Here is a 56571-nt window from a genome sequence, read left to right on the forward strand (position 1 = left end):
GACAAAGCGTTGTGTTTGTCAGCTGCGAAGAAGGAAGAGTATGAAGCATTTCACTACATCCGTCAACTCCTTCTTTTACTACTCATCGCCGTTTCCGGTGATCCTCAACTGCCGCATTTGACTGCGTCTCATTGGGGAGGCGAACTATAGCAAAGCGCCTCAGTGGAAGCAAGGCTTTTCCGGGGTATTTGCGGCCAACTGCTACAATTTCGCCCCCTCCGCGCCAAACGGCGCTTGCCTATATATAGAACCATAGAAGATTCACCATGAAACAACAAGCTCAAGGATCAGGCCTGACCCTGAAACGAGCTGGCTTTACCACTGGCTTCGGCGTGCTCGCCGCCACCCTCGGTTCCGCAGTCGGTCTCGGCAATATCTGGAAGTTCCCCTATCTGACAGGCGCCAATGGCGGCGCCGGCTTCCTGCTCATCTATCTGCTCGCTACCTTGTTAGTGGGATTGCCCGTGATGATCGCGGAAATCACCCTGGGGCGCCGCGCCAAGGTCAATCCCATCTCCACCATGGAACGGCTGGCACCGAAGGGCAAGCCCTGGTGGCTGGTCGGCCTCATCGGCATGGTCGCCGCCTTCCTGATCGTCGCGTTTTATTCGGAAGTGGTGGGCTGGGTGTTTGCCTATATCGCCAAGGCCATCGATGGCTCCATCTTGAGCAGCGACAAGCTGGTGACGGAAGCGGCTTTCGCCTCCCTGATCAGCAATCCTTTGCAATCGCTGTTGTGGCAATGGGGCGTGCTGCTGTTTATCGGCGGCATATTGATGCTGGGCGTGACCAAGGGCATCGAGGCGATTGCGAAGAAACTCATGCCGCTGCTGTTCCTGCTGTTGCTGCTGCTGTGCGCGGTCAGCCTGTCGCTCGATAAAGCGGGCGAAGGACTGGCCTTCCTGTTCCGCCCTGATTTTTCCAAGCTGACGGCTTCCGTCGTGCTGACGGCCATGGGCCTGGCCTTCTTTAAATTGTCCGTCGGCATGGGCACGATGATGACCTACGGCAGCTATTTCCGCGATGACCAGAATATCCCCGTCACCACCTTGCGCGTGATGGCGGCCGACCTCGGTGTATCGATGCTGGCCGGTATCGCCATCTTCCCCGCCGTATTCACATTTGGTTTCGCCCCCAGTGCGGGACCGTCGCTGGTGTTCATCACGATTCCCGCCGTGTTTTCGCAAATTCCCATGGGGCAAGCCCTGATGGTGGTGTTCTTCATCCTGGCCGCCGTGGCCGCCACGGGGGCGATGCTGTCGCTGATGGAAGTGCCCGTGGTGATTTTCCATGAGCGCTTCGGCTGGACGCGCACGAAGGCCACAGTCGTAACCATGCTGCTGCTGGCCGTGCTCGGTTCCGTGTGCGCCCTGAGCAACAGCACCCTGACGGATTTCAAGCTGTTTAATTTGAATATGTTTGATCTGTTCGACTTCGTCTCGTCGAATATCTTCCTGCCCGTGGGCGGCATCGCCATTGCCTTGTTTACAGGCTGGGCCTGGGGCAAGCAGCATTTTATCGAGGCAATCAGCAATCACGGCCAGTTGCAGAATCAAACCCTGGCGCATGTGCTGCTGTTCCTGCTGCGCTTTGTCTCGCCTGTATTGATCCTGATCGTGATGCTGAAGGGCTTAAAAGTCTTCTAATCAGAGTACCCGGGTGTAGGTCTGGCGCACCAGCACCCGGTCGCCGCAATCGAAGTGCCACCATTCGCTGTTGATGCCGAAGAAACCCGCCTGGAACATGGCGTCGCGCAGCAAGCGGCGATGCTCCACTTGCTCCTCCGTAATTTCCCCCTTCTCCAGCAAAGCCAGCTCCAGCGCCGGATGCGAGCGCTCACTCAGATCGTCAAAGCCCGTGCCCATGTCCAGTTCCCTGCCGTCCGGCCCCACGATGGTGATGTCGAGCGCCATGCCGAACGAGTGGATCGAGCCGCGCGACGGTTCGGCGATGTAACCCAGCAACTCCGTTCCCTGCAGCGCATCCCACAGCTGCTGCTGCACGCGTTGCGGGCGCAGGGCATCGAGCACCAATAAATGGTGATCGGGACGATGCGCGGCCAGCCAGGCCACGGCCTGCTCCAGCGCGGCGGCCGCGTCGCGGTGCAGCCAGGCGCAATCGATGGGGCTGTATAAGTCGCGGCCGACGAAATTGTCGGGCGTGGCATAGCGCAAGTCGACGGCGATGCCGGCGATGCTGCTCAGGTGGCGAAATTGCGGATCGTTGCCGACCGCTTCCAATTGCAAACTTGCAACAGACATCAGACTCCTCTTTCCAGGCAGTTGCGCGCCGCCACGCCGATGCTGTCTGCCAGGCGCCGCGCGCCATGCGACAGCGGCGAGTGGCTCGCCGTCAATAAATACAGTTGGATCGGTATCGTGGGCGCCCAGGGACGGCGCTGCAGCCGCTCGGGTGAACCGGACGCGGCCGTAAACGGGTCGACCACGGCCATGCCGGCACCCGCTTCCACCAGGGAACGGGCGATTTGATAGGTCTGCACCACGGTAGAAAACACGGGGTGGATATCCTGCGCCTCGCAGGCGGCGACCACCAGTTCGCCCAGCGGATCGTTGTCCGCATGGCCGATCAGCTCGCCATTCAGGCCATGCGCCGTCAACGGTGTGCCGCAATCGGCCGCATGCCAGGTGCCGGCGGGGGCGATCACCGTCATGACGCCGTGCGCAATGGGTTCGGCCACGATGCCCGGATGGCGCGGGTCTTGCAGCGACACGGCCAAGTCCGCTTCACCCAGGCGCAGGGTATTGACGATCTCGCCCGTGTGGTGGGTAGCCAGCTGGCAACGCGTGTGGGGAAAGTCGCGGCGCCATTCCGTCATGGCAAACGGCAAGACGCTAATGGCGAGCGTCGGCGTGGACACCAAACGGATGGTTTCCACCGCGTGGCCCTTCAGGCTGGCCGCCAGGCGGCGGATGCCCAATAAATCGCGGTTGAGTTTTTCCGTTTCGACAAACAAACGATGCGCCTCGGGCTTCGGATACAGCTTGCCCCGCACGCGCTCGAACAGCGGCATGCCCAGTTGCAACTCGCAATGCTGCAAGACCTTGGTCACGGCCGGCTGCGAGATATGCAGCACCTGGGCCGCACCGCTGATGGTGCCAACTTGCATGATGGCGTGAAACACTTCGATATGACGCAGCCGCATGAGCTATTCCTTTACCTTGCCGTGGCCGCCTGGGCCGTCAACGTTCAGCATATAAGAAAAAGTCATGGGCTGGAACGGCCGTGCTACTTTGCTACAACAGCTGCGGCCGGTGTCGTCAGCACTTCCAGCAAGGCTGCCGTCTCGCCGTCGGGCATGCCGTCAAAGCGCGTATTGCGGTATTTCATCTGGAAGGCGATCAGTACATTGCGCGTCGCTTCGTCGAACAGGCCCGTCTGCGGCGTCGCATAGCCATGCTGGGCCAGCTTTTTCTGAAACCAGACTGCATCCGGCACTTGCTGCTCAAAAATGAGGCGCTGCGCGGCGACACGGTTGGCATCGGGCCAGACGATCAGGCCCGCATCGGCCAGCTGACGCCATGGAAACAGCGGACCCGGATCCTGCTTGCGCTGCGGGGCGATCTCGTTATGACCGAGGATATTTTCCGGCGCGATGTTGTAGCGGGCCTGGATATCTTTCAGCAGCGGAATCAGCTCATCGATCTGTGCCTGGGGAAACGGATACCAGAGGCGGCCTTCCGGCGTGTCCTTGTAGCCGGGATTGACGATCTCGATGCCGATCGAACTGACATTCAGCTGTGTATAAGTCTTCCAGTTACTCACACCCGCATGATTGGCCTGGCGCGACTCGTCGACCAAGACGTAAAACTTCGGCTTGTCCGTGTCCGTCAGCAAATAATGGCTGCTGACCACTTGTTCCGTCAGGATCTTGATCGAGCGGGGCAAGTCGCTGACCGTGTAATGAATGACGATGAATTTTACGCGCGGGCTCTGGCTGCGCGCCGTCAAGCTATGGTCGAGGTGCGGCGCGGGCGTGGTACAGGCGGAGAGCAGGGCCACCAGCAGGGCGAGGGCGATTTTTTTCATGAAAGATCCGTGTTCGGGTTAATAAAATAGTCAGTTCTTGCCAGTACGCTGGCCCGCTGCCCGGGCTGCCACCTTGGCCGCGGCCTCATGCGAACGGGCAACTTTTTGCTCCATCTGCAACGATACAGGCAAAGCGGCACGCATGGCAGCCGCGATAACCGGGTGCAATTGCGCCGCGCGGCCCGCCAGCACCACGGGACGGGGGCCATAGCGCATCGTCAGGGCCAGGGCCAAACGCGCCAGTTCCTGTCCCGCGCGCTGCAAGATGTCCAGCGCCAGCGGATCGGCATCCGCACTGGCGGCCACGGCCAGCGCCAGGCGGCCGATGGCGCCCCGGTCCTGGCCATACATGAAATTGCGCGACAGCGACCAGTCGCTGCCGCCGATATGCGCAAACACGGCCCCGGCCATGGGCGAGCTTTGCCAGCTGCCGGGCGCCTCGTCTTCGCGGCGCCAGATGTGGCGCAAGGCTTCGCGCGCGATCCAGTAGCCGCCGCCGCCATCGTCGAGCAGCACGCCGCGCCCGCCCGCGCGGTGAAACACGCCATCCGCATCGATCCAGGCGGCAATCGAACCCGTGCCAGCGTAGACCAGATAACCTTCGCCTGGTTCAAAACTGTCGCGATAAGCGATGTCGATATCGTTGCCGATGCTGACGTCGCCAGCATCCAGCGCCAGCAAAGCGGACAACATTTGCGCCAGCGCAAGGTCGTCGCCGCCAAAACCCGTCAAGCCCGCCACCACGGCGCGCGGCTGGCCGACGGCCAGCACGGCCTGGCATAGCCCGGCAAACGTGGCGTGCACGGCCGCGCGGCCCGTATCGCTGCTCATTTGCAAGGCAGACAAGCCTTCCACGGCGCCGTCGGCCACGATGACGCCATCGGCGGTGGCCAGGGCCCAGCGCGTCTGCGTGCCGCCCGCGTCGATGCCCAGCCCAAGCACGGCAGTGTCAGTATTGGTTGCAGGGAAGGAAATCATGGCATGAGTGTAAAGCCAAGCGGAGCTTGCAGGCATGAAAGCTTACGCATGTTTCATGCCTGCAGGTTATGGACTGCCGGTGATCCGGCAACAAATTACTTGGCGGGGGCCGTAAACGGTTCGCGCACGGTGACGCGGGGGCTTTCATTGCCGAGGCGGTCCACGGCGCTGACCACCACCGCATTGACTTTGCCGGTGGCATCATCGACCAGGGTCAGCTCGCTTTGCACGCCCGTGACCACGGTAAAACGCCAGTCTTCGCCATAACGGGCCCAGACGGCGTACTGCGCCACGGGTTTGCCGCCGCCCGACGTCAATTTGACGTTCAGGCTGGCGGAATCGCGGCGCAAGGCCAGCACGGGCGTGCCCGGTGCTTCCTTGCCCAGCCATGGCGTGGCGGGAATCAGGGCAGGGCTTTGATACACGCTCGCCTTGAGTTGCTCGCTGACACCCTTGCGGTTCTGCATCAGCGGCACCATGCTGAAATGCACTTGTCCATTCGCGCCGGGGCGCGTGCGCGTCACTTCGATCTGCTTGATGATCTCTTGCGGCGTGAAGGATTTGGCGGAATTGTCGATGCGGCTCGTATATAAACCGGGCCACACGTGGCGGCCGTACGGATTTTGCGCCAGCCAGTAGTCGAGCAGCACGCCAAACGCTTGCGGCGCCTGCGCCACGGGCCAGTACAGCTGCGGCGACAGATAATCGAGCCAGCCCTTGGCCAGCCACAGTTCCGCATCCGCATACAATTTATCGTACTGGCTGAAGCCGACGATGCCGGCAGGACGGCGGTCGGGACGGCCGATGCCGAACGGACTGATGCCGAAACGCACCCAGCTCTTTTCGCGGTGGATGCCGGTATATAAAGCTTCGATCAGCTGATTGACGTTCTGGCGGCGCCACGAAGCACGGTCGAGATCGCCACCAGCCAGCAGATATTGCTGCCAGGAAGGTTCATCGGGGAAAGGCAGTTCGCGCTTGGCGCCGCCATTGCCCGCGTCCAGCGCGGCCGTTTCCGCACCGGCACCGGCGCCAGGCGCGTCGATCGGATACGGATAAAAGTAATCGTCGATGTGCACGCCATCGATATCGTAGCGGCGCACCACGTCCAGCACCACGTCCGTCGTGTGCTTCGAGGCGGCAGCGTCGCCCGGGTCCATCCACAGGTAGCGGCCGTATTGTTTGACGGACGCCGGGTTGGTGGACGCGAAACTGTCGCGCGCCAGCGGCGACTTGGCCGTCGCGTGGCGGGCACGGTAGGGATTGAACCAGGCGTGCAATTCCAGGCCCCGGGCATGCGCCTGCGCCACCCAGAAAGCCAGCGGGTCATACAGGGGCAACGGCGGCTGGCCTTGCTTGCCCGTCAGGTATTCCGACCACGGTTCCAGTTGCGAAGGATAAATCGTGTCCGCGCTGGGACGCACCTGCAGCACAATCGCGTTCAGATTCAAGGACTTGGCGCGGTCGAGGATGGCGATCGCCTCGGCTTGCTGCTTGGCGACCGGCAAATTGCTGCGGCTGGGCCAGTCGATATTGGCCACCGTCGAGACCCAGGCGGCGCGGAACTCGCGCGGCGCCGGCGGCGGCACTTCGCCCGTGATGTGCTGCACGGGCGGCACAGCCGGCAAGCCCGCTTCGCCTGGCGTCACTGCGGAGGGCAGTTTGGTGCTGGTACAGCTGCTGAGCAATGTGGCGGTGGCCAGCGCGGCCAGTACGCCGGCCGTGGTGCCCAGGCGTTTTTTGAAAGTAGACAACAAAACAATTCCTTGCAGTGGTGGAGCGCAGGTCTATCGGTGGGGCATTTTACTGTGCGCCCGCCATCCTTGCGGGCGCACAGTTCAAAAGAATCAGGCCTCGGCCTTCTTGCCGAATTCCGGATCGATCTTGACCAGCGCGGCCATGATGAAAGCGGGAATGGTGGCGATGCAGACCCAGATGAAGAAGTGCTGGTAGCCGAGCATTTGCTGTATCCAGCCGCTGGCCATGCCCGGCAACATCATGCCCAGGGCCATGAAGCCCGTGCAGATGGCGTAATGGGCCGTTTTATGGGCGCCATCGGACACCATGATCATGTACAACATATAAGAAGCGAAACCGAAGCCATAGCCAAATTGCTCCAACGCAATACCACCAGCGATCACATAGATGTTGCTGGGCAAGGCGCTGGCCAGGTAGACGAAGACCAGGTCGGGCAAGTGCACGGACAGCACCATGATCCACAGGCAACGTTTCAAGCCGAAGCGGGAAATGATGAATCCGCCCAGCAAGCCGCCGAGGGTCAGGGCGATCACGCCGATGGTGCCGTAGACGAGGCCCACCTGTTCCGTACTGAGGCCCAGGCCGCCCTTGGCGACCGGGTCGAGCAGGAAGGGCGCGGCCAATTTCAGCAGTTGCGCTTCGCCGAGGCGGAACAGCAGCAAAAATCCCAGGATGACGAAAATATCCTTCTTCTTGAAGAAGGCGGCAAAGGTGGCGATGAACTCTTGCAACGGGGAAATACCGGCACCCTGGATGCTGGGGCGGTCGTCCTTGGGTTTCGGCAAGATAAAATAGTGGTAGAGGAAGAGGGCGATGAACAATCCCGCCAGAATCGCGAACACGACGGACCAGGCCAGCTGCACATTGCCCGTCGCATGCGTCAGGTAGCCGGCAAGAAACACCAAGCCGCCCTGGCCCGCGATCATCGCCAATCGGTAAAACGTGCTGCGCACACCCACGAAGGCCGCCTGCTGGTGCTCTTCCAGGCCCAGCATATAAAAGCCGTCGGCGGCGATATCATGCGTGGCGGAACTGAAGGCCATCAGCCAGAAAACGGCCAGGCTGATCTGGAAGAAATGGGGCAGGGACGTCGTCAGGGCCACCAGCGCCAGCGCGGCGCCGATCACCAGCTGCAAGCCGACAATCCAGAAGCGCTTGGTGCGGTACATATCGATGAAAGGCGACCACAGGGGCTTGATGACCCAGGGCAAGTACAGCCAGCTTGTGTACAGCGCGATATCCGTATTGGAAAAGCCGTAATTCTTGTACATGATCACGGACAAGGTCATGACCACGACATAGGGTATGCCCTGGCCGAAATACAGGGATGGGATCCACAGCCACGGATTATTTTTGCGCGCCGGGGCGGCTTGTTTCACTAGCTCCATACATCCTTCTTTGTCTCCCAGACAGAAGAATGCCGCGCCATCGGATCACGCCGCCAGTGCTGCCCGCACACTGCCGTCCGCGCCGGCCAACAATGCCTGTGCCTGGTTTGTGTTGATTTTTTTGATCAAGGCAACAATCGCCACCTTGACGTGATAGTGGCATTGCTCCAGCACGGCCCTGGCCTGCGCCTCGCTGGCGCCCGTGGCATGCATGGTCAGACGCACCGCCCGCCAGATCAGCTTGGCGTTGGTCGGCTTCAAGTCTACCATCAAGTTTCCGTAAGTTTTGTGCAAACCGACCATCAGGGCGCTGGAAATCGTGTTCAGGGTGATTTTTTGCGCCGTGCCCGCTTTCAGGCGCGTGCTGCCGGAAATGACTTCCATACCCGTGTCGAGCACGATGCCGCATTGCGCCTCGTGCGCCACGGGGGCGTCCACATTATTGGCGATGCCTATCGTCAAGGCGCCGGCCTTGCGCGCGGCCAGCAGCGCACCGAGCACGTACGGCGTGGCGCCCGAGGCGGCCAGCAGGATCACCACGTCATTTACTTGCGGCAACAGGGCCAGCACATCGCGCTCGCCTTGCTGTACATCATCTTCCGCCCCTTCGACGGCCGTAAACATGGCGCCCGCGCCGCCGGCCAGGATGGCGACGGCCCGCTCGGGCGGCCAGGAGAACGTGGGAGTCAATTCAACGCTGTCGAGCACGCCCAGGCGTCCCGACGTGCCCGCCCCCACGTACAGCAGGCGTCCGCCGGCGGCGATGCGGGGCAGGGCGGCCGTGATGGCCGCTCCGATTTGCGGCGACGCCAGCCGCACGGCTTCGACAGCCCAGAACTGGTCATCGACCAGCGCCGCCACCAGTTGCTCCACCGGATACAGGTCCAGATCCGGATGCCGCCGGCTCGGGGTTTCAGTTTTCAACATGATTTCAGAACATGGTTGAAGGTGAAACCAGTTTAATACCGATATGCAAGATCAACCATGAAAGGATGGCGGGCGGGCATAACGGGAGTTTATGGCTGGTGCAGGAACGTGGTGTCCTACTTGTACTTCGATGCGCTCCCGTTTATGTCTATACTTGGGTTCGACGCCACAATCCACGACACGCCCCATGATCGCTCGCCAATTGCTGTTCCTGTTTAGCGCCCTGGGCGCCATCAACGGCATCTTCCTGGCCGTCTATTTTTTCAGCCGCCGGCCTCGCTGCCTGGCCGACTGCATGCTCGGTGCATTGCTGCTTGCCGTGGGGGTGCGTACCGCCAAGTCCGCCTTCCTCTACTTCAACCCGGCGATCGCCATCGAATTCCGCCAGCTGGGCCTGTCGGCCTGCCTGCTGATCGGTCCCTTGACCTATCTGTATGTACGCTCGTTCCTGGCCGGGCGCGCGCAACAGCCTGCCGGCCAAGAATGGCGCTGGCATCTCGGCCTGTCCTTCCTGCTGATAGGCATAGGCGTTGCCTTTCCGTATTCCGCGTATCGTTCTGTGTGGGACATGTCGAGCCATGCCATTCATGTGTTCTGGCTATGCTACTTGCTGGCAACTGCCAAGTTGCTCTGGCAAAGCCGCCACGCATGGCTGAACGACGGACAGCGGATGGCGACCGGCAGCGTACTCCTGCTGAGCGTCTTTGCAGGCAGCGGTGTCATGCTGGCGGCATACGCGAGCACGCCGTTCACGTCGTATATTGTCGGCGCCTTGTCATTTACCTTCTCGCTGCATGTCGCGGTCATGGTCTTTCTGCTGAGAAAGGAAACCTCGACGCCTGCCGACCCGAGGCAGAAGTACCAGAACAGCCGCCTGACGCACGAAGATGCGCTTGCCGTGCTCGCTGCGCTGGAACAACAGATGAGCGGGCAGAAATCCTATCTGAATCCGAACCTCACCCTGGCGCAACTGGCCAAACGGGCGGGGTGCACGCAGGCGCAGGTATCGCAGGTGCTGAATGACAAGCTGAGCAAGAGCTTCACCACCTACGTCAACGAATACCGTATCGCCGAAGCGAAACAGGTCTTGGCCGACGAGCCGCAACTGAACATGGATACCGTTGCCGAGCGCTGCGGGTTCAATTCCAGTTCCACCTTCTACTCGGCCTTCAAGAAAGTTACTGGGCAGACACCCGCCAGCTTCCGCGCCCAATCCAGCCCAGCGGCCAGGGCCGTTTCCGCGTAAAACCGCTCCGGAATCGCCATTCCGGAGTCTGAAATCATGTTTGGCGACATCAACTCCCCTGCATTTCGATAACTTATCGACCAGCAACGACCTGAAATAGTCGTTGCTCCGATAAACGCAGTTATTCATTCAGGGTAAAGTCATGATTCAGTTTTTATTGCGAACGGTACTCGCCTGTTGCTTGCTCGGCAGCGCCGCCGCCGGCACCGCCGCAACCGCAGACCAGGACGAAAATGCCATCCGGGAAACCGTGCGCTTGTATCTGCACGGCACCAGCTTCAACGTACCGGACGAGATCAACCAGGCCTTCCATACCAATTCCCGCCTTTACCTGGACGGCAAAAACGATACGGAATGGGAGCTCAGCGGTCCGGAATACGCCAAACTCTTTCCCCAGGAGAAAATAGGCCAATTCAATGGGCGCCACGGGCGACTGATCAAGGTGGAGGCGAGCGGCAAGGTGGCCACCGCCAAGGCCGAGATCCACATTCCCCAGCAAGGGGTACGCTATGTGGATGTCTTTCTTTTGAAAAAGATCGCCGGCAACTGGAAGATCATCAGCAAGTCGGCTGATCGCGAGCCCGCAGCCCCGCGCCATGCACGCAAAGTGCTGCTGGTCGTATCAAATGTGCATCAATATCCCGGTACAAAAATTAACGCGGGCAATAATTTTCCCGAGCTGGCCTATACCTATGATGCCTTTCGCAAAGCAGGGTACGCGGTCGACTTCGTCAGTCCCGAGGGAGGCGCCATTCCCCTGGAAATGATCGTCACGTCGGACGAGTTGCTCAAAAAGCATCTGTACGACAGTGATTTCATGTGGGCACTGGCCCATACCAAGCCCGTTTCCGAGGTCAGGGCAGACGAGTATGCGGGCATGGCTTTCGTCGGCGGCGGCGCGGCCATCGTCGGCATCCCGGACAACAAGCCGCTGCAGGACATCGCTATGCGTATCTACGAGCAACAAGGCGGGGTGATCGCGGCCATCTGCCATGGCACCGAGGGCATCAAAAATCTGAAGCTCAGTGACGGGACTTTCCTGATCCAGGGCAAGGTGCTCACCTCGTTCCCCGATGCGTATCTCAACAAGGAATCGCCGGTATACAAGGCCTATCCCTTCTCGGCGGAAGCCAGCATCAAGCGCCATGGCGGCATTTTCCGGCACGGCGCCAATGGCAAGAGTCACGTCGAGGTCGATGGCCGGCTGGTGACCGGCATGAGCTGGGAATCGTCCGTCGGCGTGGCCGAATCCATGATCCGCCTGATCCAGCAGTAATTCAGGCAGCTGAATTAAGGAGAACGGCGCATTTCCGCCACGAAGTCGTAATGGTCGCTGCGGCAATACGAATGCGTCAGTTCCACCGCTTCGCCCGAGTCCAGGTAGGCGATGCGCGTGATGAACAGCACGGCCTGGCCATCGGGGATGCCCAGCTGCTTGGCCAGCACATCCGTCGCATTCATGGCGCGGATGTGCTGCAAGGCGCGCACGGGGGCCTTCTTGATGCTGCTCAAGTATTCGTACAGCGAGTCGCCCATGGCGGCCGGGTCCGGCACCACGCTGAACGGCAGCACGCTCACTTCATATGCCATCACGACGTCGTCGGCCAGGCGCAGGCGCTCCAGGCGCGCCACTTTCGTGTTCTGCGCCAGGCCCAGGCTCAGCTGTTCATCGCTGCTGGCGATGACGACTTCGCGCTTGAGCCAGCGCGAGCCGGGACGGTAGCCGCGCTGCTGCAGCTGCTCGGAAAAGCTCGACAGGTTCGACAGGGGCTGCTCGATGCGCGGGGCAATATAGTTGCCCGAACCACGGCGGCGCACGACGAGGCCTTGCTCGACCAATTGATCGATGGCCTTGCGGGCAGTCACGCGCGATACGTCGAGCAGTTCGGACAGGGTACGTTCGGATGGCAGGGCCTGGTCTACCTGGTAGCGGCCGTTGCGTACGTCATCGCTCAGCTTGCGGGCGATCTGCATATATAAAGGCGAATTGTCATTTAAATCGACCTTGAGTTCTACGCTGGTCTGGCTCATACAGTTCTCCTTGTCCTCCTAGTGTAATAGCGATGGCGCTTGCGCGTAGCCCGTCCACCCATGAATAAATGGAAAATGGGCATAAATAACGGTTATACATTTAAAAAAACGATGTTTTACCGTACGTATAGCTTTGCATTATAGATAAATAAGCAATTTTCATTAGCCATGGAAACCATCGCGTTCTATGCTGGCGGCGCCTCCACCACATCGGACTACAGGGAAACATGCACAATAAAATGACGGGGTTACTGGGCTTGCTGCTGCTGGGCACAACCTGCAGCGCGCTGGCCGCCCCGCCCGGCAGCGGCACCGAACAGCTGGTGCAACACGAACAGCAGCGCGTGCTTGATGCGGCCCTGTCCGCCATCGTCGAGGATGCGGCCCACCCGCTGGCCAGCCTGTCCGTGCTGGGCATCCGACAGGGAAAAGTATCGTATCAGCAACAATTTGGCTACCGGCACATAGGCGCCACGCCGGCGGAGCATTTGCCCGTGACACCAGCCACCCTGTTCCGCATCGCTTCCGTCTCGAAGATGATGACGACCCTGGGCCTGATGCGGCTGGTCGAACAGGGCAAGCTGAGCCTGGATCAGGACGTGGGCATTTATTTAGGCTTTTCCCTGCGCAACCCGCACTTTCCCCAGCGGCCCGTGACCTTGCGCAGCTTGCTCAGCCACACTTCCTCGCTGCGCGACGCGGGCGGCTATGCCTGGGGCCCCGAACGCAGCCTGCGCGACGTGTTTACAGCGGGCGGCGACGCGATGTGGGATTCCAGCGCGGCGCCCGGCCGCTACTTTACGTATTCCAACCTGAACTGGGGCGTGATCGGCACCGTGATGGAGCAAGTCACGGGCGAGCGCTTCGACTTGCTGATGCGGCGCCTGCTGCTCGATCCCCTCGACGTGCGCGGCGGCTACAACCCGGCCGCCTTCTCCCCGGAAGAGGTCGCCAATACGGCCACCCTGTACCGCAAGCGCACGCTGGAGACGGAAATCTGGCAGCCGCACGGGCCATGGATCGCCCAGGCCGACGATTTTGACCAGCATCCACCCGCCGGCCTGGCCAACTATGTGATCGGCAGCAACGCCACCGTCTTCAGTCCCACGGGCGGCTTGCGCATCTCCGCCGCAGGGCTGGGCACCGTCATGCAGATGCTGCTCGACGGCGGACGCTACCGGAATCAGCAGCTGTTGCAGCCGGCCAGCATCGCCCTGATGTTTAGCCGCCAATGGCAGCTGGCACCCGATGACAGCAATGGCAACAGCGAACGGGGCTTGTACCGCGCCTGGGGCCTGGGCAACCAGCAATTCGATGCCGTGGCGGGACAGGGCAATGGCCTTGTCGAGGGCGCCAGTTTTCATGCGGTCGGCCACCTGGGCGACGCGTATGGCCTCGTCTCCGCCTTCGTGCTCGATTTCAAGCACAAGAATGGCATGGTGATGCTGGTGGGCGGCACAGGCAGCGATCCCGAACGCTATCCGGGCACGTATTCCGCCATGGGCCGCAGCGAGGAATTGATACTCACCACCTTATACCGTGGTGCGATTGACAAGCATGAATAATTCGCACAAAAATAGTGCATTCCTGAAAGTTATGGCTGCACCATGATGTTTCATTGGCTCCCGTGATGGCCAGCCTCTAAGCTCTCATCGAATGCTCCCGCACCATGGGGGCGCAACGCAGCGAGGCAACATGCAGCAACACGTCATCATCATCGGCGGCGGCGTCGTCGGTCTGACATCGGCCTGGTGGCTGGCCGAGGCCGGCTACAAGGTCACAGTACTGGAACGCAATGAACAGGTGGCGATTGCCGCCAGCTACCGCAACGGCGGGCAGCTCAGCTATCGCTATGTGGCGCCGCTGGCCGACGCGGGCGTGCCCTTGAAAGCCCTGCAGTGGCTGCTGCAGAAAGACGGTCCGCTGCGCTTCCGTCCCGAAGCGGACTGGCGGCAATGGCGCTGGCTGGCCAGTTTCTTGCGCAATTGCAACAGCGCCAGCAATGCCCGCACGACGGCCAAGCTGCTGCAGCTGGGCGAATGGAGCCGCGCCGGCATGGCGCAGCTGGAACTGACCGTGCCGCCCGAAGCGTATGCCTGGCGCGATGCCGGCAAACTCATCGTCTACCGCTCGCCCGCCATCTTCCAGCGCGCCGTGGCGCGGCCGGAATCGGAAGAGGCGCGCATCGTCTTGTCGCCGCTTGAAGCCGTACAGCGCGAACCGGCGCTGGCCGCCTTGCAGGGCGCTTTGGCCGGCGGCATCTTTACCGAAGGCGAAGCCGTGGCCGATTGCCACGCCTTTTGCCTGGCGCTGGAAGCGCGCCTGCTGCAGCACCCGAATTGTTCGCTCATCCTGAAAGGCGAGGCGCGCCGCCTCCTCACGCACAAGGGCAAGGTCACGGGCGTCGACACCAGCCTGGGCCTGTTGCAGGCAGATCACTATGTGCTGGCGGCCGGCATCCAGAGCCGCGACCTGGCGGCCACGGCCGGCGTCTACCTGCCCCTGTATCCGCTGAAAGGCTACAGCCTGACGGCGCCCATCCGCGCGCGCGACCGGGCGCCCGAAATCAGCATCACGGATTTCGAGCGCAAGGTGCTGTATGCGCGCATAGGCGGCGACCTGCGCGTGGCCGCCATGGTCGACATGGTGGGCGCCGACAACAGCATCGATTGGAACCGCATCGCCGGCCTGACGCGGCTGGCGCGCGAAGCCATGCCCCACGGCGCCGATTACGACCAGGCCACGGCCTGGGCCGGCCTGCGCCCCGCCACGCCGAACAGCGCGCCGCTGGTCGGTGCCAGCAAAGTTGCAAACCTGTGGCTCAACGTGGGCCACGGTCCGCTGGGCTTTACCTTTGCCGCCGGCACTGCGCGCATCCTGGCCGACCTCATGGCGGGCAAGGCGCCGCCGTTCGCGCTGGACTTCCTCGCGCCGCAAAAATAGGCGCAGCGGCAGCAACGGCGACCAGCGCCGCCGTTATGGCGGATAATTGCGGAACTTTCCTGTTCCCTCTTTTCTGTTGCATATCGCCAGCGCATGCCCACACCTTCGAAATCGTCCGCCTGCCCCTGTGGCGGCGCCTCCTACGCCAGCTGCTGCGGCCCGTATATTGCGGGCGACGCCTTGCCGCCCACGGCCGAAGCCCTGATGCGTTCGCGCTACACGGCGTTTACCTTGCGCGATGAAGCGTATCTGCGCGCCACCTGGCATGCCAGCACCCGTCCCGCCGACGCTTTATTTGCGGAAGAAGAAAAAGTCCACTGGCTGGGACTTGAGGTAAAATCTGCTTTACGTTTACGTCAACGTAAAGCAGAATCAGCAGATCAAGCCGAAGAGATACACCGCGACACCGTCGAATTCGTGGCCCGCTACAAGGTCAACGGCCGCGCGCACCGCCTGCATGAAGTGAGCCGCTTTGTGCGCGAGGCGGGCGAGGGCGGTGGCGCCCTGCGCTGGTTTTATCTCGACGGCAGTTTTCCCGAATAGCGCGACCCGAGAGACCGGGCGATCATAAAAAGGAACCGCAATGCCGCATATCGAAAGCAAACTCAATCCGCGCAGTGAAGATTTCAAGGCCAATGCCGCGGCCATGCAAGCCATCGTCGACGATTTGCGCGACAAGGTGGAAAAGATCGCGGCCGGCGGCGGCGAGGCGGCGGCCGCCAAGCACCTGGCGCGGGGAAAACTGCTGCCGCGCGACAGAGTCCAGATGCTGCTCGATCCCGGCACGCCCTTCCTCGAGTTTTCCCAGATGGCGGCCTACGCCATGTACCAGGACGCCAAGGGCGTCGACGCGGCGCCTTCCGCCGGCATCATCACCGGCATCGGCAGGGTCTCGGGCCAGGAATGCGTCATCGTCTGCAACGACGCTACAGTCAAGGGCGGCACGTATTACCCGATGACGGTCAAAAAGCACTTGCGCGCCCAGGAAATCGCCGACCAGAACAACCTGCCCTGCATTTATTTGGTCGATTCGGGCGGCGCCAACCTGCCGAACCAGGACGACGTCTTCCCCGACCGCGACCATTTCGGCCGCATCTTCTACAACCAGGCGAACCTGTCGGCCAAGGGCATTCCGCAAATCGCCGTCGTGATGGGTTCTTGCACGGCCGGCGGCGCCTACGTGCCGGCCATGAGCGACGAATCGATCATCGTCAAGGAGCAAGGCACGATTTTCCTCGGCGGCCCGCCGCTGGTAAAAGCGGCCACCGGTGAAGTGGTGACGGCGGAAGACCTGGGCGGCGGCGACGTGCATACGCGTTTGTCCGGCGTGGTCGACCACCTGGCGCAGAACGATCTGCATGCGCTGTCGCTGGCGCGCACCATCGTCTCGAATCTGAACCGCAAAAAACCGCAGCAGATGGCTTTGCGCGATTCCGTCGAGCCGAAATACCCGACGCAGGAACTGTATGGCGTGATCCCCGTCGACACGCGCAAGCCGTTCGACGTGCGCGAAGTCATCGCGCGCATCGTCGACGGCAGCGATTTCGACGAATTCAAGGCCCGCTACGGCACCACCCTGATCTGCGGTTTCGCGCACATCTATGGCGTCAAAGTCGGCATCATCGCCAATAACGGCATCTTGTTCTCCGAATCGGCGCTGAAAGGCACGCATTTCATCGAATTGTGCTGCCAGCGCAAGATCCCGCTCGTCTTCCTGCAAAACATCACGGGCTTCATGGTGGGCCGCAAGTACGAAAACGAAGGCATCGCCCGCAATGGCGCCAAGATGGTGACCGCTGTCGCCACGGCCGCCGTGCCGAAATTCACGGTGATCATCGGCGGCAGCTTCGGCGCCGGCAACTACGGCATGTGCGGCCGCGCGTTTTCTCCCCGTTTCATGTGGATGTGGCCCAATGCGCGCATTTCCGTCATGGGCGGCGACCAGGCGGCCTCCGTGCTGGCGACCGTCAAGCGCGACGGCATCGAAGGCAAGGGCGGCGAGTGGAGCGCGGACGAGGAAGCGGCGTTCAAGCAGCCGATCAAGGAGCAGTACGAACACCAGGGCCACCCGTATTACGCCACCGCGCGCCTGTGGGACGATGGCGTGATCGACCCGGCCGACACCCGCATGGTGCTGGGCCTGGGCCTGTCGGCCGCCTTGAACGCGGAAATCCCGGACACGAAGTTCGGCGTATTCCGCATGTAAGCGGCACTCAGGGAGAAGAGAATGGAATTTGAAACCTTAAAGCTGGTCATCGAGGGCAATGTCGCCACCGTGACCCTGAACCGCCCCGACGTGCGCAACGCCTTCAACGAGACGACAATCGCCGAACTGGCGCGCGCCTTCGAGGGGCTGGGACGCAGCGACATGGTCCGCGCCATCGTGCTGGCGGCCAATGGCGCGGCCTTTTGCGCCGGTGCGGACCTGAACTGGATGAAGAAGATGGCAGGCTACACGCATGCCGAAAACCAGGCCGACGCGCTGCAGCTGGCGCAGATGCTGCGCACGATTTACCTGTGTCCGAAACCCGTGGTGGCGAAGATCCAGGGCGACTGCTATGCGGGCGGCATGGGCCTCGTCGCCGCATGCGATATCATTCTGGTTGCGGAAGACGTGCATTTCTGCCTGAGCGAAGTGCGGCTGGGACTGATCCCGGCCACTATTTCACCGTATGTCATCAAGGCCATGGGCGAAAACGCGGCACGCCGCTATTTCCTGACGGCGGAGCGATTCTCCGCCCGGGAAGCGCTGCGCATCGGCTTTGCCCACGAGGTAGTCGAGGCAAGCGCGCTGGACGCGAAAACGGCCGAGGTGCTCAAGGCGCTGACGGGCAACAGCCCGCACGCCGTGGCGCAAGCGAAAACGCTGGTGCGCGAAATCGCCGGCCAGCCCGTCGACGATGCGCTGCTGGCGGACACCGCCGAGCGCATCGCGCAAATCCGCGCCTCGGAACAGGGCCGCGAAGGCGTGCAATCCTTCCTCGACAAGCGCAAGCCGGGTTGGCTCATGGGCTAGCGCATGGATTAAGAAAATCATTGGAGCAGTTTTGAAAGCAGAAAAACAATCGGGCTGGGTTGAACGCAGTCTGCGCAGCGTGTGGCATCCGTGCACACAGATGCAGCACCACGCATCGGCCAACGACGCGGTCCCCTTGATCCCCGTCAGCCACGGCCGCGGCGCATGGCTGTATGATCACGAAGGACGACGCTACCTGGACGCCATCAGCTCCTGGTGGGTGAACCTGTTCGGCCATGCGAATCCGCGCATCAATGCGGAACTGAAGGATCAATTGGACCGGCTGGAACACGCGATGCTGGCCGGTTTCACGCATGAACCGGTGATCGAGCTGTCGGAAAAGCTCTCCGCCTTGACGGGCGGCGTGCTCGGTCACAGTTTTTACGCGTCCGACGGGGCGTCGGCCGTGGAAATCGCCCTGAAAATGAGCTTTCACGCCTGGCGCAACAGCGGCAAGGGTGAAAAACAGGAATTCGTCTGCCTGAAAGGCAGCTACCACGGCGAAACCATCGGCGCGCTGGCCGTCACCGATGTCGCCCTGTTCAAGGATGCCTACGGCCCCCTGCTGCGTGCCTCGCAGACGGTGATGTCGCCCGACTTCCGCCAGGCGGCAGACAACGAATCGGCGCAGGACGTGGCGCGCCGCGCCGCGGCCGACGTGGAACGGCTGTTCCAGGAAAAGTCCGAAAGAATCGCCGCCATCATCATCGAGCCGCTGGTGCAGTGCGCCACGGGCATGGCCATGCACGACCCGCTGTACCTGTCGCTGGTGCGCGCCCTGTGCGACCGTTATCAGGTCCATCTGATCCTCGACGAAATCGCCGTCGGCTGCGGCCGCACTGGCACGTTCTTTGCGTGCGAACAGGCCGGCATCTGGCCCGATTTCGTCTGCCTGTCCAAGGGCATCAGCGGCGGCTATTTACCGCTGTCCCTCGTGATGACGCGCGAAGACATCTACCAGGCGTTCTACAGCACCGACGTGCGCCGCGGTTTTTTGCATTCGCACTCGTACACGGGCAATCCGCTGGCCTGCCGCGCGGCGCTGGCGACCCTGTCGATTTTCGAGGAAGACGACGTGCTGGCGGCCAACCGGGTACGCGCAGGGAAAATCACGCGCGCCCTGGCGCCGCTGGCGCAGCATGAAAAAGTCAAGAATTTCCGCCAGCAGGGCATGATCTGGGCGTTTGACGCCGTCGATGCGGCGCCCGATTTTTCGCGCCGCTTCTTCAGCACGGCGCTGGAACACGAACTGCTGATGCGGCCCATCGGTTCCACCGTCTACCTGATGCCGCCGTACATCCTCGACGACGCCGAAATCGCGGGCCTGGGCCAGCAGACGCTGGCCGTCTTCAACAAAGTGATCGGAGCCTGAGATGGAACTGATCGCGCAATTGCAACAGCAACTGCAGGGGCTGGAAGAGCGCAGCCTGATCCGCCGCCGCCGCACCGTCGACACGCCGTGCGCGCCGCGCCTGACGGTCGATGGGCGCGACATGCTGGCCTTTTGCAGCAATGACTATCTGGGCCTGGCCGCGCATCCGCGCATCGTGGACGCGCTGAAAGAGGGCGCCGACCTGTATGGCGCCGGCAGCGGCGCTTCGCACCTGATCAGTGGCCACAGCCGCGCCCACGCGCTGCTGGAAGAGCGCCTGGCCGATTTCGTGGGCGCCAACCTGGAAAACGCCCGCGCGCTGTATTTCTGCACCGGCTACATGGCCAATTTAGCCGTGCTGACGGCCCTGGCGGCCGGTGATGCCGAAGCCGAGATCTTCTCGGAAGCGCTGAACCACGCCTCGCTGATCGACGGCACGCGTTTGTCCCGCGTCAAGACGCGCGTGTATCCGCACGCGGACCTCGATGCGCTGGCGGCCCTGCTGGCGGCCAGCACGGCCAAAACCAAGATCGTCGTCACCGACAGCGTCTTCAGCATGGATGGCGACCTGGCGCCGCTGCCCGCGCTGCTGGCCCTGTGCGAACAGTACGGCGCCTGGCTGGTGGTCGACGACGCGCACGGCTTCGGCGCGCTGGGAGCCAATGGCCGCGGCGCGCTCGAACACTTCGGCCTGCATTCGCCCTACCTCGTGTACGTGGGCACGCTGGGCAAATCGGCCGGCGTGGGCGGCGCCTTCGTTTGCGCGCATGAAGCCGTGATCGAGACGCTGATCCAGAAGGCGCGCCCCTACATCTTCACGACGGCCGCCGCGCCCGCGCTCGCGCATGCGCTGCTGGCCAGCCTGGACATCATCGCCGGTGAAGAAGGAAAACAACGCCGGATGCACCTGGCGGCGCTGGTGGCGCAATGGAACGAGGGCTTGCAGCTGCAGCGCTGGCAAGCCTTGCCGTCGCTCTCCGCCATCCAGCCCGTCATCATCGGCGAGAATGCGGACATGCTCGATATCGCCGCCCAACTGTACCAGCAAGGCCTGTGGGTCGGCGCCATCCGCCCGCCCACCGTGCCAGCGGGCACGGCGCGCCTGCGCGTAACCCTGTCGGCCGGCCATACGGCGCAGGAAGTGGCGCAATTGATCAACGCAGTCAACACCCTGGAAAGGACTCGCCATGAGCCTTGATGACCCCATCGTGGCGGAAGTGCTGGCGGACCTGGCGCCGGCCGTGCAGCCCGCACCGGCAGCCACCGGCCTGCCATCGCGCTTTGCCTGTTTCGTCACCGGCACCGACACGGAAATCGGCAAGACCTTGACGTCGTCGGCCCTGCTGCACGCGCTGGTGGCGCGCGGCGTGCGCGCCTGCGGCATGAAGCCTGTCGCCGCCGGCGCCGAGATGCGCGACGGCGAACTGCATAATGAAGACGCCGACAGCCTGATCGCCGCCGGCAACGTCAGCATGCTGCGCAATATCACCACGCCCTACATGCTCAAAGAAGCGGCCGCGCCGCACATCGCCGCCGCGCTGGAAGGCGTGAGCATCGAGTCGGTACCGATTCTGGCCGCCTACCTGGAAATCGCCGCCGCCTCGGACGCCGTCGTGGTCGAAGGCGTGGGCGGATTCCGCGTGCCGCTGTCGCCCGGCTTCGATTCGGCCGACCTGGCGCAGCAGCTCGATTTGCCCGTGATCCTCGTGGTCGGCATGCGTCTGGGCTGCATCAGCCAGGCCTTGCTGACGGTGGAAGCCATCGAAGCGCGCGGCCTGACGGTGATCGGCTGGGTCGCCAACACCCTGGAAGTGGAAATGCGCTTCCTCGACGAAAATATCGATGCGCTGATCGAGCGCATCCCGGCGCCGCTGCTGGGCAGGGTGCCGCGCCTGGCGCAGCCGAGCGCGGAAGCGGCGGCCGCGTATCTCGATTTCACCGGCCTGCCCAACTGGCCGGCGCAGCATCCCAACACTTAAACGCATTCAAAAATAGAAACGAAGGAATCACATGTCTCACGTCCAAGAAGCAGCAAAAACCGTCGAACTGCACCGCCCAGCGGCGCGCATCACCGTGCCGGAAGCGGCCACCTGGCCCGTCGCCGACGTGCTGGCCCTGTTCGACCTGCCTTTCAATGACCTAATGTTCAAGGCCCAGCAAACCCACCGCGTCAACTTCCCCGATGGCGACGTGGAACTGGCGACCCTGTTGTCGATCAAGACGGGTGGCTGCGAGGAAGACTGCGGCTACTGCCCGCAGGCGGCCCGCTACGACACGGGCGTGGAAGCGAAAAAAATCCTCGACATCGACACGGTGCTCGACGCGGCCCGCCAGGCGAAAGCCAATGGCGCCACGCGCTTCTGCATGGGCGCCGCCTGGCGCAGCCCGAAAGAGCGCGACATGGAAAAAGTCGAAGAGATGGTGACCAAGGTCAAGGCGCTGGGCCTGGAAACATGCGCTACTTTGGGCATGCTGGAAGAGGGACAAGCGGACCGCCTGAAAAACGCGGGCCTGGACTTCTACAACCATAACCTCGATACGGCGCCCGAGTTCTACGACAACGTCATCTCCACGCGCGAATACCAGGATCGTCTGGACACCCTGGGCCGCGTGCGCGAAGCGGGCTTGAAAGTGTGCTGCGGCGGCATCGTCGGCATGGGCGAGACGCGTCTGCAGCGCGCGGGCCTGATCGCCCAGCTGGCGAACCTGAATCCGTATCCGGAATCGGTGCCCGTCAATCACCTGGTGCAGGTGGAAGGCACGCCTTTGTTCGGCCTGGAAGCGCTGGACCCGTTCGAATTCGTGCGCACGATCGCCGTGGCCCGCATCACCATGCCGAAGGCGCGCGTGCGCCTGTCGGCCGGCCGCCGCCAGATGGGCGAAGCCGTGCAAGCCATGTGCTTCCTGGCTGGCGCCAATTCCATCTTCTACGGCGACAAGCTGCTCACCACCGACAACCCGGAAGCGGAAGACGACCGCGTCTTGCTGGGAAAACTGGGTTTGCAGACACGCGGCGCCATGCTGGACTCGGTACAGAAAGAGAAGTGCGGCTGCTGATCCAGCCCATGGGATGCGCCCCGCCCGGGCGCATCCCCTCCCAGCGACACCTCAGATAAAAAACTTCCAGCCACGAGCTGCAAAGAGAGAGACCATGTTCACTAAAATCCTGATCGCCAACCGCGGCGAAATCGCTTGCCGTGTCGCCGCTACCGCGCGCCGCATGGGCATACAGACCGTCGCCGTGTACTCGGAAGCGGACGCCAACGCCAAGCACGTCGCCGTCTGCGACGAAGCGGTGCTGATCGGCCCCGCGCCGGCCAAGGAAAGCTATCTGTGCGGCGACAAGATCATCGCCGTGGCGCTGGCCACTGGCGCCCAGGCGATCCACCCCGGCTACGGCTTTTTGTCCGAGAACGCCGACTTCGCCGACGCCTGCCACGCGGCGGGACTGGTCTTCATCGGCCCGCCGGCGTCCGCCATGCGCGCCATGGGCTCGAAATCGGCCGCCAAGTCGCTGATGGAGAAAGCCAACGTGCCGCTGGTGCCCGGCTACCACGGCGAGAATCAGGATGCGGACTTCCTGCACGGGCAAGCCGACAAGATCGGCTACCCCGTCCTGCTGAAAGCGTCCGCTGGCGGCGGCGGCAAGGGCATGCGCGTCATCGAGAACAGCGCCGATTTCAAGGCGGCGCTGGCTTCGTGCAAGCGCGAAGCGATCAGCTCTTTCGGCGACGACAAGGTGCTGGCCGAAAAATACCTGTCGCGCCCGCGCCATATCGAAATCCAGGTGTTTGCCGACACGCTCGGCAACTGCATCTACCTGTTCGAGCGCGATTGCTCGGTGCAGCGCCGTCACCAGAAGGTGCTGGAAGAAGCGCCGGCGCCGGGCATGCCAGCGGATCGCCGCGCGGCCATGGGCGAAGCGGCCGTCGCCGCCGCCAAGGCCGTCGGCTACGTGGGCGCGGGCACGGTGGAATTCATCGCCAACCAGGATGGCTCGTTCTACTTCATGGAGATGAACACGCGCCTGCAGGTGGAACACCCGGTGACGGAAATGATCACCGGTACCGACCTGGTGGAATGGCAGCTGCGCGTCGCCTTTGGCGAGCCGCTGCCGAAAAAACAGAGCGAATTGACCATCCACGGCCACGCCATCGAAGCGCGCATCTATGCGGAAAACCCTGAAAAAGGCTTTTTGCCGTCGATCGGCACCCTGCGCCACATGCAGTCGCCGGCGGCCGTGACGTTCGAGCTGGGTGGCACGCTGGTTCCCGCCGCCGTGCGCATCGATTCGGGCGTGCGCGAAGGCGACGCCATCTCGCCGTTCTACGACCCGATGATCGCCAAGCTGATCGTCTGGGGCGCGGACCGCCGCGAAGCGCTGGCGCGCATGGCGCAGGCGCTGGCCGACTACCAGATCGTCGGCCTGGCCAGCAATATCGCCTTTTTGAAGCGCCTGGTCGAAGGCCAGGCGTTTGCCGGCGCGGATCTCGATACGGGTTTGATCGAGCGCAATCAAGACACGCTGTTCCCCGCCCTGCAAGCGGCGCCCGACACGGCCCTGGCGCTGGCGGCAGTCAGCCTGCTGACGGAAGAAAAAACCGCGTCCGAAGCGCAGTCGGCCAACCGCGCCGACCCGTGGGGCAATGCCCTGGGCTGGCGCTTGAACAGCACCCTGGGCCGCAGCCTGGCGTTCGCCGACGAATTCGCGCTGGCGGGCGACAGCAAGGCCTATGCCGCGCGCATCGCCTACAAAACCGATGGCTGGCTGTTCAACGGCCAGCCCCTGAGCTTGACGGCGCGCAAAGGCAATGAGCTGCACATCAAGCTCGGTGAACGTGCCGTGCATGGCACGGTGCTGCGCGACGGCGAGCAGTTCCACGTATTCACCGGCGGCTTGCACTACACGCTGCACTACAGCGACCCGATGGCCCATGCGGGCGAGGTGGAAGCGGAGGGCGGCCGCCTGACGGCGCCGATGCCGGGCAAGGTCGTCGCCGTGCTGGTGAACAAGGGGCAGGACGTCAAGAAGGGCGAACCGCTGGTCATCATGGAAGCGATGAAGATGGAGCACACGATCGCCGCGCCGCACGACGGCCTGGTGGAAGACGTGCTGTACGCCGTCGGCGACCAGGTGGCCGATGGCGCGCCGCTGCTGGCTTTCAAGGCTGCCGCATAGAGGCAGCCACGATGCGCATCCTTTTACAACGCTCGGACGGCAAGGAAGCGGCGTGGATCGCCGATTTTAAAGACTTGCTGCCCGAAGCTGAAATCCACTTCTGGCGCGAAGGCGACACATTCGCGCCATGCGATTATGCCGTCGTGTGGCAGCCGCCCGCCGCCATGCTGCCGGCATTGAGCGAAGTCAAAGCCATCTTCAACACGGGCGCCGGCGTCGACGCGCTGTTGAAGTTCGGCGACGCGCTGCCCGCCCACGTGCCGCTGGTGCGCCTCGACGACGCGGGCATGGGCGTGCAGATGGCCGAATATGTGAGCCACGCCGTGCTGCGCCACTTCCGCCGCTTCGACGACTACGAGGCGCAGGGCCGCGCCGGCATCTGGCAGCCGCTGCCCGCCTTCGACAAGATGGATTTTCCCGTCGGCGTGCTGGGCATGGGCGTGCTGGGCACGCGCGTGCTGCAAGTGCTGGCACAGTTCGAATTTCCCCTGCGGGGCTGGAGCCGCAGCCGGAAGCACATCGATGGCGTGCAGTGTTTTGCGGGCGAAGAGGGGCTCGATGCCTTCTTGCGCGGCACGCGCGTGCTGGTGTGCATGCTGCCGCTCACGCCGGACACGCACAACCTGCTCGACCGCGCACGCCTGTCGATGCTGCTGCCGGGCGCCTACGTCATCAACGTGGCGCGCGGCGCGCATCTGGCCGAACCGGACTTATTGACGTTGATCCGCTCCGGGCATATCGCCGGAGCGACCCTCGACGTGTTCCGCAACGAGCCGCTGCCGCAGCAGCACCCGTTCTGGCAAGAACCGCGCATCACCATCACGCCGCATATTTCGGCCGCCACCCTGCGCCGCGAAAGCGTGGCGCAGATCGCCGCCAAGATGCGCCGCCTGCACGCCGGAGAGCTTGTGGCCGGCATCGTCAACCGTTTGCAAGGATATTGAGATGACCCCTATTACCAGTTTGCCCAAGCAGGTCAAGATCGTCGAAGTGGGCCCGCGCGACGGCCTGCAAAACGAAAAGGAAACCATCAGCGCCGCCGTCAAGATCGAGCTGGTCGACCGTCTGACCCTGGCCGGCTTCGCCAATATCGAGGCGGCGTCGTTCGTCTCGCCGAAATGGGTGCCGCAGATGGCCACCAGCGCGGAAGTGATGGACAAGATCGCGCGCCGCCCGGGCACCATTTATTCGGCGCTGACGCCGAACATGCAGGGTTTCGAGGCCGCGCTGGCGGCGAAGGCCGATGAAGTGGTGATCTTCGGCTCCGCGTCCGAGGCATTCTCGCAAAAGAACATCAATTGCTCGATCGCCGAATCGATCGCCCGCTTCGAAGGCGTGGCGAAGGCGGCCAAGGAACACGGCCTGCGCCTGCGCGGCAGCATCAGCTGCGCCTTCGGCTGCCCCTACCAGGGCGAAGTGCCGCTGGACGCCGTGGCCGACGTGGTGGGCCGCATGCGCGACCTCGGTTGCGACGAGATCGACATCGCCGACACCATCGGCGTAGCCACGCCGAGAAAGACGCAGGCGGTGATGCAGCGCGCCATCGCCGCCTTTCACGTGGACGGCCTGTCCGGCCACTTCCACGACACCTACGGCCAGGCGCTGGCGAACATCTACGCCAGCCTGGAAACAGGGATTGCGATTTATCATTCGTCCGTGTCGGGCCTGGGCGGCTGCCCGTACGCCAAGGGCGCCACGGGCAACGTGGCCACCGAGGACGTGCTGTACATGATGCAGGGACTGGGCATTGCCACCGGCATCGACCTGGATCTGGTGGTCGACGCGGGGCAGTTCATTGCGCAGCAGCTGGGGCGCAAGGGATCCAGCCGCGCCGGCAATGCGATTGCGGCGAAGCGCCTGGGATAAATAAAAGGGGCTGCGGCCCCTTTTTGCTGCCGGCCTTGCGCCGCAGGCGCTACAGACGAAAAAAAACCCAAGAGCCGAAACTCTTGGGTTTTTTTCTACAAATTTGGTCGGAGTACAAGGATTCGAACCTTGGACCCCCTGGTCCCAAACCAGGTGCGCTACCGGGCTGCGCCACACTCCGAAGACCAAGATAATACAGGCCGTATCGACTTCGGTCAAGGGTCAGGTGAAACTCTGTGTAAATTATTTACGCGCGGCACTGCGACTCATGTATTTTTCAAAACGATACAAGTATGCGACACTGGCTTGGCAAGTTTTCCCGATCAGACATGAAGGCGACGACGGCAATGGATTTCAGTATAGAAAGAAGCGGCGGCGGCCAGCCCATGCCGAATCGCCGCGGCATCGCGCTGGGCGTCGGCGTGTCCCTGCTGCTGCATGGCGCCTTGATTTACCTGTGGCGCCACGTGCAGCCAGCCGCGCTGCCGGATGCCGCGCCGCGCGTGGAATCGATCGCCGTGTGGATACGTCCGCTGGCCGCCAAGCCCCCGCCGCCGCCTGTCGAGGTGGTCAAGCCGAAGCGAGAAGCCAAACCCGTCAGCAAGCCGGCACGCGCCACTGTCCGCGAAACACCGGCGCCAGCGGCCAGCCCGCAAGCCATCACGGTCGTCCCGGCCACGCCGGCAGCCAGTCCCGACACCTTCAGGCAAGAAACTCCGGAAACGCCGAAATTCGATATGGAAGCGGCCAAACGCACGGCGCGCAAGATGGCGGGCGAGCGCGACCCGTCCAAGGTGGGCACGGCCGTGGGACAAATCCCCGACAAGCCCCTGCAAACGGAAACCCAGCTGGCGCGCGACATCGCCCAAGGCAAGCGCGGCGATTGCCGCACCGCCTATTCCGGCGCAGGCTTGCTGGCGCCCGTGCTGATGTTGCTGGACAAGAAGGATAGCGGCTGCAAGTGGTGATGGCCTGCTTGACTATACCCATATTGGGTACTAACATACCCAATATGGGTACTTTCGCAGACACATTGTTTTCCAAGACACAGCAGCGCGTGCTGGCTTTGCTCTTTGGCCAGGCACAACGGTCTTTCTATGCGAATGAAATCATCGCCTTCGCGGCCATCGGCTCGGGCGCCGTGCAACGCGAACTGGCCAAGCTGGTGAAATCGGCCCTGGTGACCGTCAAGAAAGTGGGCAACCAGAAGCATTACCAGGCGAATCACGATGCGCCGATCTTCGACGAGCTGCGCAGCATTGTGCTGAAAACCTTTGGCGTCGCCGATGTGCTGCGCGTGGCCCTGCAACCGTATTGGCAGGAAATCGACCTGGCCTTTGTGTACGGTTCAATGGCCAAGGGCTCGGAACATGCGCACAGCGACATCGACCTGATGGTGATCGGCAGCATGGCATCGAATGCCCAGTTGCTGGCAGCGCTGCAGCCAGCGCAGCAGCAGCTGGGCCGCAGCATCAACCCGACCTTGTATACGCGGGAAGAATGGCGGCAAAGAATAGACGACGGCAAGTCGTTCGTCGTGCGCATCCTCGAACAGCCCAAGATTTTTGTCAAAGGGGCCAACGATGACCTCACCGAACTCACAGGCGCTGGCGAACCTGGCGCGCATCGGCCAGCTCAAGGCTGAGCCAGCGGACGCACGCGAACGCGCAGGCTTGCTGCGCTCGGCCACCGTGCGCCTGCGCGATGCCAGGCAGCCGATACTGTCGCTGGAAAGCCGCTTCGACCTCGCGTATAACGCGGCGGCCCTGTCTGCGCTGCGTCAACATGGTTATCGCAGCGACAACCGCTATCTCGTCTTTCAAAGCCTGGAACACACGCTGGGTTTCACGCCGCAGCAGTGGCTGCTATTCAATCAGGCGCACCGGAAGCGCAACCTGGCGGAATACGAGGGCGATCTCGATGTCACACAGGGTTTTGTCGACGAGTTGATCGAGCACGTGGAACAATTGCTTGCGGCGGCACAGGCACTCGATGTCCAGCCGCCGTCCTGATCACCTTATTCCTGCCCCTTCAACTGCAACGCCCGCTCATACAGGGCGTTTTTCTTGCGGCCCGTGATTTGCGCCGTCAGATTCGCCGCCTGCTTGACGCTGCATTCGGCCAGCAGGATATTGAGGATGCGTTCCGCTTCCACGTCTTCCGCGTCCTGCGCTTCGGTGGCGCCTTCCAGCAGGACGACGAATTCTCCCTTTTCGCGGTGCGCGTCGGCGCGGATCCAGCTTTCCGCCTCGGACAAGGGGCAGCGGTGGATTTCCTCGAACAGTTTCGTCAGCTCGCGCGCGAACACCACTTGGCGCGTGGGCTCGAACGCTGCCGCCAGGGCCGTGGCGCAATCGAGGATGCGGTGCGGCGCCTCGTAGAACACCATCGTCGCCGTCAGGCCGCGCAGGCTGTGCAAGATGTTTTCGCGCTGCTTGGCCTTGGCCGGCAGGAAACCGACAAAGTAGAACTGGTCATTCAACAAGCCGCTGGCGGAAATGGCGGTAATCGCCGCCGATGGGCCGGGCAGGGGCAGCACGCGCAATCCCGCCGCGCGCACGGCGTCGACGATGCGCGCGCCGGGGTCGGACACGGCGGGCGTGCCCGCGTCGGAAACGAGGGCGATGCGCTCGCCCGCGTGCAGGCGCGCGATCAAAGTCTGCGCCACTTCGCGTTCGTTATGTTGATGCGCCGCAATCAATGGCTTGTTCAAGCCGAAGCGCGTCAGCAGGTGCGCCGTGTTGCGCGTATCTTCACAGGCGACGGCGTCGGCAAGGCTCAGCAAGTGCAGCGCGCGCAGGCTGATATCGGTCACATTACCGATGGGCGTGGCCACTATATACAATGTTGCGATAGGATAGACCTGGTGCGCCGCCTCTGTCATGATGGGCAGGCTGGCGATGGAACTGATTTCTTGTACGGTCATTTTGGAGGTTAAATGCTTGCTAATAGTGTGAAGTTACTGCTTGTTTGTGCCGCGACCGGCATGCTGAGCGCTTGCAGCACGCCTTGCGACGCGCCCGGGCAATTGTGCGCGCCTATTGAATCTAACACAAGGGCGCTGCCGCCACCGAAGCCGCTGCCGCCTCCCGTGCCGCCCAAGCCGCCCGCGCCCGAACCGGTGACGTTTGCCGTGGCCGTGCCCGATATTACCGCGTACGACGGCAGCGGCGCCCCGCTGGCGCCCATCGCCACCAAGCCGGCGACGGGCACGCCGCAGGACATGCCGGCCGCCACGGCGCCGGCGCCATCCGACGGCAATGTCCACCACATCGGCCTGCTGCTGCCGCTGCGCTCCGCGTCCCTGGGGCCGGCCGCCGAACTGCTGCGCGCCGGCTTCATGGCCGCGTACGAGCGCGACCGCAGCGGCTTCGAAGTGACGGTGATCGACACGGGCGACGGCAGCACCGACGTGCTGAACAAGTTTGCGCAAGCGCAAGAGGAACAGGACGTCGTCGTGGGTCCCTTGTCGCGCTCGGCCGTGACGGCCGTGGCGAACAGCGATCTGGTGCGCAAACCGACGATCGCCCTGAACCACCCGGACAACCGCGGCGAGGCGCGCCTGCCGGCCAAGCTGCTGGTGATGGGCCTGTCGATCGAGGCGGAAGCGCGCCAGGTCGCCGCCTGGGCCGCCAGCGAACAGCCGGGCGCCAGCGCGCTGATCCTGTCGGCCGGTTCGCCGTCGCAGCGCCGCGTCAGCGCCGCCTTCAAGCAGGAATGGCTGCGCCAGGGCGGCAAGGTCGATGCGATGGACTTGACGGCCACGAATGGCTACCTGAGCGATGCGGAACTGGTACAGCTGCGCGCGCGCCTGGCCGCGGCGCCCCCGGGCCTGCTGTTTGCCGCGCTCGACGCCGACCAGGCGCGCCAGCTGCGCGTGGCCATCGGCAGCGACCTGCCCCTGTATGGCACCTCGTCCTTGAATCCCGGCGCCGGGCGCGGCGCCAGCGGCCCCGAGCTCGACGGCGCGCGCCTGCTGGACCTGCCCTGGCAAGTGCAGCGCGACCATCCGCAAGTGATGGTGTATCCACAGCCGCCGCAGTCAGGCGACGTCCGCCCGACGGCCGACATGGAACGCCTGTACGCGCTGGGCATCGATGCCTTCCGCGTGGCGCGTGAAGTGGCGCTGCGGCCGAACGCGCCATTCACGCTCGATGGCGTGACGGGCCGCCTGGCCGTGCGCTTTGAGAACGATCAAAGCGTGTTCGAACGCACGGAACAAGCGGCCACCTACCAGCAGGGCGTGCTGGGCACCTGGCCGCCGGCCCCGCCGGCCGCGCCGCCAGCACAATAAGGACACCGCCATGCCGCCCTTCGCTTTCTGGAACAAACGGGAACAGGGACGGCAGGGGGAAGACGATGCGCTCGCATATCTGCTGCTGCAAGGCCTGGTGCTGCTGGAACGCAACTATCTGTGCAAGGGCGGCGAGCTGGACCTGATCATGCGCGACGGCGCCGCCATCGTCTTCGTCGAAGTGCGGCTGCGCAGCAGTGCCACCTTCGGCGGCGCCCTGGCCAGCATCACGCCGGCCAAGCAGCGGCGCATGGTGCTGGCCGCGCAAACCTGGCTGCAGGGGCAAAAGAGCTTGCCGCCGTGCCGCTTCGACGCGCTGGCCATCGACGGCGGACGGATCAGCTGGCTGAAGAACATCCTCGATATGTAAGCATTTTTAACAGTGCTTGTCCGCCATGCCGCGCGCCTGCACTATAATCGGCAGACTATGAATAATCAACGCATCCTCTCGCACTTCCACGAAAGTGCCGAACTCAAGATCCAGGCCGCCACCGTACTGGCGCAACCCATTGCGCAGGCGATCGACCTGATGTTTTATGCATTGTCCAACGGCAACAAGATCCTCGCCTGCGGCAACGGCGGTTCCGCCGCCGACTGCCAGCATTTCGCGGCCGAGCTGGTCGGACGCTTCGAACGCGAGCGCTTTCCGCTGCCGGCCCTGGCGCTGACGACCGATACGTCGATCCTGACGGCCGTGGCCAACGACTACAGCTACCGCGAAATCTTCTCGAAGCAGGTACAGGCCTTCGGCCAGGCCGGCGACATCCTGCTGGCCATCTCCACGTCGGGCAATTCGGCCAACGTGATGGCGGCCGTGGAAGCGGCGCTCGAGCGCGAAATGCGCGTCGTGGCGCTGACGGGCAAGGACGGCGGCGCCATCGGCAAGATGCTGACGGACGCCGACGTGCATATCTGCGTGCCGGCCGAACGCACGGCGCGCATCCAGGAAGTCCACCTGACCACCATACATTGCATCTGCGACGGCATCGACGTCGCGCTATTCGGAGGAGACGTGAATGACTAAATTCGGTACTGGCCCGGGCTGGAAACGCGTACAACGCCCGCTGGCCACCGCACTCTTGTGCGGCGCCATGCTCACTTCGCTCACCGGCTGCATCGAACTGATGGTCGGCGGCGCGGTGATGGGCGGCGTTGCCGCGGCGGACCGCCGCACCCTGGGCGCCCAGACCGAAGACAAGTCGATCGCCCTGAAAGGCGAATCGCGCATTCCCTCCATCGTGGGCGATGCCGGCCACGTGAATGTCACCAGCTTCAACCGCCGCGTCCTGCTGACGGGCGAAGTGCGCGACGAGGCGATGAAAAATGCCGTCGAGCGCGAAGTGCGCAATATCGAGGGCGTGGAATCGGTGGCGAATGAACTGATCATCGCCGGCCCGGCCAGCTACACCTCGCGCTCGAACGATGCGCTGATCACCACCAAGGTCAAGGCCAGTCTGGTCGACATGAAAACCATCTCGGCCGCCTCGTTCAAGGTCGTCACGGAAAACGGCACCGTCTTCCTGATGGGCCGCGTGACCCAGCGCGAAGGCACGGTCGCGGCCGACGTGGCGCGCGGCGTCGGCGGCGTGCAGAAAGTGGTCAAGCTGTTCGACTACATTTCGGAAGCGGAATTGAAGCAATTGCAGCCCGATCCGCCGCAACAGCGCACGACGAACACGGTCAGCGATACGGTCCAGCAGTAAACGCCTCCGCCGTTTGACCTACGGCGCCAGACTGACGATGCGTCTATAATGGCCGCATCGTTGCTCTACATTAGTGAAACTTTGCCATGTCAACTTCGCCCTCCGCAAGCAAGTCCTGGATCAAGCCAGCCCTGATCGCCGTCTTCGTGGCGGGCGTGGCGGCAGCCGGCTATCTGTCGCTGAATGACAAGCAACGCGCGCCGGACGTGACCTTCCACGGCATCCATGGCGAGAAAATCACCTCCGCCAGCCTGCGCGGCAAGGTCGTGATGGTCAATTTCTGGGCCACCTCGTGCACTACTTGCGTGGCGGAAATGCCGGAAATGGTCGACACCTACAACAAGTACAAGGGGCAGGGACTGGAATTCGTGGCCGTGGCCATGAAATACGATCCGGCCAACTACGTGCTGAACTTCGCCGAAACGCGCCAGCTGCCGTTCAAGGTGGCGCTCGACGTGACGGGCGAGGCGGCCAAGGCCTACGGCGACGTGGCCCTCACGCCCACCACCTTCGTGCTCGACAAGCAGGGCAAGATCCTCAAGCGCTACGTGGGCAAGCCGGAATTTGCCGAACTGCATAAATTGCTCGAAACGGCCATCGCCGGTTAAGACACCGCGCAAACACGGCGCAAAACCCTGTTGCCAAGCGTTGTCAATCTGTTATAACCTTCCCAGGCGTGATCCCATTCACCTTGTGAAGGCCAGCCGTGTCCCCAGCCGCTCAATCGCTCGACCCGCAGCAACTCAAAGCCTGGCTGCTTGCCACCGGGAACAAGGACGCCACGGCGTTCCGCCAGCTGTATACTTCTACCTCATCGAAACTGTTTGGCTTCGCGCTGCGTATATTGCATAAGCAAGAGCTCGCTGAAGAAGCCTTGCAAGAGGGGTTCGTCGCCATCTGGAACAACGCCGCCGCTTACCAGAGCCATCTGGCGGCGCCGATGACCTGGATGGCCACCATCGTGCGCAACAAGGCGTTCGATGTGCTGCGGCGCAGCGACGATACCGTGGAAATCGATGCCGAACAGTTTGATAGCGAAGTCATGAATGCACTCCGGGACCCCCAGGCCACGCCGATCGAGTCGCTGCAACTGAGCGGTGACGCCAAGGCGCTGGCGTTTTGCATGTCCGCCCTGGAAGGGCTGCACCGGCAGGTGGTCGCCCTGGCGTTCTATCACGACCTGTCGCACAGCGAAGTGGCGCAGCAGATGTCGCTGCCGATCGGCACCGTGAAGACGTGGATACGCCGCAGCCTGGAACGGCTGCGCACGTGCCTGGCGAAACGGGAGGCATCATGAATATCCGCGGCAATGACGCGCTGCGCCAGAAACTGGCGTCCGAATACGTGCTGGGCACCCTGAAAGGGGGCGCGCGGCGGCGTTTCGAAGGCTGGCTGCACAACGACGCCGACTTGCGCAATATCACGGCCGAATGGCGCCAGCGCCTGGAACCGATGGCGGAATTCGCCACGCCCGTGGCGCCGCCCAAGCGCGTGTGGCAACAGATCGAGCAGCGCCTGCACCTGGCGCCGCAGGGCGGCTGGTCCTGGTTCGGCGATGCGCTGTCGTTCTGGCGCGGCCTGGGCATGGCGTCGAGCGCCATCGCCGCCTTGCTAGTGATCGTCTTGGCCACGCGCGTGATGGAGGCGCCGCAGATCAGCTATGTCGCCAGCCTGACGGACGAGAAGGCGCAAACGGCCCTGCTGCTGACGGCCGACAGCCGCCACGGCGCGCTCGAAGTGCGCATGGTGGCCAACGCGCCCGTGCCAAGTGATAAGGATCTGGAACTGTGGGCCGTACCAAAGAGCGGCAACCCGCGCTCCTTGGGCTTGCTGGCCGACAAGGGCAACGTGAAACTGGCGTTGTCGCAGCGCGCCATCGGCAGCGACGTGGCCTTGCTGGCCGTCACCCTGGAGCCGAAAGGCGGTTCGCCGGATCCGAACGGACCGACGGGACCAATCTTGTATAAAGGTAACTGGGTGAAAATCTAGCGAACCCAAAAGCAAGAACCGGGGTCGTACCCTGCAGGGTACGACCCCAGATTTTGTCCTTCGGGTTATTTGGGATATAAAATCATCTGCGTGCAGCGGAACAGGGCAATCGTCTTGCCCGTTTCCTTGCTTTTCACCACGGCATCCCACACTTGCGTGTTGCGGCCCTTGTGCTCGACCTTGGCCGTGCAGGTGAGCGTGCCTTCACGGGCCGTGCCCAGGTGGTTCGATTTCAGTTCGATGGTGGTGAAATTGTTGGCGCCCTCGGGCAGGTTGACGATGCAGCCATAGCCGGACGCCGTGTCGGCCAGGGTCACCACGCTGCCCGCGTGCAGATAGCCGTTCGGCGCCAGCAAATGCGGCAGCACGGGCAATTCCGCCGTCAGCTGGCCGTCGCCCACGGCCGTGATGACGATGCCCAGGTGGCCGGGCAAGCGGCCCGTGCCGCGTTCATTCAACATTGCTACGGTGATGTCGGGATTGCTCATGCTGGTCCTTGTGCGGGTGAGTCCGGACAGTGGATCTGCCGGAAAATACTATGATGATAGCAACTTTCCCCGCAACGGTTTGACCGCAGCTATTTTTTGCCGCGCCGCCGTTTCCACCACACCAGGGTGCCCGTCAGCAGGAACAGCAAGGGCATCAAACCGAAGACGGTAATGAAGGCGCGTCCGGCCACGCCGAACGCCTGGCCCGAATGCAGGGGGAATTGCCAGCCCAGGAAGACATCGCCGGCCGGCGCCCGCAAGGGATCGCGTATGCGCAGGGGCAAGCCGCTGCGCGCGTCCAGGGTGATGCGGGTGGCGCCGTCGCCGTGGGCGATTTCGCCGGGCTGGCGCACGCGAATCTCGTAGGGCTGGTCCTTTTTCGCCGGCAGCACGATGCGCGACACGCGCGCCTGCGGATACAGCTGCTGCGCGGCGGCCATGGCCTGGCCCGCATCGAGCACGGCGCCGTCCCGCGCCACATTTTTCAATTTTGCCGTGTCCGGCACCGTCGACACGAGTTCCACCAGCGGCACGATCAATTGCGGCAAATTGAAATAGATGCCGGAAAAGGCGAGAATTGCCAGCACGGGCGCGGCAAAAAAGCCCGCCGCCTTGTGAAACGTGTAATTAAAACGGGGCCAGGAACCGCCATGCGACACGGTCAGGGCGCGCTTGATCGCCGTCCACTGCAGGCGCGGCCACCACAGGTAGATGCCGCTCAGGGCCATCAGCAGCAGGGCCACGCCGGAAATGCCCGTGATGGTCTTGCCCGCGTCGCCGGACAATACATAGCGGTGCAAATGAAACATGCCCGACATCAGCAATGGACGCGTGAGGCCGAAGCGCCCCCAGTCGCGCTCGCCTTTGACTTGCAGGGTGTAGGGGTCGACCATCACCTGGCGCACGATGGCCTGGCTGAAGGCAGATGGCTTACCGGCCTGGCGGTACGAGGCCACGTACACGTCGCGCGCGTCGGCGGGCGGATTGACCTGGCTCGGCTTGCCATAGGCGGGATCGGCCGCGAGCCCGTCCACCACCGCCTGCAGCGTGCGCGGCGTCACCTGGAACACCTGGCCAGGCGCGGGCGTGCTCGCCTGCAACAAGGTCGGATTCAGATACGCGTCGAGTTCCGGCATCCAGGCGATGGCGGAACCCGTCAAGCCCAGCAGGACGAACAGGGCGCCGAACCACAGGCCCACGTACAGGTGCAGTTTGCTGAGCAACCACTTGATCGGGCGTCGGGACATGGAAACTTTGGGAAATTTGGGCTGCGGAACGATAGCATGAAAGCCCGACAGTGAAAATCATGCGCGGCCAGAAAGCGGCAAGCCACACAACACGCTCATGCAAACGTCGGAAATAGGATAAAACGAGCGTTTCGGCACCATCAGCGAGCGCATCGGCATCGCGCGGTTATGTTGCGCGACATACACTTTCCCCTATACTTCATCGAAAGGAAAACCATGCCCCCCTCCCGCCTCTTCGCTGCTACCTTGGGCCTCGCTCTGCACCTGGGCGCCCACGCCGCCGGTTTCACGGTGACCAGCACCGACATCGCCCCCGGCCAGCGCCTGGCGAGCGCGCAAGTATTCCAGGGCTTCGGCTGCACGGGCGGCAACCTGTCGCCGCAATTGTCGTGGAGCAACGCGCCGGCCGGCACGAAAAGCTACGCCATCACCCTGTACGACCCGGACGCGCCCACGGGCAGCGGCTGGTGGCACTGGAGCGTGTTCAATGTGCCGACCAGCACCACGTCCTTGCCTGCGGGAACGACAACCGCCACCTTGCCGGCCGGCGCCGTGCAAGGGCGCAACGATTACGGCGACAGCGCCTACGGCGGCGCCTGCCCGCCACCGGGCGACAAGGCCCACCGCTACCAGATCACGGTGTGGGCCCTGAAAACAGACAAGCTGCCGCTGGACCGGCACGCCAGCGGCGCCATGCTCGGCTACATGCTCAACGCCAACGCACTGGGCAAGGCACAGCTGACGGGACTGTATGGCCGATGACATGGAAGCGGTAGCCCTGAGCGAGCTGCGCATCGCCCACGGCACCATCGAGGCACGCCGCGCGCAAACCCTGCGCCGCGTGCCCGTCTTCCAGAGCGCCCTGTGCCGCGTGCGGCAAGGAACGAAATTGCTGGAATGGGGCGCGCGCCAGGCCCATGCCACGAGCAGCGATGTGGTGCTGATGCCGGCCGGGCAGGAACTGGGCGTGGCCAACCTGCCCGGCGCGCAAGGCTACCGGGCGGAAGTGCTGAGTTTTTCGCCGGCCCTGATCGCCCGTTTCCGCGCGCGCCACGGCGGTCTCGTCGACAACCAGCTGCGCCAGGCGGCCACGGCCAGCCTGTGCGTGCCGCTCGATGCCCACGCGGCGCTGGCCTGGGACCAGCTGACGGCCAGCCTGGCCAGCAGCACACCGCCCGCGCTGCTGGCGCACCAGGCGGAAGGCTTGCTGCTGGCCCTGGCACTGGGCGGCCATTGCGGCCCGCTGTTGCTGGACCGCCGCGATCCGCTGGCCGCGCGCGTGCAGCAAGTGCTGCTGCTGGATCCGGGCGCCGACTGGAGCGTAGCCAAGGTCGCCAGCCATCTGCACCTGGGCGCCTCGACCCTGCGCCGCCAGCTGGCCCTGGAACGGCGGCATTTCCGCGCCATCCTGGAAGACGTACGGCTGGGACTGGCCTTGCAGGAATTGCAATCCGGCATCTTACCCATCGGCGACATCGCGGCCGCCTGCGGCTACGCCTCGCCCTCGCGCTTCGCGGCCCGTTTCCGCCAGCATTACGGCCTGTCGCCGCGCGAGCTGCGTGCCACGCTGTAAGGGCGCGCTGGCGCAAATCACGCAACAAGCGCTGACAAGGCGGCGATTTTCTTGCTACTATGCGCCCATGTCTTCCCGCCAGCCATCCCGCAAGCCTTACCCGGCGTCCGCCCTCGCGCGCACGCCGTGGCAGCTGTGCGTGGCGCTGTTCAGTGCGCTGGCCCTCGTGTTCCTGCTGTCGACGGCCGCCTCGCACCTGCACAAGACGACGCTCGACGCGGAAGAGTGCGCGCTGTGCGCCACGGTCATCGACAAGGTGGCCGACATCGCCGTGCCGCCGGCCATCGCCGAGCCGCCCGCCCAGTTACTGCCGTACCGCCTGCTGGCCCTCGCGCCCGCTACCCTGGCGCCCGTCGCCGCCCTCGTCCTGCCGCCCGTGCGCGGCCCGCCTGCCGCCTCACTGTAGTTCCCACGCTGTTTTTATCCTTTTCAGGCTGCCCCTTGCCGCACTTTGATGCGCGCCGGGCCGCCTGGCGTTGACTATTTTCGAGGTTTACCATGCAACACACACCACGCCTGAGCGCGCTGTCGCTCGCCCTTGCCAGCCTGTTTACCGTTTCCGCCCACGCCGCCGAGCCGGCCGAAGCCAGTAGCGATGGCGCCCCGCCAGAAATGCAAAAGGTGGAAGTCACCTCCGCCCATCTGAAAAGCGCGCGCATCGAACTGTCGCCGAAAGTCGGCACCACCATCTACAGCATCGACAGCCACATGGTCGACATGCTGGGCCAGGGCGACAACACGCCGTTCAATGAAGTGCTGCTGCGCCTGCCGGGCGTGTCGCAGGATTCGAAGGGTTCCGGCGCCCTGCACGTGCGCGACGACCATGCCAACGTGCAATATCGCATCAATGGCGTGCAGTTGCCCGAAAGCATCAGCGGCTTTGGCCAGTCGATCGACACGCGCTTGATCGACAAGACGGATTTCATGACGGGCGCCTTGCCGGCCCAGTTCGGCCTGCGCACGGCCGGCATCGTCGATATTGAAACGAAGGAGGGCGGCTTGAGCCCTGGCGGGCGCATCGGCATCATGGTCGGCAGCCACGACCACGTGGAGCCGAGTGCCGAATTTTTCGGCAGCGTGGGCAAGTTCAATTACTACCTGTCCGGCAGCTACCTGGGCAATTCGCTGGGCGTGGAAAACCCGCAAGCCACGCGCAGCGCCCTGCACGACAAGACGCGCCAGAACAAATCGTTCGGCAGTCTGTCGTATTTCCTCGATGACAATACCCGCCTGGGCGCCATGTTCGGCACGTATAACGGCCGCTTCCAGATCCCGAACAACCCGGACCAGGCGCCGGCATTCAGCTTGGCCGGCCACAGCGATGCGCAGGCGGGCACGTCCACGCTGCCGTCGTCGCAGTTGAATGAAAACCAGCGCGAAGTGAACCGTTTTCTCGTGCTGTCGCTGCAAAAAAGCCTGGGCGACGTGAATTACCAGGTGTCGGCCTTCCACCAGTATTCGGAACTGCATTTCACGCCTGACGCCATCGGCGACCTGATCTACAACGGCGTAGCCTCGGACTCGCGCCGCGCCAACAGCGCTTCCGGTGCCCAGTTCGACATCAGCTACAAGCTGCACCAGGACCACACCGTGCGCGCGGGCCTGGCCTACACGCGCCAGAAGACGACCAGCGACAACACGGTGGCCGTCTTCCCGAGTATTGACGGGGCGCAAACCTCCACCACGCCGGTCAGCATCCTGGACAACAGCGGCAAGACGGGCACCCTGGCCAGTGTCTACCTGCAGGATGAATGGCATATCAGCAAGCCATTGACCCTGAACTACGGCGTGCGCTTCGACAAGGTCTCGGCCTACACGAACGAGCAGCAATGGAGCCCCCGCGTCAACCTGGCGTACCAGATCGCGCCCGGCACGGCCCTGCACGCGGGCTATTCGCGCTACTTCACGCCGCCGCCGCAGGAACTGGCCGCGCAGGGCAGCATCGACCTGTACGCGAACACGACGAATGCGCCGGAAATCGGCCAGTCCGACAACGTCAAGGCCGAGCGCACGCACTACTATGACGTGGGCATCAGCCACCAGGTGAGTTCAAAACTGACCGTGACGGCCGATGTGTACTATAAAAAGATCAACAACCTGCTCGATGAAGGCCAGTTCGGCCAGGCATTGATCCTGACCCCGTTCAACTATGCGGATGGCTATGCCAAGGGCCTGGAATTGTCCGCCATCTACAGCGAGAAAAACTGGGGCCTGTTCCTCAACGCCAGCACGCAAAAGGCGCAGGGGCGCAACATCAATTCGGGGCAAGCCCTGTTTGGCGCCGATGAGTTGAACTACATCAGCAAGAACTATGTCTACCTCGATCATGACCAGAAATACACGCTGTCGGGCGGCGGCCATTATCACTTTGGCGACTCGCAAGTGAGCGCTGACTTCCTCTACGGCAGCGGCCTGCGCATGACACCGGATGGCGGCGCGCCGAATTCCGGCCATTTGCCGAGCTATTTCACCGTCAACACGGCGCTCACGCACACGTGGAAAAACACGCCGCTCGGCAAGGTGGAAGGACGGCTGGCCCTGATCAACCTGTTCGACAAGTCGTACCTGCTGCGCGACGGTTCCGGCGTGGGAGTGGGAGCGCCGCAATACGGTGCCCGCCGCAGCATTTACGCGGGCCTGTCCACCAGTTTTTAACACCTGACAGTACCTACTGCGCGACGTGGGGCGCGGCCTCCGATGCTCACTGTGCTAAAGCACAGCTGCGCTTCTCGGCCACGCCGCACATCCGCTCGCTACGGTTCTGTCCAGGTGTTGTAAGTCGCGCGAAGACAGCGGCAGGGAGCAACGCCTGCCGCTGTCGGTTGCCGTCAGGAATCAGTCATCACCCCAGGCGATAGGCGCCTGGCCATGCGCCTGCAGATACGCATTCGTCAAGCTGAACGGCTTGCTGCCAAAGAAACCTTTGCTGGCCGACAATGGCGAAGGGTGGGGCGCCACCAGCACCAGGTGCTTGCCGGGGTCGATCAGGCTGCGCTTGGCTTGCGCCTGGCCGCCCCACAGGATGAAGACCAGGTGTTCGCGCTCGGCGGACAGGTGGCCGATGGCGCTGTCCGTCAGCTTTTCCCACCCCTTGGCCGCGTGCGAACCGGCCGCTCCCGCGCGCACCGTCAGCACGCTGTTGAGCAGGAACACGCCTTGCTCTGCCCAATCGGACAAATCCGTGCGCGTGCGCACCGCGCCCACGTCGCTGTGTAATTCCTTGAAGATATTCTGCAGGCTAGGCTGCGGCGGCGTGCCTTCGGGAATCGAAAAGCACAGCCCCATGGCCGCGCCCGGCGTGTGATACGGGTCTTGCCCCAGGATCACGACCTTGACTTGCCCGAACGGCGTCAGGTCGAAGGCGCGAAAGATATATTTGCCGGGCGGACAACACGGCCCCGCCGCGTACTCTTCCTTCACGAAAGCGGCCAGGCGTTCCCAGTAGGGCTGGGCAAACTCCCCCTCCAGCCGCGCCTTCCACGATGCGTCGATGCGTACGTCCATGCGTCACCTCATAGCCTATTCGTCAACCATGCTTTTTCAGCATGCCAGTATAGAACGCCCAGCCGGATGAGACGCATACGATTCGAACAGGCAAAAAAAAGCCGCCCGGCTTTGCAGCGGGCGGCTTTGATGTGGCGCAAGCTGCTTAGAAATTCAGCGCCGATTCCACGCCGGCGCTGTGCGCCTGTTCATCCGCGTGGTACGAGCTGCGCACCATGGCGCCCACGGCGGCGTGGGTGAAGCCCATTTTATAGGCTTCCTCTTCGAACATTTTAAACACGTCCGGGTGCACGTAGCGGCGCACGGGCAGGTGGCTGTTCGATGGCGCCAGGTACTGGCCGATGGTCAGCATGTCGATGTCGTGCTCGCGCATGTCGCGCATGACTTGCAGGATTTCCTCGTCCGTCTCGCCCAGGCCCACCATGATGCCGGACTTGGTTTTGACGTCCGGGTACATGGCCTTGAAATCTTTCAACAATTTCAGCGAGTGCATGTAGTCGGAGCCGGGACGCGCTTCCTTGTACAGGCGCGGCGCCGTTTCCAGGTTGTGGTTCATGACGTCAGGCAAGCCATCCTTGAACAAATTCAACGCTTTTTCCAGGCGGCCACGGAAGTCGGGCACCAGCACTTCGATGCGGGTGTTCGGCGACAGGGCGCGCGTTTGCTGGATGCACTCGACGAAATGGCCGGCGCCGCCGTCGCGCAAGTCATCGCGGTCGACGGAGGTGATGACGACGTAGTTCAAACGCAGCTTGGCGATGGTTTTCGACAGGTTGGCCGGCTCTTCCTTGTCCAGCGGGTCCGGGCGGCCATGGCCGACGTCGCAGAACGGGCAGCGGCGCGTGCACTTGTCGCCCATGATCATGAAGGTGGCCGTGCCCTTGCCGAAGCACTCGCCGATATTCGGGCAGCTGGCTTCCTCGCACACCGTGACGAGCTTGTTTTCGCGCAGGATATCCTTGATTTCATAGAAACGGGTCGAAGCCGACGCGGCCTTGACGCGGATCCAGTCCGGCTTTTTCAGGCGCTCGACTTGCTCGATCGGAATGATCTTGATCGGGATGCGCGAAGTCTTGCTGGCGCCTTTTTGCTTTTCGCTCGGGTTGTACGCAGGAGCGGCAGTAGCGGCGGGGGCGGTGCTGGAAATGGTCTCAGAAGTCATGGCTGCAAGCCCTTGACGGGCATGTTGGTTTGTTTGCTCAGGCATCCGCTGCCTGAGGCGCGCCTGCGGCGCTGTTTACTTCGCTTACATCGAGTAATACGGTCAATTCCTGGGCCAGGGCCCGCTGCACCTCGGCCAGCGGCGCCACCACGCCCATGCTGCGCATGTCCACCGTCTTCAGGCCGGAATAGCCGCAAGGGTTAATCCAGGAAAACGGCGCCAGGTCCATCGCCACGTTGAGCGATACGCCATGGTAGGTGCAGCCGTTGCCGCGCACTTTCAACCCCAGCGCGGCGATCTTCGCACCCTTGTCTGGCCCGCCGGCAATATAGATGCCAGGCGCGCCATCGATGCGCTCGCCAGCGAGATTATACGCCGCCAGCACGTTGATGATGGCTTGCTCGATTTTATGCACGAACTGGCGCGCATACAGCTTGCCGCCCGGCTTGTTGCGGCGCAAGTCCATCAGCAGGTAAATCACCACCTGGCCGGGGCCGTGGAACGTCACTTCGCCGCCCCGGTCCGTCTGCACCACGGGCACACTCTCGGCGCCGGCCAGCAGGTGGCCGCGGTCGGCCGCCAGGCCCAAAGTAAATACGGGCGGATGCTCGACGATCCACAGTTCGTCGCGCGTGTCGGTCGTGCGCGCGTCGGTAAAGGCGCGCATGGCGGCAAAGGTCGGCTCGTAATCGACGCGGCCCAGCTCGCGGATCAGCGCCGTTTCGGTGCGGGTGGTGGTCATGACGGATTCTGTAATCAGCTGCCGGCGCCCTGCGGACGCTGCGGCGAAGCCGTGATTATAAGCCAGGCCGCCGTTTCATTCAGCCGCGGGCGCCGGCGGCAGCAGCAATCTGCCCAATTTTTGAGCAGCATGGCGTATCTGGGCCCCATTCAGGGCCGTGTAGCCGAGCAGCACGGCCGGCGCCAATTTTGCGCTGTGGCAAAAGTCACCGAGCGGCTGCAGCGCCAGCCCCTCCTGCGCCGCGCGCGCGCAAAAGGCCCGCTCGTCAGTATCCGGCGGCAGCCACAGCACGCAATGAAAACCCGCCTGCTGGCCGGAAATCGCGTAACGCCCGGGCGCCGTCTGCTCGAGGCAGGCCAGCAGCAGGTCGCGCCGCTCCTTGTAGGCCAGCCGCGCCTGGCGCAGATGGCGCACGAAGGCGCCTTCCTCCATCCAGGCGGCCAGCGCCAGCTGTTCCGTCACGCCCACGGAGCGGCCCGTCAACTGCACGATGCGCAGCAGTTGCGGGCGCAAGGCGGGCGGCAGCACCATGAAACCCACGCGCAGGCCGGCAAACAGGGTCTTATTAAAACTGCCACAATAAATCACGCGCTGGTACTGGTCCAGCGCCTTCAGGGCCGCCAGCGGCGCGCTCTGGTAATTGAATTCGCTGTCGTAATCGTCTTCCACCACCCAGGCGCCGCTGTCGTTCGCCCATTCCAGCAAGGCCAGGCGGCGCGTGACGGACATGGTCACGCCCAGCGGCGACTGGTGCGCCGGCGTCACGTAGGCGAGGCAGGCGTCCGTGTGCGCAGCCAGCGCGGCGCAATCGATGCCTTCGGCGTCGACGGCAATGTCCACGGGCACGGCGCCGGCCAGGGCGAACAGGGCGCGCGCGGCCGGGTAGCCCGGTTCTTCCAGGCACACCTTGTCGCCCTCGCGCACGATGCTGCGCGCCAGCAAGTCGATCGCGTGGCGGATGCCCGTGGTGACGACGATGTCGTGCGGATCGCAGCGGATGCCGCGGTACTTGGCGAGGAAGTCGGCAATCTGCTGGCGCAGCTGGGGCAAGCCGGCCGGCTCGGCGCTGCACAGCTGCTCCGGCGTGGCGGCGGCCAGCGCCCGCGTGGCGCATTTGGACCAGGCGGCCATGGGAAACAGGCTGGCGTCGGCGCGCCGGGCCACGAAGGGCAAGCCGTCGCGCACGCCCGTGTCCGGGGCGGGCGCGGGCACGCTGGCCGGCGCGGCCTGGGCGGCATCGGCAAATCCCGCCATCAAAAAACGCTCCGGCACCACGGCGCACACGCGCGTGCCGGAACCGGGCACGCGCGTCACGTACGCTTCCGCGTGCAGGCGGTCGAACACGGTTTCGATGGTGCCGCGCGACAACTCCCACCGTTCCGCCAGGGTGCGGCTCGATGGCAGCCGGCTGCCGGCCGGCAGCATCTTCGTCAGGATGGCCGAGCGCAGCGCTTCATACGCGCCATCCTGCTTGTTGACGCCTGCCTTGTCGAGCCAGCTGGTCGGGCGAGGCAAGTCCAGGGCGTGTGGTGATTTTCCTCGCGGCATGATAATCGTCCAAGTGGTCCAATGAATTTTCTGATGACTGGCACTTCGCATTACACCACAACCATCCTATTCTCACCGTTCCGGTGCGCCAGCGGGGCGCATCATGCAATCTTACGTTTGGAAAAAATGGTCAAAAACACATCCCTGCCGCTGTGGGCCTGGGGCGGCATCGTGCTGCTGCTGGTCTGCCTGTCGCGCATCAGCATCGACATCTATTTGCCCTCGCTGCCGGCCATGGCCGACGCCCTGCATGCCAGCGATGCCCAGCTGCAACTGACCCTGAGCCTGTTCATGGCCGGCTCGGCCGCTTCGATGCTCGCTTGCGGGCCGCTAGCCGACCGCTACGGGCGCCGTCCCGTGCTGCTGGCCGGCACGGGTATTTTTGTGCTCGCCAGCATCGCCTGCACCGTGACTTCCGACGTACACGTGCTGATCGCCGCGCGCGTGCTGCAGGCGTTCGGCGGCTGCAGCGGCACCATCATCGGCCGGGTCATGGTGCGCGACCGCTTCGACCCCGCCACGCAGGCGCGCATGCTGGGGCAAATCTCGATGGTGATGGGCTTGTCGCCGATCCTGGCGCCGCTGGCCGGCAGCGTGCTCGACGCGGCGTTCGGCTGGCGCGCCGTGTTTGGCGTGCTGTGCCTGCTGGGCGCACTGTCGCTGTGGCTGATCGCCGCGTACGTGCCGGAAACCAGGCCGGCCAGCGTCGTGCCACAGGGCAATACCCTGGCGCTGTACCGCCGCCTGCTGGGCGACGCGTATTTCCTGCGCTATGCGCTGGCCATCGGCTGCGTGTATTGCACGTATTTCCCGTTCATCGCGGAATCGTCCGTGCTGTTGCAAAGGGGCATGCACCTGTCGCCCGGCGCGTATGCGCTGGTGTTCGGCCTGACGGTGAGCGGCTATATCGCGGGGTCGAGCCTGTTCCGCGCGCTGGGACCGCGCCTGGGCGCCGATCACATGCTGGGCGTGGCGGTACTGATCAATGTGGCGGGGGCGGCCAGCCTGTTGCTGGCGGGTACCTTGGCGCCGCAGCACGTGGCCTCGCTGGTGGCGCCCATGCTGCTGGTGATGGTGTCGGTGGGCATGGCGATTCCCGCCTGCCAGCTGGCCGTGCTGCAGCCGTATGGCGCCCAGGCGGGCAGCGCCTCGGGCCTGTTCTTCTTCGTGCAGATGGCCATTACGGCCGCCTGCGGCGCCGTCATCGCCGCCATCACGGATGGCAGCGAAAAACCGCTGCTGTGGGTGACGGCGGCGGCCAGTGGCGCTTTTGCCGCCGTCTGGCTGCTCACGAAGAGCCGGGCCAGCGTGGCGGCAGCCAGCCTTACATGACGATCTTCACCATCGGGTGGCCCGACAGCGCCATGTACAGGGCGTCGAGCTGCTCGCGGCTGATGGCGCGCACGGTGACGGTCAGGCCCGTGTAATTGCCCTTGCCCGATGGGCGCTCTTCCATGCGGCCAGCGTGGAAGGTCGGATCGTGGCTGATCACCAGTTCCAGCATGGTCGGCGCGAAGTCGACATGCGTCGGGCCCATGATCTTGATGGGAAAATCGCTCGGGTATTCGATCAGCGATTCGCTGGGAGGAATCGTCACTTCGGTCGGTGGGGTGGTTTGCATGGGAAATCCAATCAGTGCCGGTCAGAACAGGCGGCGCAGCGTACATCGCGCGGCGGCTGCATAAAAGCGTATTGTAGCCAACTTTGGCGGCACTTGCGCCCGCCGCCATGGCGCCAAGGGCGCGGAAAAAAAAAGCCAGCTGGGTAAGCTGGCGAAAAACTATTTCGTTTGGACAAAATAGCCGGAAAATCGGTGCTGTCAGCCGCGTCGGCATTGCGCTGTCTTGCAATGACGCCACTGTAGACAAAACACCGCGGCTTGACCGCTGAAATGTGACGAACTGTCGGTTTGGCGGCTTGAACGTCGATAATCCATGACCGGACGGACAAGCGGCCAGCGCCAGCGGCCCGTTCAGCGCTCCGCTTCCTGCATCCGGCCACCGCGGCCAGGCCCGCCGCGCTCCTTGCTTCTTTCATTGCCTCTTTCATTGCCCCGTTCATGATTCCTGGCACGCTCGCCGCCGCGCGCTTCCTGTGCCGGGCCGGCGGCAGGGGCCGGCATCGGCGGCGCGGGCCGCGGCTGGGCCACGGGCGGCGGGGCAGGCAAGGACGGCGGCGCCGCCGTCTGCAGCACTTCGCGGCGGGGGCCACGCTCTCCGCGCTCTGCACGCTCCCAGCGGCTGCCGTCCGGGCGCGGCTGCGGCCGCTCGGCGCGGGACCGCTCTTCACCACGCCAGCCGGGACGGGCCACCGGATCTTGCACCGGTGGCAAGGCCGGCACGGCCGGCATCACGGGCTGGGGCGGCACGGGCGGCTGCTGAGGCTGCTGAGGCTGTTGCGGCACGGGCGGCCGGTTCGGCTGCATGGGACGCGGCGCCAGATGCGTCTGCCCATCGTCCGTCTGCAAGCGGCCGGGACGGTTGCCCCAGTCGCGGCGGAAACCGTCTTCCTGGCGCGGCATCCCCGCGGCGGGGCGCTGCCAGTTGCCCGCCGGCGCAGGCGGCGTGCTCAAGGGCATGCTTTGCAGCACGGGGGCGGGCATGATGGTGCGGTGACGGCGCGGCACGTCGACCGTGCGCGACCCGCCAAAACGCTCGCCCGGCAGCATCGTCATGCCTTCGCGGCGTTCGCGTTCGCCCGCCACGGATCGGCGTCCTTCCGCCACGCGGTTGATGCGGCGTTCATACTCCGCGCTGGCGCGGTAGCCCGGCACGTAGCGCTCGTGCGGCGACAGGGGGAACCAGCCCACGCCGGGGCGCTGGCCGTGATTGCCGCCGACCCAGCCCACCAGCGCCGGCGCCCACGGCACGCGGCCGCGCTCGCGCCCCGGCGCCCAGCCCCAGCGCTGGCCCAGCAGCACCCAGCGGCCGTAGTGCGAGGGCGCGTAGCCCCACGGCGCATTGTCGACCCAGGTCCAGCCCCACGGCGCGATCCACGTCCAGCGCCCGTCGCTGTACGGCGCCCAGCCGGCCGGCACGCTGCTCGGCAGCCACAGGGGGCCGTATTCCGCATCGTCCTGCCAGGCGCCGTAGCGGTCCAGCTCTTCATAGCCGGTGGTATCGTCCGTGACATAGCGCAAGGCCGGCGCCGCAGCGGGCAAGGCTTCGGGCCAGTTGTCAAACGCCACGCGCTGCACCGCGCCCGTGCGCAATTCCTCATCCGTCAGCTCGGCGCGCTTGCCTGCACGCAAGGTGACGCTGCCCGTCGCGCCATCCACGTCGGCCGCCCCTTCGAGCACGCTGACGACGCTGGTGCCGGGCTGACGTCCCGCTTCGATGCGCACCCAGCCCGGCTGGGTCAGGCTCACGCGCGCCTGGGCCGTGGTCAGTTCGAAACCGCGCAGCGCGTCCGGGTTGCGCACGCGCACGCTGACGGTGCCATAGCTGAGGTGCAATTTGAAACTGTCGTCATCGAGCTCGCTCACTTCCAGCTCGGAATCGCCATCGAGGCGCACGGCGGCCGCGCCCACGCGAAACTCGGCCAGCGCGCCGCGCATGGTGCTGAGCCGGTTATCCGTCGTGACGGGCCAGTTCAGCAAGGCGTTTTGCGCCTCGCCATCGCCGGCGCGCACCAGCACCTGCCCTTCGACGGTGGAAATACGCCCCACGCGGGCGGGCGGGTCCTGCGCCAGGGCCAAGGCGCACGCCGACGACAGCAGCACGGCGCACACGGTGTTCAGCAGGGGGAAAGACAGGGTCGGACGCATGGCGCGCTCCAAGCAGGACGGACAGAAATGAAAGATGGACAACAGCCCGATTACATTCCTATCGGGCCGGCATCGCAAGCGGGCTTACAAATGTTTGCATGTTGACCTGGCTCAGGATGCCGCCTGGCTGCCGCGCTTGACGAAGAACAAGGCCGTGCCGACGGCCATCAGCAAGCCGCCGAAGAAGCGGTTCTGCTTTTTCACCGCCTTGGCATCGCGGAAAAAACGCTGCATCGACGACGCTAAAAAGGCGTAGCTGTGCATGACGATCTGGTCGATCGTGCACATGGTGACGGCCAGGATCAGCAATTGCGGCAGCAGCGGCGCTGCCGGGCTGATAAATTGCGGCAATACCGCCACCATGAAGATGATGCCTTTCGGGTTCGTCACGTTGGTCAGAAAGCCCGTCAGCACGCGCCGGCCCATGGAAGGCACCACGGCGTCGGCATGCAGGTCGCCCGTGACGGCCACCTTGGCGCGCCACTGCGACAGGCCCAGGTAGATCAGGTACAACGCGCCCACCGTCTTGACGATATTGAACGCCACTTCGGACGCGAGCAGCAGGGAACCGACCCCGGCGCCGGCGATGCCCAGCACTACCAGCAGCCCCAGCTGCAGGCCCAGAATCGTGGCGCTGGCCTTTCTGACCCCATACGACAGGCCGTGCGACATCGACAGCACGGCGCCCGATCCCGGCGAGATGGCGATGATGGAAGCGGCGACGACAAAGGCGATCCAGGTGGCGAAGTGCATGCGGTGTCCAGAAAATGGTGATAAGAGGCAATTTTAACCCGGTCAGTGCGGCCCTGCCGGCCTTCGCTGAGGTAAGATCAGGGTCGTGCTTTTCCTTGCCGTACAACCAAGAACAACATCATGAAAAACAATACTTTCCAAGCTCCAACATTCCCTGCCACCGCCACGGGAGCGCGCTGAGATGGCCGGCTCCAGCCTGCTGGCCCTGCTCGACGACATCGCCAGCATCCTCGATGACGTTTCCCTGATGACCAAGGTGGCCGCCAAGAAGACGGCCGGCGTGCTCGGCGACGACCTGGCCCTGAACGCGCAGCAAGTGGCCGGCGTGCGCGCCGAGCGCGAATTGCCCGTCGTCTGGGCCGTCGCCGTCGGTTCGCTGAAGAACAAGGCCATCCTCGTGCCCGCCGCGCTGGCCATCAGCGCGTTCGCGCCGTGGGCCATCACGCCGCTCTTGATGGTGGGCGGCGCCTACCTGTGCTTCGAGGGTTTCGAAAAGATCGCCCACAAATACCTGCACCCGGACGACAGCCACAAGGCCGAGCTGGCGCAGGCGCTGCGCGACCCGCAAGTCGACCTCGTGGCGCTGGAAAAGGACAAGATCAAGGGCGCCATCCGCACCGATTTCATTTTGTCGGCGGAAATCATCGTCATCGCCCTGGGCACGGTGGCCACGGCCACCTTCGCCGAGCAGGTGGCCGTCGTCGTCGGCATCGCCCTCATCATGACGGTGGGCGTGTATGGCCTGGTGGCCGGCATCGTCAAGCTCGACGACGCGGGCTTTTACCTGGCGGCGCGCAAGGGCGCGGGCGCGCTGATGGACGGCGTGCGCGGCTTTGGCCGCATGCTCGTGTCGGCGGCGCCGAAACTGATGAAATTCCTGTCCGTGGTGGGCACCCTGGCCATGTTCATGGTGGGCGGCGGCATCCTGACGCACGGCTGGCCATGGGCCAGCGCCATGCTGCACCACGCGGAAGAAGCCGTCGGCGGCGTGGCCGGCATCGGCCCCGTGCTGGCGGCCGTCACGCCCAGCCTGATCAACGCGGTGGCCGGCCTCATCGCCGGCGGCCTGGTGCTGGCCGGCGTCACCGCCGTGTCGGCTTTGTTGCGCATGATCAAGCCAAACAAATAGACTTTCTGGTCTGATGGGGCGGCAGGCGCATCCGTGCCTGCCGCCCCGGCCATGCCGGCGGCGCCCGCTGCCCCTGGAGACCCTATGCAGACTTCCCCCGCCCCACGCCCCAGCAGCGCCTTCATCGGCGCTTCCTGGGCGGCATTGCTGATCGGCATCGTCACTTATCTGTCCGGCCTGTGGAACGCCGGCATGGCCCTCAACGAGAAGGGCTATTATTTTACGATCCTCATGTACGGCCTGTTCGCCGCCATCTCGCTGCAAAAATCCGTGCGCGACCGCGCGGAAGGCATCGCCGTGACGGGGATCTACTTTGGCTTGTGCTGGATTTCCGTCCTGCTGGCCTTGCTGCTGCTGACGGTCGGGCTGTGGAACGCCGCCCTGCAAAACAGCGAAAAGGGTTTCTATGCCATGGCGTTTTTACTCAGCCTGTTCGCCGCCGTGGCCGTGCAAAAGAACGTGCGCGACGTGGCGCGCGCGGCACCGGCCACCTCTGCCGAGGTACCGGGAACTTAAATAGCGGCGGCGCATCTATCCCTGTATCCATGTCGGGAGGGGATGATGGGCGACCAGCAGAAACGTTTGCAGATGGCACTGGAGGCGGCGCACATGGCCATCTGGGATTCGCGCATCGTCGATGGCCAGGTCATCGACGGCACGGTCAGCTGGTCGGCCAAGGGCGCTGCCTTGCTGGGCCTGGAAGAACGCACCCTGACGCAGCCGTTTCGCAGCTTTCTCGACTGCGTGCACGCCGGCGACCGCGACAAGGTGATCAAAGTGCTGCAGGACGGCGTGCGCCGGCGCGAAGGCTACGCCCTGCAATACCGCGTCATCTGGCCCGATGGCAGCGAACACTGGCTGGCGGCCAAGGCGCAAGTGTTCATGGATGACGCCGGGCAACCTGAACGCACCCTGGGCATCATCTGGGATATCACCGAGCACATGGCGCGCGAGCTGATGATTGCCGAGCGCAAGGAACTGGCCGAAGTGACGCTCAGCTCCATCGGCGACGGCGTCATCACCACCGATCCGCAGGGCAAGACGCGCTACCTGAACCGCGTGGCCGAGCAGTTGACGGGCTGGAGCAACGACATGGCGCGCGGCCTGGACATCGCCCAGACCATGCCGCTGGCCGACGAGCGCACGGGCGAAGCGCTCGAGCACGTGGCCCTGCGCTGCCTGCAACAGCGCCAGGCCATCGGCATTTCCCCCCGCGCGCAACTGGTCACGCGCGACGGCCGGCGCATCGCCATCGAGGAGTCGGCCGCGCCGATCTGGTCGCGCGACGGCGCCATCCTCGGCGCCGTCGTCGTGTTCCGCGACGTCAGCCACGAACGCAAGCTGAGCCAGCAACTGTCGTGGCAAGCCACGCACGACGCCCTGACGGGCCTGATCAACCGGCGCGAATTCGAACACCTGGTGGCCGGCGCCCTGCACACGGCCAAGCAGGACGGCCACGTGCATGCGCTGCTGTACCTGGACCTGGACCAGTTCAAGGTCATCAACGACACCTGCGGCCACGGCGCCGGCGATGTGCTGCTGCAATTGCTGGCCAAGATGCTGCAGGGGCGCATGCGCGACAGCGACATCCTGGCGCGCCTGGGCGGCGACGAGCTGGGCGTGCTGCTGCCCCACTGTCCGCTCGAGCACGCGCGCCTGGTCGGCGAACAGCTGCGCCAGTCCATCCGCGAATTCCGCTTCGCCTGGGACGAACGCAGCTTCGAGCTGGGCGTGAGCATCGGCATCGTGGAAATCAACCAGGACAGCAAATCCATGAGCGAGCTGCTGAGCGCCGCCGACCAGGCTTGCTACCTGGCCAAGGAGCAGGGCCGCAACCGCCTGCATGTGTATCAGGAGTCCGACGTCATGCTGGCGCAGCGGCACGGCGAAATGCTGTGGATTTCGCGCCTGAACGAAGCCTTCGAACACGATTATTTCCGCCTGTACGCCATGCCCATCGTGCACCTGCGCGACCATCCCGAACACCACGACGAAGTGCTGATCCGCATCCGCAACAGCAAGGGCGACCTGATCTTGCCGGGCGCCTTCATCCCCGCCGCCGAACGCTACGACATGATGCTGTCCATCGACCGCTGGGTCATCCGCGCCGTCTGCGCGCATATCCAGAGCGTGCGCGACAGCCTGCCGCCGCTCGAGGCGCTGGCCGAAAGCCGGCGCCGCAGCCCGGCCCTGTATTCCGTCAACCTGTCGGGCCTGTCGCTGGCCGATGCCGGCTTGCACGACTACATCACCGGGCAGTTCGTGCAGTTTGCGATTGCGCCCGAGCAAATCTGCTTTGAAATCACGGAAACGGCCGTCATCGCCAACCTGCCCAAGGCGCAAGTGTTCATGCGCCAGCTCAAGGCCCTGGGCTGCCGCTTCTCGCTCGACGACTTCGGCAGCGGCTTTTCCTCGTTCGGCTACCTGAAGGCCCTGCCCGTCGACTACCTGAAGATCGACGGCGTCTTCGTGCGCGACATCGCCACCAATGCCATCAACCGCGCCATGGTCAAGGCCATCAATGAAGTGGGCCACGTGATGGGCCTGCAAACGGTGGCCGAATACGTGGAAGACGCGGAAACCCTGGCCATCATCCGCGAACTGGGCATCGATTACGCGCAAGGCTACGCCGTCGGCAGCCTGCGGCCGCTGACGGCGGGCGTGGATTAAGAGCCTATCCCGGTAGATGAATACATCCCCTGCTGGCGCCCGTCAGAAGCGGGGACTGCGTTGCTCGTCGTCGCGTGGCTCGCCACGCGTCCTCCTCACGCCTTGTCCGCGCTCCTGATGCGCTGCCAGCAGAAGACGCTCCCTACCGGGATAGGCTCTAAGCGCCGCCGACAACCAGTAGCTTTAAAACAATGCCGCATTGCTATCGCTAAATGCGTGCAAGCACGACCAATCTGGAGGATTTTGATCTACATCAATAAATTTGCGCAGGCGACTCCTTACACTGATCTCCATTCTTGCAATCGTGCAAGTCTTACTCACCAATTGCTCATTTAACCGATCAGGAAGCCGCGACCATGCGACAAAATTTGCCAGTGACTAACCGTGAAGTCCTCGTCTTGGACGATCAGGCCATCGTGTCGAAAACGGATATGAACGGCAATATCGTCTACGTGAATCCCTACTTCAGCCAGGTCAGCGGCTTCAGCGAGGCGGAGCTGCTCGGTTCGCCCCAGAACATCGTGCGCCACCCGGACATGCCGGCCGAAGCGTTTGCCGACCTGTGGGCCTCGATCCAGGCCGGCACGCCATGGACGGGCCTGGTCAAGAACCGCTGCAAGAACGGCGATTTCTACTGGGTGCGCGCCAACGTCACGCCCATCCGCGAAGCGGGCAAGACCATCGGCTACATGTCCGTGCGCGTGAAGGCGGACAAGGACCAGGTCAAGGCGGCCGAGGAAGCCTATGCGGCCATCCGCAACAAGGAAGGCGGCAACATCGTCATCAAGCACGGGCAGATCGTGCGCCCGGGCCTCGCGCACCTGCTGCACAGCCTGACGCACATGTCGCTGAACCTGCGCATCTGGGCCGCCACCTCCATCGTCAACTGTTTGCAATTGCTGGTGTGCATCATCAGCCTGTTCGCCAGCGGCGGCAAGATCACCAATTACGCCATCTTCGGCGCCACCCTGTTCGGCTTCCTGATCAACGTCTTCCTCTGGTACACCTTGCGCATGTCCGTGCTCCAGCCGCTGGGCAAGGCATTGAACGGCGCGCGCGCGATTGCCGCCGGCGACCTGTCGGGCAGTTTCGAAACGGACAGCACGGATGAAATGGGGCAATTGCTGCGCGCGCTGCAGCAAATGAACAGCAACCTGATCGCCACCATCCGCGACGTGCGCATCAACGTGGAAACCATGGCCGTGGCCACCAAGCAAATCGCCGTCGGCAATATGGATCTGTCGGGCCGCACGGAATCGCAGGCGGCCAGCCTGGAAGAGACGGCGTCGAGCATCGAGGAATTCTCGTCGACCGTGAAACAGAACGCGGACAACTCGGTGCAGGCCAATGAACTGGCCGTGGCCGCCTCGAAAGTGGCGGTGCAGGGCGGCGAAATCGTTGCCGAAGTGATCACCACCATGGACGACATCAATACCTCGTCGAAGAAGATCGTCGACATCATCGGCCTGATCGAAGGCATCGCCTTCCAGACCAACATCCTGGCCCTGAACGCGGCCGTGGAAGCGGCGCGCGCCGGCGAGCAGGGCAGGGGCTTCGCCGTGGTGGCGGGCGAAGTGCGCAACCTGGCGCAGCGCTCGTCCGTGGCGGCCAAGGACATCAAGCAGCTGATCGAAATTTCCGTCGGCAAGGTGGGCGCCGGCATGCTGCAGGTAAACCGCGCCGGCGCCACCATGGAGCAGGTGGTCAGCTCCGTCAAGCAGGTGACGGCCATCATGCAGGAAATTTCCATCGCCTCGCGCGAGCAGAGCATCGGCGTCGACCAGGTCAACCAGGCCATCGCCCACATGGACCAGGTGACGCAGCAGAACGCGGCCCTGGTGGAAGAAGCCGCCGCAGCCGCCACGCGCCTGGCGGAAGAAGCGGCCAGCCTGTCGCAAGCCGTGAGCCTGTTCAATTTCGGCAAGATGCCGCCACCGCGCCGCGTTGCCATGCCCGGCGGCAAATCGGGTGCCGCAAACGCCGGCAAACCCGCCATGAAACGCCTGGCCGCCTAAACCTTTCAAGACATCAAAACACATCATGCCTACACTACTCAGCAGTGCTTCCGCCGAACTCGATGCGGTCGTCGAATTCGACCCGGTCATCATCGGCAAGATGAGCCAGTCCGGCCCCCGCTACACGTCGTATCCGACCGCCGACCGTTTCAATGCCGAATTTGGCTACGGCAACTTCCTTGAAGCGCTGGCCGCACTGCGCATGCGCGGCGGCCGCCGTCCGCTGTCGCTGTACGTGCACGTGCCGTTCTGCGACACCCTGTGCTACTACTGCGCCTGCAACAAGATCATCACGAAAGACCGCAGCAAGGCCGCCACCTACCTCAGCTACCTGAAGCAGGAAATCGCCATGCAGGGCAAGCTGTTTGCCGGCATGAACCACATCGAACAGCTGCATTTCGGCGGCGGCACGCCGACTTACCTGAGCGAAAAGCAGATGGACGAGCTGATGACCCACCTGCGCCAGCATTTCGAGTTCGCTTCCGATGAAGATGGCGAATATTCGATCGAAATCGACCCGCGCACGGTGTCGCGCGAGCGCGTGTTTTCGCTGCGCGCGCAAGGTTTTAATCGCATCAGCCTGGGCGTGCAGGATTTCGACGCGGACGTGCAAAAAGCCGTCAACCGCATCCAGCCGGAAGCGGAAACGGTGGCCATCATGCAAGCGGCGCGCGACGCCGGCTTCCGCTCGATCAGCATAGACCTGATCTACGGTTTACCCAAGCAAAGCCTGGAGACGATGACGGAAACCTTGCGCAAGGTCATATCGGCCAGCCCCGACCGCATCGCCCTGTACCACTACGCGCACATGCCGCACCTGTTCAAGCCGCAGCGCCGCATCCTCGACGCCGACATGCCCGACAGCGCCACCAAGCTGGCCATGCTGGGCCTGTGCATCGCGCGCCTGACGGCCGCCGGCTATGTGTACATCGGCATGGACCATTTCGCCAAGCCGACGGACGACCTGGCCGTGGCGCAGCGCCAGGGCCGTTTGCACCGCAACTTCCAGGGATACTCGACGCGCGCGGAAGCGGACCTGATCGCCTGCGGCGTGTCGGCCATCAGCTCCGTCGGCGCCGTCTACAGCCAGAATGAAAAGACGCTCGACGCGTACTACGAAAAACTCGACGAAGGCGTGCTGCCGATCGCGCGCGGCATCAAGCTCGATACGGATGATTTATTGCGCCGCATCATCATCCAGATGCTGATGTGCAACTTCGAATTGTCGATCGCCACC

General features: G+C 63.8%; 53 protein-coding genes and 1 tRNA gene (1 of these 54 only partly in view). 35 read left to right on the top strand and 19 right to left on the bottom strand.

The annotated features are described in order from the left end of the window. Positions 1–266 precede the first annotated feature (266 nt). Positions 267–1646 (top strand): sodium-dependent transporter, encoded by a 1380-nt coding sequence (locus AC07X6_RS14775; RefSeq protein WP_494791451.1) that lies wholly within the window; start codon positions 267–269, stop codon positions 1644–1646. Here AC07X6_RS14775 and AC07X6_RS14780 read toward each other — a convergent pair whose 3' ends face one another. The 7 genes from AC07X6_RS14780 to AC07X6_RS14810 form a co-directional block, all read right to left on the bottom strand. Then, positions 1647–2261 (bottom strand): M15 family metallopeptidase, encoded by a 615-nt coding sequence (locus tag AC07X6_RS14780; protein WP_494791452.1) that lies wholly within the window; start codon positions 2259–2261, stop codon positions 1647–1649. Next, complete coding sequence (locus AC07X6_RS14785) at positions 2261–3163, bottom strand: LysR family transcriptional regulator (protein WP_070288989.1); 903 nt, start codon at positions 3161–3163, stop codon at positions 2261–2263. Before AC07X6_RS14785 ends, AC07X6_RS14780 begins: the two co-directional genes overlap by 1 nt. A gap of 83 nt (positions 3164–3246) precedes the next feature. Further along, positions 3247–4047, bottom strand: a complete 801-nt coding sequence (locus tag AC07X6_RS14790; protein ID WP_474293636.1) for an N-acetylmuramoyl-L-alanine amidase — start codon at positions 4045–4047, stop codon at positions 3247–3249. Positions 4048–4077: 30 nt separating this feature from the next. Further along, on the bottom strand, positions 4078–5025 hold the full coding sequence (locus tag AC07X6_RS14795) for an N-acetylglucosamine kinase (RefSeq protein WP_494791453.1): 948 nt from the start codon (positions 5023–5025) through the stop codon (positions 4078–4080). 95 nt (positions 5026–5120) lie between these two features. Further along, the gene (locus AC07X6_RS14800) at positions 5121–6782 is read right to left on the bottom strand and encodes a glycoside hydrolase family 10-like protein (RefSeq protein WP_494791454.1); all 1662 of its coding nucleotides are present in this window, start codon (positions 6780–6782) and stop codon (positions 5121–5123) included. Positions 6783–6872: 90 nt separating this feature from the next. Further along, on the bottom strand, positions 6873–8171 hold the full coding sequence (locus tag AC07X6_RS14805; RefSeq protein WP_494791455.1) for an MFS transporter: 1299 nt from the start codon (positions 8169–8171) through the stop codon (positions 6873–6875). Positions 8172–8216: 45 nt separating this feature from the next. Continuing rightward, positions 8217–9098, bottom strand: coding sequence for an N-acetylmuramic acid 6-phosphate etherase (locus AC07X6_RS14810; RefSeq protein WP_494791456.1), 882 nt, complete (start codon positions 9096–9098; stop codon positions 8217–8219). Between the two features lie 187 nt (positions 9099–9285). On the opposite strand from AC07X6_RS14810, the gene AC07X6_RS14815 reads away from it, so the two are divergent. Both AC07X6_RS14815 and AC07X6_RS14820 read left to right on the top strand, forming a co-directional pair. Beyond that, positions 9286–10344: a helix-turn-helix transcriptional regulator gene (locus AC07X6_RS14815; RefSeq protein ID WP_494791457.1), complete on the top strand. Its 1059-nt coding sequence runs from the start codon at positions 9286–9288 to the stop codon at positions 10342–10344. A 142-nt stretch (positions 10345–10486) separates the two neighbouring features. Continuing rightward, on the top strand, positions 10487–11620 hold the full coding sequence (locus AC07X6_RS14820) for a nuclear transport factor 2 family protein (protein WP_494791458.1): 1134 nt from the start codon (positions 10487–10489) through the stop codon (positions 11618–11620). 14 nt (positions 11621–11634) lie between these two features. Here the strand turns inward: AC07X6_RS14820 and AC07X6_RS14825 are convergent, their stop codons facing one another. Next, on the bottom strand, positions 11635–12375 hold the full coding sequence (locus tag AC07X6_RS14825; protein ID WP_230540001.1) for a GntR family transcriptional regulator: 741 nt from the start codon (positions 12373–12375) through the stop codon (positions 11635–11637). A 239-nt stretch (positions 12376–12614) separates the two neighbouring features. On the opposite strand from AC07X6_RS14825, the gene AC07X6_RS14830 reads away from it, so the two are divergent. From AC07X6_RS14830 to AC07X6_RS14885, 12 genes are all read left to right on the top strand, one after another. Further along, positions 12615–13940 carry a serine hydrolase domain-containing protein gene (locus AC07X6_RS14830; protein ID WP_494791459.1) on the top strand — a complete coding sequence of 442 codons (1326 nt, stop codon included), beginning with the start codon at positions 12615–12617 and terminating at the stop codon, positions 13938–13940. A gap of 91 nt (positions 13941–14031) precedes the next feature. Next, positions 14032–15318, top strand: a complete 1287-nt coding sequence (locus tag AC07X6_RS14835) for a D-amino acid dehydrogenase (protein ID WP_494791460.1) — start codon at positions 14032–14034, stop codon at positions 15316–15318. A 93-nt stretch (positions 15319–15411) separates the two neighbouring features. Next, entirely contained in the window at positions 15412–15861 is a 450-nt protein-coding gene (locus tag AC07X6_RS14840; protein WP_494791461.1) for a YchJ family protein, read from the top strand. Between the two features lie 40 nt (positions 15862–15901). Then, positions 15902–17524, top strand: coding sequence for a carboxyl transferase domain-containing protein (locus AC07X6_RS14845; protein WP_230540005.1), 1623 nt, complete (start codon positions 15902–15904; stop codon positions 17522–17524). A 21-nt stretch (positions 17525–17545) separates the two neighbouring features. Next, positions 17546–18334, top strand: coding sequence for an enoyl-CoA hydratase/isomerase family protein (locus AC07X6_RS14850; protein ID WP_230540006.1), 789 nt, complete (start codon positions 17546–17548; stop codon positions 18332–18334). Positions 18335–18365: 31 nt separating this feature from the next. Next, on the top strand, positions 18366–19706 hold the full coding sequence (gene bioA / locus AC07X6_RS14855; protein ID WP_494791462.1) for an adenosylmethionine--8-amino-7-oxononanoate transaminase: 1341 nt from the start codon (positions 18366–18368) through the stop codon (positions 19704–19706). Position 19707: 1 nt separating this feature from the next. Further along, positions 19708–20904: an 8-amino-7-oxononanoate synthase gene (bioF, locus tag AC07X6_RS14860; protein ID WP_494791463.1), complete on the top strand. Its 1197-nt coding sequence runs from the start codon at positions 19708–19710 to the stop codon at positions 20902–20904. After that, complete coding sequence (gene bioD, locus AC07X6_RS14865) at positions 20894–21685, top strand: dethiobiotin synthase (RefSeq protein WP_494791464.1); 792 nt, start codon at positions 20894–20896, stop codon at positions 21683–21685. Before bioF ends, bioD begins: the two co-directional genes overlap by 11 nt. A gap of 31 nt (positions 21686–21716) precedes the next feature. Next, the gene (gene bioB / locus AC07X6_RS14870) at positions 21717–22763 is read left to right on the top strand and encodes a biotin synthase BioB (RefSeq protein ID WP_494791465.1); all 1047 of its coding nucleotides are present in this window, start codon (positions 21717–21719) and stop codon (positions 22761–22763) included. A gap of 94 nt (positions 22764–22857) precedes the next feature. Continuing rightward, the gene (locus AC07X6_RS14875) at positions 22858–24885 is read left to right on the top strand and encodes an acetyl/propionyl/methylcrotonyl-CoA carboxylase subunit alpha (protein WP_494791466.1); all 2028 of its coding nucleotides are present in this window, start codon (positions 22858–22860) and stop codon (positions 24883–24885) included. An 11-nt stretch (positions 24886–24896) separates the two neighbouring features. After that, positions 24897–25829, top strand: coding sequence for a 2-hydroxyacid dehydrogenase (locus tag AC07X6_RS14880; protein WP_494791467.1), 933 nt, complete (start codon positions 24897–24899; stop codon positions 25827–25829). Between the two features lies 1 nt (position 25830). Further along, positions 25831–26751, top strand: coding sequence for a hydroxymethylglutaryl-CoA lyase (locus tag AC07X6_RS14885; RefSeq protein WP_494791468.1), 921 nt, complete (start codon positions 25831–25833; stop codon positions 26749–26751). A 104-nt stretch (positions 26752–26855) separates the two neighbouring features. Here AC07X6_RS14885 and AC07X6_RS14890 read toward each other — a convergent pair. Beyond that, a tRNA-Pro gene (locus AC07X6_RS14890) sits at positions 26856–26932 on the bottom strand. A 205-nt stretch (positions 26933–27137) separates the two neighbouring features. Here AC07X6_RS14890 and AC07X6_RS14895 point away from each other — a divergent pair. The 3 genes from AC07X6_RS14895 to AC07X6_RS14905 are packed head-to-tail and all read left to right on the top strand — an operon-like array spanning position 27138 to position 28763. Next, positions 27138–27719, top strand: a complete 582-nt coding sequence (locus AC07X6_RS14895) for a hypothetical protein (protein WP_494791469.1) — start codon at positions 27138–27140, stop codon at positions 27717–27719. Between the two features lie 44 nt (positions 27720–27763). Then, entirely contained in the window at positions 27764–28396 is a 633-nt protein-coding gene (locus AC07X6_RS14900) for a nucleotidyltransferase domain-containing protein (protein ID WP_494791470.1), read from the top strand. Further along, entirely contained in the window at positions 28335–28763 is a 429-nt protein-coding gene (locus tag AC07X6_RS14905) for a hypothetical protein (protein WP_494791471.1), read from the top strand. Before AC07X6_RS14900 ends, AC07X6_RS14905 begins: the two co-directional genes overlap by 62 nt. A 5-nt stretch (positions 28764–28768) precedes the next feature. Here AC07X6_RS14905 and rsmI read toward each other — a convergent pair whose 3' ends face one another. Further along, complete coding sequence (gene rsmI, locus AC07X6_RS14910) at positions 28769–29677, bottom strand: 16S rRNA (cytidine(1402)-2'-O)-methyltransferase (protein ID WP_494791472.1); 909 nt, start codon at positions 29675–29677, stop codon at positions 28769–28771. A gap of 165 nt (positions 29678–29842) precedes the next feature. Between rsmI and AC07X6_RS14915 the strand changes: the two genes are divergently transcribed. The 7 genes from AC07X6_RS14915 to AC07X6_RS14945 all read left to right on the top strand — a co-directional run bounded on the left by AC07X6_RS14915 (position 29843) and on the right by AC07X6_RS14945 (position 34737). After that, positions 29843–31045: a penicillin-binding protein activator gene (locus AC07X6_RS14915; protein ID WP_494791473.1), complete on the top strand. Its 1203-nt coding sequence runs from the start codon at positions 29843–29845 to the stop codon at positions 31043–31045. Between the two features lie 10 nt (positions 31046–31055). Continuing rightward, positions 31056–31415 (top strand): YraN family protein, encoded by a 360-nt coding sequence (locus AC07X6_RS14920; RefSeq protein WP_230540019.1) that lies wholly within the window; start codon positions 31056–31058, stop codon positions 31413–31415. A gap of 57 nt (positions 31416–31472) precedes the next feature. Then, positions 31473–32069: a phosphoheptose isomerase gene (locus AC07X6_RS14925; protein WP_034752465.1), complete on the top strand. Its 597-nt coding sequence runs from the start codon at positions 31473–31475 to the stop codon at positions 32067–32069. Further along, positions 32062–32748 carry a BON domain-containing protein gene (locus AC07X6_RS14930; protein ID WP_230540020.1) on the top strand — a complete coding sequence of 229 codons (687 nt, stop codon included), beginning with the start codon at positions 32062–32064 and terminating at the stop codon, positions 32746–32748. The genes AC07X6_RS14925 and AC07X6_RS14930 overlap by 8 nt, the downstream gene beginning before the upstream one ends. An 86-nt stretch (positions 32749–32834) precedes the next feature. Continuing rightward, positions 32835–33356, top strand: coding sequence for a peroxiredoxin family protein (locus AC07X6_RS14935; RefSeq protein ID WP_474293683.1), 522 nt, complete (start codon positions 32835–32837; stop codon positions 33354–33356). A gap of 98 nt (positions 33357–33454) precedes the next feature. Further along, positions 33455–34045, top strand: a complete 591-nt coding sequence (locus tag AC07X6_RS14940) for a sigma-70 family RNA polymerase sigma factor (RefSeq protein WP_230540022.1) — start codon at positions 33455–33457, stop codon at positions 34043–34045. Continuing rightward, a complete protein-coding gene (locus AC07X6_RS14945) occupies positions 34042–34737 on the top strand; it encodes an anti-sigma factor (protein WP_494791474.1) in 696 nt (231 codons plus the stop codon). The genes AC07X6_RS14940 and AC07X6_RS14945 overlap by 4 nt, the downstream gene beginning before the upstream one ends. A gap of 65 nt (positions 34738–34802) precedes the next feature. On the opposite strand, the gene AC07X6_RS14950 is transcribed toward AC07X6_RS14945, so the two are convergent. Together AC07X6_RS14950 and AC07X6_RS14955 are read right to left on the bottom strand one after the other, a co-directional pair. Next, positions 34803–35225, bottom strand: a complete 423-nt coding sequence (locus AC07X6_RS14950) for a PaaI family thioesterase (protein ID WP_230540024.1) — start codon at positions 35223–35225, stop codon at positions 34803–34805. Between the two features lie 89 nt (positions 35226–35314). Continuing rightward, entirely contained in the window at positions 35315–36472 is a 1158-nt protein-coding gene (locus AC07X6_RS14955) for a PepSY-associated TM helix domain-containing protein (protein ID WP_494791475.1), read from the bottom strand. 216 nt (positions 36473–36688) lie between these two features. Here AC07X6_RS14955 and AC07X6_RS14960 point away from each other — a divergent pair, with 216 nt between their 5' ends. The 4 genes from AC07X6_RS14960 to AC07X6_RS14975 all read left to right on the top strand — a co-directional run bounded on the left by AC07X6_RS14960 (position 36689) and on the right by AC07X6_RS14975 (position 40700). Then, positions 36689–37234, top strand: a complete 546-nt coding sequence (locus AC07X6_RS14960; RefSeq protein ID WP_494791476.1) for a YbhB/YbcL family Raf kinase inhibitor-like protein — start codon at positions 36689–36691, stop codon at positions 37232–37234. Further along, positions 37224–38045, top strand: coding sequence for a helix-turn-helix transcriptional regulator (locus tag AC07X6_RS14965; RefSeq protein ID WP_494791477.1), 822 nt, complete (start codon positions 37224–37226; stop codon positions 38043–38045). The genes AC07X6_RS14960 and AC07X6_RS14965 overlap by 11 nt, the downstream gene beginning before the upstream one ends. A gap of 67 nt (positions 38046–38112) precedes the next feature. Beyond that, on the top strand, positions 38113–38451 hold the full coding sequence (locus tag AC07X6_RS14970; RefSeq protein ID WP_474293694.1) for a hypothetical protein: 339 nt from the start codon (positions 38113–38115) through the stop codon (positions 38449–38451). Positions 38452–38543: 92 nt separating this feature from the next. Further along, entirely contained in the window at positions 38544–40700 is a 2157-nt protein-coding gene (locus tag AC07X6_RS14975) for a TonB-dependent receptor (RefSeq protein ID WP_494791478.1), read from the top strand. Positions 40701–40880: 180 nt separating this feature from the next. Here AC07X6_RS14975 and AC07X6_RS14980 read toward each other — a convergent pair whose 3' ends face one another. The 4 genes from AC07X6_RS14980 to pdxR all read right to left on the bottom strand — a co-directional run bounded on the left by AC07X6_RS14980 (position 40881) and on the right by pdxR (position 45001). Beyond that, complete coding sequence (locus AC07X6_RS14980; RefSeq protein ID WP_494791479.1) at positions 40881–41549, bottom strand: uracil-DNA glycosylase; 669 nt, start codon at positions 41547–41549, stop codon at positions 40881–40883. Positions 41550–41694: 145 nt separating this feature from the next. Beyond that, the gene (gene lipA / locus AC07X6_RS14985; protein WP_034782748.1) at positions 41695–42711 is read right to left on the bottom strand and encodes a lipoyl synthase; all 1017 of its coding nucleotides are present in this window, start codon (positions 42709–42711) and stop codon (positions 41695–41697) included. Positions 42712–42748: 37 nt separating this feature from the next. Continuing rightward, complete coding sequence (gene lipB, locus AC07X6_RS14990; RefSeq protein WP_070223225.1) at positions 42749–43453, bottom strand: lipoyl(octanoyl) transferase LipB; 705 nt, start codon at positions 43451–43453, stop codon at positions 42749–42751. Positions 43454–43528: 75 nt separating this feature from the next. Continuing rightward, positions 43529–45001 (bottom strand): MocR-like pyridoxine biosynthesis transcription factor PdxR, encoded by a 1473-nt coding sequence (pdxR, locus tag AC07X6_RS14995; protein ID WP_494791480.1) that lies wholly within the window; start codon positions 44999–45001, stop codon positions 43529–43531. A gap of 126 nt (positions 45002–45127) precedes the next feature. Here pdxR and AC07X6_RS15000 point away from each other — a divergent pair, with 126 nt between their 5' ends. Next, a complete protein-coding gene (locus AC07X6_RS15000) occupies positions 45128–46333 on the top strand; it encodes a multidrug effflux MFS transporter (RefSeq protein ID WP_494791481.1) in 1206 nt (401 codons plus the stop codon). On the opposite strand, the gene AC07X6_RS15005 is transcribed toward AC07X6_RS15000, so the two are convergent. From AC07X6_RS15005 to AC07X6_RS15015, 3 genes are all read right to left on the bottom strand, one after another. Beyond that, on the bottom strand, positions 46326–46622 hold the full coding sequence (locus tag AC07X6_RS15005; protein WP_070257888.1) for a DUF493 family protein: 297 nt from the start codon (positions 46620–46622) through the stop codon (positions 46326–46328). The two genes, AC07X6_RS15000 and AC07X6_RS15005, sit on opposite strands and share 8 nt — an antisense overlap. 351 nt (positions 46623–46973) lie before the next feature. Beyond that, a complete protein-coding gene (locus AC07X6_RS15010; protein WP_494791482.1) occupies positions 46974–48767 on the bottom strand; it encodes a DUF6600 domain-containing protein in 1794 nt (597 codons plus the stop codon). Positions 48768–48878: 111 nt separating this feature from the next. Further along, positions 48879–49520, bottom strand: a complete 642-nt coding sequence (locus AC07X6_RS15015; RefSeq protein ID WP_494791483.1) for a LysE family transporter — start codon at positions 49518–49520, stop codon at positions 48879–48881. Positions 49521–49701: 181 nt separating this feature from the next. Between AC07X6_RS15015 and AC07X6_RS15020 the strand changes: the two genes are divergently transcribed. The 5 genes from AC07X6_RS15020 to hemN all read left to right on the top strand — a co-directional run. Beyond that, complete coding sequence (locus tag AC07X6_RS15020) at positions 49702–50649, top strand: DUF808 domain-containing protein (protein ID WP_230540037.1); 948 nt, start codon at positions 49702–49704, stop codon at positions 50647–50649. Positions 50650–50733: 84 nt separating this feature from the next. Continuing rightward, entirely contained in the window at positions 50734–51165 is a 432-nt protein-coding gene (gene yiaA / locus AC07X6_RS15025; protein WP_230540038.1) for an inner membrane protein YiaA, read from the top strand. Positions 51166–51207: 42 nt separating this feature from the next. Then, complete coding sequence (locus tag AC07X6_RS15030) at positions 51208–53319, top strand: EAL domain-containing protein (RefSeq protein ID WP_494791484.1); 2112 nt, start codon at positions 51208–51210, stop codon at positions 53317–53319. 356 nt (positions 53320–53675) lie between these two features. Beyond that, positions 53676–55334, top strand: coding sequence for a methyl-accepting chemotaxis protein (locus AC07X6_RS15035; RefSeq protein ID WP_230540040.1), 1659 nt, complete (start codon positions 53676–53678; stop codon positions 55332–55334). A gap of 25 nt (positions 55335–55359) precedes the next feature. Beyond that, positions 55360–56571, top strand: the 5' portion of a protein-coding gene (gene hemN / locus AC07X6_RS15040; RefSeq protein WP_474293718.1) for an oxygen-independent coproporphyrinogen III oxidase. It continues 237 nt past the right edge of the window; the window shows 1212 of its 1449 coding nt (coding positions 1–1212); it begins with the start codon at positions 55360–55362; the stop codon falls past the right edge of the window.

The organism is Janthinobacterium sp. GW460-12-1-14-LB5, from assembly GCF_059423585.1.

Excerpts from the sequence above, each read along its gene's own strand:
- AC07X6_RS14810 (WP_494791456.1), bottom strand. The coding sequence starts at position 9,098 with ATGTTGAAAACTGAAACCCCGAGCCGGCGGCATCCGGATCTGGACCTG.
- AC07X6_RS14790 (WP_474293636.1), bottom strand. The coding sequence starts at position 4,047 with ATGAAAAAAATCGCCCTCGCCCTGCTGGTGGCCCTGCTCTCCGCCTGT.
- AC07X6_RS14960 (WP_494791476.1), top strand. The coding sequence starts at position 36,689 with ATGCCCCCCTCCCGCCTCTTCGCTGCTACCTTGGGCCTCGCTCTGCAC.
- AC07X6_RS15010 (WP_494791482.1), bottom strand. The coding sequence starts at position 48,767 with ATGCGTCCGACCCTGTCTTTCCCCCTGCTGAACACCGTGTGCGCCGTG.
- AC07X6_RS14780 (WP_494791452.1), bottom strand. The coding sequence starts at position 2,261 with ATGTCTGTTGCAAGTTTGCAATTGGAAGCGGTCGGCAACGATCCGCAA.
- AC07X6_RS14970 (WP_474293694.1), top strand. The coding sequence starts at position 38,113 with ATGTCTTCCCGCCAGCCATCCCGCAAGCCTTACCCGGCGTCCGCCCTC.
- lipB (WP_070223225.1), bottom strand. The coding sequence starts at position 43,453 with ATGACCACCACCCGCACCGAAACGGCGCTGATCCGCGAGCTGGGCCGC.
- AC07X6_RS14965 (WP_494791477.1), top strand. The coding sequence starts at position 37,224 with ATGGCCGATGACATGGAAGCGGTAGCCCTGAGCGAGCTGCGCATCGCC.
- AC07X6_RS14950 (WP_230540024.1), bottom strand. The coding sequence starts at position 35,225 with ATGAGCAATCCCGACATCACCGTAGCAATGTTGAATGAACGCGGCACG.
- rsmI (WP_494791472.1), bottom strand. The coding sequence starts at position 29,677 with ATGACCGTACAAGAAATCAGTTCCATCGCCAGCCTGCCCATCATGACA.
- lipA (WP_034782748.1), bottom strand. The coding sequence starts at position 42,711 with ATGACTTCTGAGACCATTTCCAGCACCGCCCCCGCCGCTACTGCCGCT.
- AC07X6_RS14850 (WP_230540006.1), top strand. The coding sequence starts at position 17,546 with ATGGAATTTGAAACCTTAAAGCTGGTCATCGAGGGCAATGTCGCCACC.
- AC07X6_RS14975 (WP_494791478.1), top strand. The coding sequence starts at position 38,544 with ATGCAACACACACCACGCCTGAGCGCGCTGTCGCTCGCCCTTGCCAGC.
- AC07X6_RS14840 (WP_494791461.1), top strand. The coding sequence starts at position 15,412 with ATGCCCACACCTTCGAAATCGTCCGCCTGCCCCTGTGGCGGCGCCTCC.
- bioF (WP_494791463.1), top strand. The coding sequence starts at position 19,708 with ATGGAACTGATCGCGCAATTGCAACAGCAACTGCAGGGGCTGGAAGAG.
- AC07X6_RS14980 (WP_494791479.1), bottom strand. The coding sequence starts at position 41,549 with ATGGACGTACGCATCGACGCATCGTGGAAGGCGCGGCTGGAGGGGGAG.
- AC07X6_RS14945 (WP_494791474.1), top strand. The coding sequence starts at position 34,042 with ATGAATATCCGCGGCAATGACGCGCTGCGCCAGAAACTGGCGTCCGAA.
- AC07X6_RS14835 (WP_494791460.1), top strand. The coding sequence starts at position 14,032 with ATGCTCCCGCACCATGGGGGCGCAACGCAGCGAGGCAACATGCAGCAA.
- AC07X6_RS14880 (WP_494791467.1), top strand. The coding sequence starts at position 24,897 with ATGCGCATCCTTTTACAACGCTCGGACGGCAAGGAAGCGGCGTGGATC.
- AC07X6_RS14775 (WP_494791451.1), top strand. The coding sequence starts at position 267 with ATGAAACAACAAGCTCAAGGATCAGGCCTGACCCTGAAACGAGCTGGC.
- bioB (WP_494791465.1), top strand. The coding sequence starts at position 21,717 with ATGTCTCACGTCCAAGAAGCAGCAAAAACCGTCGAACTGCACCGCCCA.
- AC07X6_RS14805 (WP_494791455.1), bottom strand. The coding sequence starts at position 8,171 with ATGGAGCTAGTGAAACAAGCCGCCCCGGCGCGCAAAAATAATCCGTGG.
- AC07X6_RS14885 (WP_494791468.1), top strand. The coding sequence starts at position 25,831 with ATGACCCCTATTACCAGTTTGCCCAAGCAGGTCAAGATCGTCGAAGTG.
- AC07X6_RS14815 (WP_494791457.1), top strand. The coding sequence starts at position 9,286 with ATGATCGCTCGCCAATTGCTGTTCCTGTTTAGCGCCCTGGGCGCCATC.
- AC07X6_RS15020 (WP_230540037.1), top strand. The coding sequence starts at position 49,702 with ATGGCCGGCTCCAGCCTGCTGGCCCTGCTCGACGACATCGCCAGCATC.
- AC07X6_RS15000 (WP_494791481.1), top strand. The coding sequence starts at position 45,128 with ATGGTCAAAAACACATCCCTGCCGCTGTGGGCCTGGGGCGGCATCGTG.
- AC07X6_RS15035 (WP_230540040.1), top strand. The coding sequence starts at position 53,676 with ATGCGACAAAATTTGCCAGTGACTAACCGTGAAGTCCTCGTCTTGGAC.
- AC07X6_RS14905 (WP_494791471.1), top strand. The coding sequence starts at position 28,335 with ATGACCTCACCGAACTCACAGGCGCTGGCGAACCTGGCGCGCATCGGC.
- bioD (WP_494791464.1), top strand. The coding sequence starts at position 20,894 with ATGAGCCTTGATGACCCCATCGTGGCGGAAGTGCTGGCGGACCTGGCG.
- AC07X6_RS14845 (WP_230540005.1), top strand. The coding sequence starts at position 15,902 with ATGCCGCATATCGAAAGCAAACTCAATCCGCGCAGTGAAGATTTCAAG.
- AC07X6_RS14795 (WP_494791453.1), bottom strand. The coding sequence starts at position 5,025 with ATGATTTCCTTCCCTGCAACCAATACTGACACTGCCGTGCTTGGGCTG.
- AC07X6_RS15015 (WP_494791483.1), bottom strand. The coding sequence starts at position 49,520 with ATGCACTTCGCCACCTGGATCGCCTTTGTCGTCGCCGCTTCCATCATC.
- AC07X6_RS14925 (WP_034752465.1), top strand. The coding sequence starts at position 31,473 with ATGAATAATCAACGCATCCTCTCGCACTTCCACGAAAGTGCCGAACTC.
- AC07X6_RS14930 (WP_230540020.1), top strand. The coding sequence starts at position 32,062 with ATGACTAAATTCGGTACTGGCCCGGGCTGGAAACGCGTACAACGCCCG.
- AC07X6_RS14955 (WP_494791475.1), bottom strand. The coding sequence starts at position 36,472 with ATGTCCCGACGCCCGATCAAGTGGTTGCTCAGCAAACTGCACCTGTAC.
- AC07X6_RS14895 (WP_494791469.1), top strand. The coding sequence starts at position 27,138 with ATGCCGAATCGCCGCGGCATCGCGCTGGGCGTCGGCGTGTCCCTGCTG.
- AC07X6_RS14825 (WP_230540001.1), bottom strand. The coding sequence starts at position 12,375 with ATGAGCCAGACCAGCGTAGAACTCAAGGTCGATTTAAATGACAATTCG.
- AC07X6_RS14935 (WP_474293683.1), top strand. The coding sequence starts at position 32,835 with ATGTCAACTTCGCCCTCCGCAAGCAAGTCCTGGATCAAGCCAGCCCTG.
- yiaA (WP_230540038.1), top strand. The coding sequence starts at position 50,734 with ATGCAGACTTCCCCCGCCCCACGCCCCAGCAGCGCCTTCATCGGCGCT.
- AC07X6_RS14820 (WP_494791458.1), top strand. The coding sequence starts at position 10,487 with ATGATTCAGTTTTTATTGCGAACGGTACTCGCCTGTTGCTTGCTCGGC.
- AC07X6_RS14875 (WP_494791466.1), top strand. The coding sequence starts at position 22,858 with ATGTTCACTAAAATCCTGATCGCCAACCGCGGCGAAATCGCTTGCCGT.
- AC07X6_RS14830 (WP_494791459.1), top strand. The coding sequence starts at position 12,615 with ATGACGGGGTTACTGGGCTTGCTGCTGCTGGGCACAACCTGCAGCGCG.
- AC07X6_RS14900 (WP_494791470.1), top strand. The coding sequence starts at position 27,764 with ATGGGTACTTTCGCAGACACATTGTTTTCCAAGACACAGCAGCGCGTG.
- AC07X6_RS15005 (WP_070257888.1), bottom strand. The coding sequence starts at position 46,622 with ATGCAAACCACCCCACCGACCGAAGTGACGATTCCTCCCAGCGAATCG.
- AC07X6_RS14920 (WP_230540019.1), top strand. The coding sequence starts at position 31,056 with ATGCCGCCCTTCGCTTTCTGGAACAAACGGGAACAGGGACGGCAGGGG.
- AC07X6_RS14785 (WP_070288989.1), bottom strand. The coding sequence starts at position 3,163 with ATGCGGCTGCGTCATATCGAAGTGTTTCACGCCATCATGCAAGTTGGC.
- AC07X6_RS15030 (WP_494791484.1), top strand. The coding sequence starts at position 51,208 with ATGATGGGCGACCAGCAGAAACGTTTGCAGATGGCACTGGAGGCGGCG.
- pdxR (WP_494791480.1), bottom strand. The coding sequence starts at position 45,001 with ATGCCGCGAGGAAAATCACCACACGCCCTGGACTTGCCTCGCCCGACC.